Raw genomic sequence first — 53,708 nt, 5'->3', positions numbered from 1 at the left:
ACAGAGCCTGGAAAGGGATCTCCTGGGGGCTGTAAAAGCCGGCATGGAGCGTTTTGTCGCTGCTCTGGTTGTGCCAGTAGTCCCGATCGCTCCTGGTCCTTCAATATCACCATTCCGCTGGATGGTTCGCTTGCCAGCCGTTCAGTGAGCTACACCACCTCGTCGGATAATCGCGGCTATACCTCGCACCAGGTGTCGATGTATGGCTCGGTGCCGAAGAGCCCGAATCTTTACTACGCCGTGCAGCAGGGCTACGCCAGCCAGGGGCAGGGGAGTAACAGCGGCGCATCCCTCGACTACCACGGCGGCTATGGGCAGGCGCAGCTGGGTTACCGACACGATCGCGACAGCAGCCAGCTCACCTGGGGAGCGTCGGGCTCCATCGTTGCGCACCCGCATGGCATCACATTGGGGCAGAGTCTGGGGGACAGCTTTGCCATCGTGCGTGCGCCGGGGGCGGTCAACGTGGCTGTTCAGAACGGCAGCAACGTTCATACCGACTGGCGGGGCTACGCTGTGGTGCCTGCGCTGACGGCCTGGCACAAAAACGTCATTACCCTTGATACCGAATCGATGACCAGCGACACCGACGTCGAGCAGTTCGGCGCGACGGTGATCCCCGGCGGTGGGGCGGTGGTCGAGGCAAACTTCCGGACCCATATCGGCCATCGCGTGCTGTTTACCCTGCATGACCAGTCGGGGCCAGTGCCGTTTGGCGCCAGCGCCCAGCTGGCTGGCGATCGCAACGCCGCCACCGGCATGGTGGCCGACGGCGGAACGGTCTACCTGAGCGGTATTCCCGATACCGGCACCCTGGAGGTGAACTGGAATGACAAAGGGGAAGCCCACCGCTGCACGCTGCCTTTCCACATCGCCGCCGACCGGCCGGATGCGGTGAAGCGTATTGAGGCAGCCTGTTTATCACAATGAGGATATTAACCATGCGGTTAGTCTGTTTACTTTTGACGGTTGCCGGGCTGTTCAGCCCTGGCGTATGGGCGGCAGCCTGCAATGGCGATACCGGCCAGATGACCATCAACGTTCAGAACATCAAGTATCTCCCTTCGCTGCGTAACAACACCCAGATGACCAGCATTATGGCCGACAGCGGCAGCGGGTTTCGTTTTAGCTGCGATCAGGAGGCCCGGCAGGCCGGGGCAATAGCGGTGAAATATGAACAGGAGCGCACCGGGAATGAGACCTTTATCAATGGCCGAATGGTTTTTGAGTCGGCCATTCCGGGTATCGGCTATGCCCTGGGCTTCCAGTGTAGCGGCGGGCCGATCCACTACCTGGACGGCTCCGGTATGCATGAGACGCAGGTCTGTAACAGCAGCGAAAACCCCGCGCTGCTGCACCAGGAACATATCGTGGTGAAGGCGTTTATTACCTTCTTTAAAACCGGCGACGTCAGCCTCGTCAGCGGCAACCACACCAACGCTTCGCCGTTGGGGGCGGTCGGTAAACTCTATGTCGATATTCCCGGCTCAGGCACAACCGGCACGCCCATCAGCGCCGACCTGACGGCGATGAACGTGGATATCGGCGCGGTGGGCAGTTGTAATGTCACCACCCCGACTATTTTTGTCGATTTAGGCAAGGTTAACCGCGCCGATTTTAAAGGGGTGGGGCAGACGGCGGGGACGGCGAAGAGATTGACCATTCCGGTCTATTGTTCGCAGCCAGCGCAGATCAAAATTGGCTTTTTTGGCACGCCAGCCGCCACCGGCATCACCGATACGCTGGCCATTACCCCGTCGCCGTCGAGCGCCAGCGGCGTGGGGGTCAGGCTGAGCTACGGCAATAATGGCGCCAGTGCGCCGGTCGCGGGCACTGCCCTGCACATCAACGAGGCCGGAAACCTGCCGGGTCTGGGACAGGTGACCGCGACAAATGCCGCCAGCGCCCAGCCTTTCCACTTTGTTGCCCAGCTGGTACAGACTGACCCGACCGTGACGGCGGGGTGGGCAAACACCACTGCCACCTTTGCGCTGGAGTATAACTAGCCTTCTGCGAACGGGCATCGGTTAATGCGTGCCCGTTTTACATCTTCCCGTCAGGCCTGCAAAATAGCGCTCTCACTTTTCGCTAAAGATCATAACGATGAAAAAATCCCTGCTCTGTATGCTCCTCGTTTGCCTGTCTGGTTCCGCTCTCGCCGCCACCCCGGAGGAGGCGCAGGTCGCGGAGGCGGTGAACCCCACCATGACCGCGTTGATGCACGACCAGTCGATCCCAGGCATGGCCGTTGCGGTCATCTATAAGGGACAGACCTATTTCTTCACGCAAGGGCTGGCGGATGTCGCCGGGAAAAAGCCCGTCACCCGGCAAACCTTGTTTGAGCTGGGCTCGGTGAGCAAAACCTTTACCGGGGTGCTCGGCGGCGATGCGGTGGCGCGCGGGGAGATTGCCCTCAACGATCCGGCCAGCGAGTACTGGCCCGCGCTGTCAGGCAAGCAGTGGCAGGGCATCAGCCTCCTCCATCTGGCGACCTACACCGCAGGGGGACTCCCGCTCCAGGTGCCGGAGAACGTGACCGATGCCGCAGCGCTGCAAACGTACTATCAGACCTGGCAGCCAGCATGGACGCCGGGTTCTAAACGCCTCTACGCCAACGCCAGCATCGGCCTGTTCGGCGCCCTGGCGGTCAAGCCCTCAAAGATGAGTTTCGAGCAGGCGCTCACCCGCCGGGTGCTGGAACCGTTGAAGCTGAGCCACACCTGGGTAACCGTACCGGCAAGCGAACAAGCGAACTATGCCTGGGGCTACCGGGACGGTAAGGCCGTGCACGTCTCGCCTGGGATGCTTGATGCCGAAGCCTACGGGGTAAAAACCTCTATCGTGGATATGGCAGGCTGGCTACAGGCCAACCTGCAACCGGACAGCATTAAAGACGCCTCATTGAAGAAAGGGGTGGAGATTGCCCAGTCACGCTACTGGCAGGTAGGCGAGATGTATCAGGGGCTGGGCTGGGAGATGCTCAACTGGCCGGTCTCCTCCCGGACGCTGGAGCAGGGGGCGGATAATAAATATGCCCTGGCTGCCCACGATGCCACGGCTATCGCGCCTCCACAGCCGCCGGTGCAAGCCTCATGGGTACATAAAACCGGCTCGACCGGCGGATTTGGCAGCTACATCGCCTTTATCCCGGAGAAGAACCTCGGCATTGTGATGCTGGCAAATAAAAGTTACCCCAACAGCGAGCGGGTCAAGGCTGCGTACCGCATTCTTGCAGCATTGCAGTAAGGTTTATGCCCTGAAAGGCCCGGCAAGCGTAGCGCTGCCGGGCCTGTAAAGTGGCAGAAACAAACTTCAACAGGTAAACGCCATCTCCTTTGCCAGCAGGAACGGACGCAGATAACCCACGGTATTCGACAGCGGGATCACCTCATCCGCCAGATTGATGTTTAACACCTCGCGAATGTACGCCCGGCGGCTGGCAATCCGCGCCCACAGTTCCGGGTACGCCGCCTGAATCTTCTCCTGCAAGGCCTGGTCCGCCAGAGCGACGCTCTCCTCAGCGCTCACGCCGGTATAGCCGGAAACAGAGGGGATGATATCGAGTTGCAGGATCATGCCGCTTTTTAGCGTCTCGGCAGAGCCCGGGTAAATGGGGGAGGACATCCACTCCTCGTCGGCGCTAAGGTGCCCGGGATTAAGATGCCAGCCATACTGCGCTTTATTAAGCACCTGTTCGATATGGGCATACAGCCCGCCGCCCGGCATGCCGATTTTAATCTGCTCAAGCCAGCTGGCGATGGCGGCAAAATAGGGTTTCGCCACCCGATCCAGATAATCTTTCTGGCCGTCCGGCAGCTCGCTCTCGTCAGCAATCACAAACCCGGTCCGGCTGGACAGCCCACCCTTAAACCCGGTGGTCAGCGACAGCGGCTGCCCGCGCACCAGCTTTTTATAGGTGGGGTAGAAGTTTGCCTTCTCAAAGCGCTGCCCGGCGGCGGCAATGGTCACCACCGTCTGATACTGCCCCTCTGCCGCCAGCCGTGCCCCCAGCTCGGTTTCGCGGATCCCCGGCTCCACTGCGTCCATGGCGTTCAGGATGCAAGTCGAGGCCAGGTTCGCGCCATATTCATAATGCGCGATTTCATTCTCGTTGTTGGTGATGCGGGCGCCGTTTTCGCCGCCGATAAACAGGTGTGTGGCGTTCTCAAGCGACGCATCGGTGCTGTTTTTCAGCGCCTCGACGATAAAATAAGGGAGATCGAAAAGCTGCCTGTTATCCGCTCCGGCTGCGGTAAACATCTTCCAGCCCACCACCCCGATTCGGTCATGCGCATGCAGACCCGCTTCGCGAAACAGCGACTCCAGCGAGGTTTCATTATCCATCGGCTGATTGGGCAGCGAGAAAAACGGGCAGTGTCTGAGGGTAACCGGAATGCGAGAATGGCGGGCCATCTTGAGATTTTCATTGCCGAGGATCGCCGTCGCCGCGCCGCTCTTTTCCAGAATCAGCAGACCCTCCTCAAAGCGCGGCACAAACCCGGTCAGATACTCAAAGTTGCTGCCATGCTCTTTGTCGGCATAGATCACCAGGGCATCATAGCCCGCCTCGTTGATGCGGGCCAGCACCCTGTTTTTGCGCTCAAGCAGGGTGGCATCGGTAAGCAATACCGGAGCCACATCGGTGAAAGTACGCGGAGCAGGAATAGTCTGCAGCTGGATCATGATTTCTCTCGTCATCAGAAGGCGGGTCAGGCGCTTTTTTGCGCATGAACCCGCACGGTGGAGGCAGGCGCGTTCATCAGCTTATTTGCCGGACGCACCGGGCGGCGCACCAGCTCCCCCTGGCAGTTAGGGCAGCGATGATTAAGGTGGGTGTCGGCGCAGGTCGCGCAGAAGGTGCACTCAAAGGAGCAGATCCGCGCGTCCAGATCATCAGGAGGCAGGTCACGATCGCACCATTCGCAGTTCGGGCGGAGTTCAAGCATGGTTCTTATCCTGTTGGGTTAGTGGCCTTTTTTACTATGCCAGAGAGTAAAAAAAGCCGCGACAGCATAATAGTAACGTGACGCGGGGAGCGTTAACTCCCCTGTTGCACGCTTCTGAAATCGTCAGGGGTATCGATATCAACAATAATTTCCGGGCGATCGAGGGCCACGCACTGGTGTTTGCCCTCCATCAGGGCCTGGCGCATGCTGCGGATAGCCGGACGGGAGATCGCCTGTTGCAGGCTGGCGCGATCAATCAAAACAGGGTGGCCGGGCGTACCGTGATAGTGCGGCAGGATCGCCCCCCCGGTGCGTAATGCCCAAAGTTGGCGGTAAATCTCCCCGTCCAGGCAGGGCAGATCGCCGGGGGTAATAAAACAGTAATCCGTGCTCACCGCCCGGGCACCGGTTATCACCGAACTGACCAGTCCGTTTTCATAATCGGGATTATGAACCAGGGTGACATTTTCCCGGTGCTGATATCGCGCCTGTAGCTCCTGGGCGCGAAAACCGGTGACGAGAATAATGCGCGAGCAAAACTGCAGGGCGTTGTTGATACTGGCATCCAGAAGGGTTCCCTCGCGCCAGGGTAACATCATTTTCCACGTCCCCATGCGGGAGGAGAGTCCTGCGGCAGTAATAATACAGTCGACCGGCATTGTCTTATCCCTTTATCAACGTGAGAGAAGGTAAAGAGAAAATATACCGCAAATTTCGGGATTTAACGCGCTGACCGTCGCCTGCTAAAACGCCCCTCTGAGCCAGAGGGGCGATCCGCGCAACCCTCAGCGCGTCAGGTAGCGGGGGGCGGGTTCGCCGGTGCGGGCGCTGGCAAACAGCGCCAGGCGCGCCTCTTCGTAGCGCGTCCACAGGGCTTCATCGTGCATCGGCGGGATAGTGATCAGCTCACCCTGGTCGGGCCCCGCCAGCGCCGCATCCACCATATTGTCGGTGGTCATCACCGACCCGGCGGGCAGATCGTCGGCGCTGATGCCGGACAGCTCCCAAATCTCCGTGGCCGTGGCTGCGGGCAATACCGCCTGGATACGCACCTGGCTGTCGGCAAACTCCTCCTGTAATCCGCGCGTAAAATTCAGCACCCAGGCTTTGGTGGCGCTGTACAGCGCGCTGCCCGCCCGGGCATGGATCGACAGTACCGAGGCGATATTAATCAGGGTACCGCGGTTGTTTTGCGCCAGACGCGGCAGCAGGGCATAAGTGAGACGCATCAGCGCCGTGGTGTTGAGCATATTGATCGCCTGATGCTGCGCCACATCTCCCGCGAGGAACGGCGCCATCTGCGCAGTACCGGCATTGTTGATCAGGGTGTCGATAGCGGCGTTGTTGCGCAACATCTCTTCCACGGCGCGGATCCCGCTTTTATCGGTAAGATCCGCCGTCAGGGGGGGGACCTTTACGCCATAGCGCTGCCTGAGCTGTTCCGCCAGCGCCAGCAGACGCGCCTCCCGGCGGGCCACCAGCACCAGATCGTAACCGCGAGCGGCGAGACGGTCGGCGTAGACCGCGCCAATGCCGGAAGATGCGCCTGTAATTAAAGCTGTTGAACGTTGCGTAGTCATTGTCGTACCTCGTAATGGGAGATAGTGGTTTTAATATGAAACTAAATAAACTGTGCGCCATTTGGTTTTATTATGCAACCAAGTCAGCGAATTTTTTTGATCCCTGCGTTGGGCGGTGGAGATGCGCGTCCGCAAAAGTGCGGTTTTACAGTAAAGTAAATAGACAAACTCACGATCCCACCGTCGGTCCGGAACGGTCTCTCTCAGGAAGGGTATGAAAAAGCTGTTGCTGGTTCTCTTTGTATTAACTGCATTTGCAGCGAACTCCATTCTTTGCCGCGTTGCCCTGAAGAACGGCCATGCCGATCCTGAAATCTTCAGCATGCTGAGATTACTGGGGGGAGCGGCAGTGCTGTTTGTCTGGCATCTGGCGCGGGGAAGGCTGCAAGAGATACGCTGGAAAATTATCGACGCCCTGCTGTTGTGCGCCTATGTCCTGTTTTTCTCGCTGGCGTATGTTCAGCTCAATACGGCGACAGGCGCATTGCTGCTGTTTGGCGCAGTCCAGGTCTGTATGATCGGCTGGAGCGTGGTAAAAGGCGAGAGACTGAGCGGCTATAAGGCCTGCGGGATCCTCATTGCCGTAGGGGGCATTATTACATTGCTGCTTCCTGGGGCGACCGCACCTCCGCTTGCGGCGGCCATTACGATGGTAGCCTCTGGCTTCGCGTGGGGCGCCTATTCGCTGCGCGGCAAAAATATCCAGGCTGCGGCGGGAACAACGAGCGGTAATTTCATCCTCAGCCTGCCGGTTATTCTCCTCCTGAGCCTGGTACGACAGGCGCCAGTCCATATTGACGCCAGCGGCATTACCCTGGCCCTGCTTTCCGGCGGGCTGGCATCTGGCGTTGCCTACGTGCTCTGGTATGCCCTGGTCACCACGCTCTCTTCAGCAACCGCCAGCACCCTGCAGCTGAGCGTTCCGTGTATCGCGGCGGCAGGCGGCGTGTTATTTCTTGGTGAGGTACCGGATCTGCGGATGTTGCTTTGCACGCTGGCGGTGCTGGCCGGAATAGCACTGGTTATCGCCGCTGATAACAAGAAGCGGCAGCAGCCGGAAAAAAACGGTTTCTGAACGGGAAGGAGGTCATCATTCTCCCGCTGTCATCTCGCTTCTACTGAGCAGAGATAAAAAATAAAACCTTTATATTCTTGTGTGTTTAATTGCATTATATAAGTGGGTAGATTATTTTTTGTACAGATTCAATAAAATTTGCTCTAAATGAAATAAATGTACAGACTTTAGTTAATCATTTTTATAAGAAGGAAAATTTAACTTATTGATTTTAATGATTTATTGTATAAACGGTTTTGTTGCTGCAATAATAGGCAAGGAGCATATATTAATAGCACGTTAACTAAATTATAATTCTTTCATATCCGGCAGATAGGTGAGGTTAGTATGCGGTTTATTGTCATGTTCTTAAGCGTTGTGGTTGCCACCCATGCCTGGGCAGGTGAACTGCCCAAACCCGCCGGTAAAGCCCTTTTAACCCTGTCCGGTAATATACAAAATACAAACGAAGACGGGAAAGCCGTTTTCGATGTCGCCAGCCTTGAGAAACTTGGGATGGTCAGTTTCCAGACTACTTCACCCTGGTATAATGGGCGCACAACCTTTACGGGCGTGCCGCTGCAAAAGCTTATGGATTACGTTGGGGCAAAAGGCACCGTTGCTAAGGTCATTGCGCTCAATGACTACACCACCGTTATCCCGCTCAGTGATTTTAAAAAATACAACGTTATCCTTGCCTTGAAAGTCAACGGTGAATACATGCGTATCCGTGACAAAGGCCCGTTATTCATTGTGTATCCCTATGACAGTCTGCACGAACTGAATAATCAAATTTATTATTCACGATCGGCATGGCAGGTCAGCAAAATGAATATTGAGTAGGAGTTCAGAAGCGCAACATGAACAGGATACTGGCGGGCATCATTTTTTTCCTTTTTATCTCTACGGGATATATCTCTTTCCTTGTGCACGAGAGGCAACAAGAGTTACAAAAACTGACGCACTATACGGACTCATGGTCTGCAGCTCAGCTGGTATCAGAATTTTATCGATTCGAATCAACGCTCGGTATTTACGCCAACGGTATTGACGCTTTGACGATTGACGACGTGCGCCTGCGTCTTGACATTATGCTCAGCCAGAGCGGTTTAATGAAAGAGGGTGATTTGGGGCGCTATATTGCCAGCAATAAAGCGCACCATGAACTGGCGGTAAATATAGAAAATATTCTCAAAGATCTGGACGCTAACCTTGAGAAAATGGACCGTCCAGCGCTCCAGACCTACCTGATTAAAATGCACCTGCTTGATGCCCCCTTAAGCCGCCTGTCATCCAGTGCGTTAGACAATGATATTAACTCGATCAATAAAGCTAATCTCAAAATACAAACGTTATATTATATTTATTCAGCGGCTTCTCTACTGTTAATCATTTTGAGTGCCATTCTTGGCGTGCTGATATTCTTCCAGAACAGAAATATTCTGACGGCGCATCTTCAGGTCAAAAGCCTTGCTGAAGAGCTGCAAAAATCTAAGGAGAAACTGCAAATCCAGAATACACAGCTGGAATATGACGTTTACCATGACTCGTTGACAGGCATGAATAACCGCCAGTTTTTCTGGGAAAATATAAAGAAAATCATTCAGGTGGCGGAAAAAAATAATGAATCTGTGACCGTCATGCTGTTTGATCTGGACCGCTTCAGGGAGATCAATGATACCTACGGTCATGATGTTGGCGATATGCTGCTGCGCCAGATCTCCGAACGCCTGATTGCCATGAGCCTGACGACCGATACCCTTTATCGCTTAGGCGGGGATGAGTTTGCCTTTCTCTCGAGCGGTTTGACAGAGAGTAGCGCCGTTTCGCGCGCGCAAAAAATATGTGCTTCTATCAACCAGCCGTACACCATTTATAACACCATCATTAATATCGCCACCTGTGTCGGCATTGTTATCTCGGACACGGAGCGCCGCTCCGACTTTCTCTATAAATTTGCCGATCTGGCCCTGTATGAAGCCAAAAAAGAGGGCCCCGGACAGATAAAAGTCTTCCGGCCAATCATGTTACAAAAGCTGCAGGAGAGCAGAACCCTTGAGCACGATCTGGCGATGGCCTTAGCGAATAAAGAATTCGTGGTTTATTATCAGCCCATTGTCGATTCGTTCAGCCGGGAAATTTACAGCTATGAAGCCCTTGTTCGCTGGGTGCATCCATTAAAGGGGCTTCTGTCGCCGGACAGCTTTATTCCCGTTGCGGAAAAGACAGGCATGATTAATGAGCTGGGAAGGTCGGTGCTTGAACTCGCCTGCCGGGAAGCGGCGACCTGGGCGGTTCCGGCAAAAATCTCGGTGAATGTTTCGCCTATCCAGCTCAGCAGCAAAGCCTTTGCCGGCATCGTGCTCTCCTTTCTCGAAGAGACAGGGCTTGCGGCCGATCGTCTGGAGCTGGAGGTGACGGATTCCTCTCTCTTTACCGATAACGATACTCCGCTCAATACCCTCAACACGCTCAGAGCCCGTGGCGTGCAAATCTCCATTGATGATTTTGGTACGGGGTATTCTTCCCTTTCGCGGCTGAGCAAGCTCGCCTTCGATAAAATTAAAATCGATAAATCCTTTGTCCATTCGATCTCTGACCAGGACGATGCCCTGACCATCATCAAACTGATTACCGGGATGGCGAAGTCCCTTAATATGAAGGCGGTTGCCGAAGGGGTCGAAACGCAGGAACAGCTGGAAAGTCTCCAGGCGCTGGGTTGCGATCTTGCCCAGGGTTATCTGTTTGGTAAACCGCAGCCGGGAATCGATGGCAGGATCCGCAACGGATAAATCGCGTGGCCGGATGAAGGTGTGGTGAAAAAAGAAAAAAACATAAATGCCCGTCAGGGCATTTATGTGTTAAAAAGCGATTAATGGAAGAACAGTGCAATCAGGATAATGATTGGAATAGGTACGCCTAAAAAGAAGAGTAATAGTGAGCGCATTTTAAACCTCCTGCTTAATTAAGAATTATAAATCACGTTGACGACCACCGAAGGTCGCACACAGGCTGGCAACGAAAGCACCGGCCAGTAGCGCAATAAATGTCCAGAGCATCAGATAGCTTGTGGTTTTACGTGCGGCATCAGCAGCTTGCTGCGCTTTCTCCTTCGTTTCTTTCAATTTAGCCTGGGCTTTGTCATAGGTGGTTTGTACACGCTGTTCAGCTTCTTGCTGACTGATACCGGTCTTTTGTGCAATCAGCTGGGCGACATACTGACGATCTTCCGGCGGTAAGGTACCGGTGGTAATGCTGTTGGCAAAAATACCGGTCACTTCACTTACCTGCGCAGGCGTTAATGGCTCAGCAGGTGCGGCTGGCGTGGCGGGAGCAGGTGCAGCGGTTGGATCAGCAGGATCGGTAGCACCGTTTGCCGGTGTGGCAGGGTTACTGGCCCTGAACATCGAATTCACAAAATAGTCCATGGATGAACCCGGCGCCTCAGACGCACTGTTCGCCATACCCGCCGCGCCAGCTGCTGTGGCTGTCGCAGCCCCGCCGGCAACGGTACCCACGACTTTAGCGCCGCCACCAATAAGGGCGCCCACGGTGCTTGTAAACAGCGCCGCAGAAACCAGTGCAGCGACAGCCCAGGTTAAAAACCCGTGGGCAGTATCGCGGAAGTAGACTTCATCGGTACGGGTATCGACCCATTTGGTGCGCAGTCGCCCGGCTAAATAGCCGCCCATGCCAGACGCCACGATTTGCGTGAACGTCAGCCAGGCGATGGCAGCAATGCCCACCGTGCCGGCGTCGAGCCCGCGGTTTTCCCAGGGTGAAATCGTTGTCAGGCCCAGCCCGGTACCCAGCATCAGCAAAATTAACGACAGGGATGCCGCTGCCGCTGCGCCGGCAAAGATGGCGCCCCATGATACGGCACTGCTGTTCGTCGTGGGCAGGGGCAGCCGCGAATCGGGATAGGTTGTGTTAACCGTGGCGTGTTCATGAATGTGAGTCATAGCTGTTGTCCTTTAATTAATCTTTGCGTTCGGAACCAGGAACTGATTGAAAAACAGGAAACATTATCAACGTGAACGTTTAAGCCCTTCAGGGACCGGATGATGTCATTTATAACGAGGAAGGCTGTAAAACTGACCGAAATAAAAAACAAAAATCAACGATCTAAGAATAGTTGATAATTTTGCGCCGGACGGCTTTTCAGCTTTAAAAATCCGTTACCGCTTCGGATAACGGATTTTATAATAAGTCTTGTCGTCGTCAGGCGCGTCAAAATAAAGGCAACAGAATTAGGCTACGCCGGTACCGCCGTCAGAGCACCAGACCTGACCGGAAGCATAGGAACACTCTTCAGATGCCAGCAGAACATAGAGCGGCGCAATCTCCACGGGCTGACCCGGTCTGCCCAGCGGCGTATCTGCCCCGAACTGCTGCACCTTCTCCTGCGGCTGACCACCGCTTGACTGCAACGGCGTCCAGTAAGGGCCCGGCGCCACGGCATTCACGCGGATCCCTTTCGGCCCAAGCTGTTTTGCCAGTGATTTGGTAAACGCCACGTTACAGGCTTTAGTCTGGGCGTAATCGAGCAGGATTTCGCTGGGCTTAAAGGCCTGAACCGAAGAGGTATTGATAATCACCGCGCCTTCCGTCAGGTGACGCAGGGCGGCGCGGGTGATCCAGAAGGGGGCATAAACGTTGGTTTTGAAGGTCGCGTCGAAAGCGGCGGTGGTCAGATCTTCAATGGATTCGCAGAACTGCTGTCTACCCGCATTGTTGACAAGAATATCGAGCCCGCCGAGCTCCGTCACGGCGCGCTCAACCAGTGTCTCACAGAACGACTCCACCCGAATATCACCCGGGATCGCGACGGCTTTGCGTCCTTCCGCCTGAATCAGGGCAATAACGGCTGCCGCATCGGACTCCTCTTCCGGCAGATAGCCTATGGCCACGTCTGCCCCTTCACGGGCGTAGGCAATCGCCACCGCGCGACCAATCCCGGAATCGCCGCCGGTAATCAGCGCTTTTTTACCAGAAAGTCTGCCCGAGCCGGTATAACTCGTCTCGCCATGATCGGGGATTGGCTTCATCTCTGACGCCAGTCCGGGCATTTGCTGCGGCTGTTCCACAAACGGGGGTTGTGGGTAGTTTTTTGAAGTGGTGTTTCCTGATGTCATCCCGACCTCCTTTATCAATGAATTTAAAGCGTAGCCACTGTGACGGAACGCACCTTTCTGGAAGGGATAATTCAGATTATTCTTCTTCTGGATATATTTTTGATTTTATCTTCACTTTGTAAGGCTATTAAACACGCGCCCCCTTTTTTGGCTGCAAGCATGAGGGCGGATGAGATTATTTCTGCGGTTGTTTACGGGTAATACCGGAAATGAAGCGTCTGAGATGTTTTTTGGGTGAGCGCCTGCGTGTGGCGTTGGTTTTTGCCGGATCGACTACGACCTTATTCGCTTCCGGGAGGATCGGCTTTTGGCTGCCCGAGCGATATTGCCAGAGGGCGCCTGAATCGCCATGAATAAACAACGCGCATGACAGGAGGAGGGGAAATAAGATCTTCTTCATCGTCTTTAGCCTCTCTCCTGAACGAGCATGTAAGCAGGGCAGAGTTTCCGGCGATCCTCTGCCCGCTGTGCTACGTTATTTCTCTATCATCTGGATAATCTGATCCCGGTTGATCGCATGTTCATTTCCCGCGATATCTTCATAAGTAATGAGGCCATTATCATCATCAACTTCGGGTTTGCCGTGAGTAATAATCATCTCACCATTTTTCTTCTGTAAAACATAATCGCTTGAACATCCGGCGACGGTGAGGCTCAATAGCACCAGGCTAATGACAGCCACAACTTTCTTCATTACAACTCCTTATTTACTCAAGCCTGTCACAGGCACAATGATGCCGCACGCTAGTTAATTTGCGTCAGAAGCAGTGCAGCATAAATCACGAACATGAAAAAGAGCGTACCGATAACGACGCGGCGTTCGAAAACCAAACTATTTTTTTCAGAACTCTTCTCTGGTTTATTTAACATGATTACCTCTTTTCGTTAGCCCACCATTACCCTTGAAACCCTTACCGGTAGGTTATATTTGTGGGTATGTTGTAAGAAGTTTTCTACTTGTGCAGCAGAGTCGTTCCATTCGTAGGCCTTATTAAGTAAGGCATATTTCCCGGTGCCAAAACAATGGTAGGGAAGTAATTCGATAAATTTGAACGCAGGGCGGTGCCAGGTCAGGGAATGTATCAGCATGAACAATTTTTCAACCTGTTCGGGGCTATCGTTAAAGTCTGGAATAACGGGGATACGGATAACGATCTGTCGATCTCCCTGCAATAATCTTTCAAGGTTACGCAGGATGATCTTATTACTCACCCCGGTATAGCGTTTATGCTGCTCGTCATCGGCGCTTTTCAGGTCAAAGAGAATCAGATCGCAAACCGATGCGATCTGTTTAACGGCGCGCCACGGGGCGTACCCGGCGGTTTCAATTGCCGTGTGAATATCCTCTGCGCTAATTTTTTGCATGAGTTGTCTGGCAAACTCGGGCTGAGTGCACACTTCACCCCCGCTGAGGGTGATGCCGCCCCCAGATTGACGAAACCAGGTTTCATCCGCCATGACGCGGTTAAAAACGGCCTCTGAGGTCAGTTTTTCCCCTGTCACATTAAGTGCACCAGCCGGGCAGCACTCTTCGCATCGCCTGCAACCCTGACACTGACGCGAGCGATCAAGCGTGTGCACACCGTCCACCCAACGATGTACGCCGGCCGGGCAGTGCAGGGCACATTTTCCACAGTGAAGGCAGCGCTCAGCATGCCAGAAGATCTCGCAGCCAGGGTTGAGCCCTTCCGGGTTGGCGCACCAGCGGCAGCGCATCTGGCAGCCTTTCAGAAACACAACGCTGCGAATACCCGGTCCGTCATGCAGCGAAAACCGCTGAATATGTGTTATCCAGCCGGATGCCGGCTCAGAAGCGACGTTGAGTGGTTCGGCTGATGATCTCATCCTGCACCTCTTTACTTAATTCAACGAAAAAGGCGCTGTATCCTGCGACACGGATCATCAGGTTGCGGTACTCCGCCGGGTTTTGCTGCGCCTTCAGCAGCGTTTCATCATCCAGGTAGCTGAACTGCAACTGGGCATTTCCCAGGATACTGGCTGTCCGCAGCAGATGGATAAGGCTGTTTTGCCCTTCCGGCGTTTCCAGCATGCCGTACATAAGCTTGATGTTATGGACCATGCCGATATCCATCTCTTCAACATTGATTCGGCTGACCGAGTTGATGATCGCGGTGGGGCCCAGATAATCTGTCTGCTGGGCAGGGCTTATTCCATCCGCCAGCGGCTTGCCCGCAAGGCGACCGGATGGAAGGGCGCCGGTTATTAGCCCGAACGGCGTATTGTTCGAGATGGAGAGCGTGCCGAATGCAAAAGGTGCATACAGCATCCGATACTGACGATGCTCCTTTTCCAGAAAGTGCACGCTTTCACGGGCCATCTCATCCACGTCGGCAATGTCGTTACCGTATTTCGGCACCCGCAGGCATGCAGTAAGGAGCGCCTCATAACCGACAAAATTATGGTCGAGCGCGTCAACAAGCTCTTGCAGCGTGAAGCGGGAGGTTTCAAATACCAGCCTCCTGATGACCATCAGAGAGTTCACGAAGTCGGCAAGCCCCGTCCAGATAAGACCCGGCCCCGCATTCAGAAACGCGCCGCCCTGGGTGACATCCTTCGCGGTGGTCATACAGCCCTCGATGAGGCTCGACATCAGCGGTTTTCTGGCATGATCCGCATGCAGTTTTTGTACGATGAGCGTGACCTGCGCGGCCTTTCTGACCATAGCGGATAACTGGGCCATAACCGCACGTTTGACATCTTCATAGCAGTGGAACTGCGACACCTCGCCGGTGCGGGGGCCTGTCTGCTTCCCGGCGCGCGAGCGGCCGTTATGCAGCGCCATCTCGATCGCTGCGGTGAAGGTGGTATAACCCACCGAGGTCCACTGGTACATTTTCCCCGCTTTCTGTGGCTCGATGCAGCCCATCAGACAGTAGTCCCGGGCATCTTCATAGCTGAACCCTTTATGCAGCATCATGCGAATATGCGCATCGTCGAAATGGCACGCCGGAAACCCCATTCCGCCGCGCACCACATCCACCACCTTACGCATAAAGGACTGCGGCGACTGATTGTGAATTCGCACGGCCAGGCCCGGTTGATAAATTTTTAATCGCGCGGAGCAGTCCATAATGAGCAGCGTGAGCGGATTGGTGGCATCGCCGCCTTCACGCTTCTGCCCGCCGACCACGAGGTTGATAAAGGGCTGATACCCGGCGAAGTACATCGCCGTCGATTCGCTGCAAATCCACAGGGTTTCCGCCATCTTAATCAGCCAGCAGCAAAGCAGCTCTTCAGCCTGGGCATGCGTTAAGGTTCCGTCCCTGAGATCGCGCTCCAGCAACGGCCAGAGATATTGATCGACGCGGCCAAGGGAGATCCCGGTCTGATTCTCTTCCAGCATAAACAGCGAATGCACGAACCAGATAGCCTGCAGGGCATCGTAAAAATGCTGCGGAGGATGTTCAGGGACACGCTCGCAAATCGTGGCAATCTGTAGCAGTTCTTCCCGGCGAAGGGGGCGGGTCTCGGCCCCGGCCAGCTGGCGCAGATAACGCGCATAGCGCCGGGTGTAAGCCATCACGCCGTCACAGGCGTGCTGCACGGCGGTATAAAAATTAAACGCCTCGATGCCGTCGGAGGTGGCGGGATCGAGGGCGGCCAGGTGCGCGGCTGCCTCATCCCGTATTCCCTTTATCCCTTTGGTCAGCAGAATATTGTCGTAGCCCGGGCAAGCGTCACCGCCGCCGTTTTGGGTTTTAATCGTGACGTCGCATATCGCATCGTCATGACACCACTCCCACAGCCCGACGGTTTTTAGCTGCGTCTCCGCCATCTCATCCAGAGAGCGGCCTTGCCAGTAAGGAAATACCTCTTCCCGCAGGAGACGTTTCGTCTCGTCGTCAATCTGGTAGGGATCCTGGGCCCGGAAAGGGAGGTTATCCAGCTCGTCGGCCACCCAGCGCCAGCTTATTTCCGGCGAAACTTCACCCCCGCGCGCGCCGCCCGCAGGGTGGCTGACGATAAGCTCGTTTTCGGCGACATATAAAGGCGCGTTCTCGCAGGCATGACGAAACGCTAACGCCCTGAGCAGAATATTATCCATTCCCGGATTGGCCTGATAAACCCGGGTGACGCTAAGGGCACGATGGGCAGAAATAAAGGGCTTCGCCTGTAAAAAGGCGTCGCGCAGCCGTTCCACACGCGATGGAAGGGGTTTGCTATTCATACTGTCGATCCTTTAAAACGCAATCACGATGAGTCCGGCGACGATACAGCCGATCCCCACCTTTTCCAGGGCGCTGCTGCGCAGTTGATAAAAGATGCTGCTCAGGAGTGAAATCATCACAATGCCGGTTCCTGACCAGGCCGCATAGGCGACAACCGGTGAAATCCAGCCCATCAGCATCGACAGGGCAAAAAAGGCTGTCGCGTAACAGATCAGGCAGAGAACCGTTATCAGCGTATTTTTGAATGTATTGGTTTGCGGCAGCATTAAGGTGGCAATCACTTCCATTGAGACGGAAATAAAAAGCCAGAAAAAGCCAAATAAAATATTCACCATTTAAAACCACACTGTTATCTTTTTTGTTTGATAGCAAGGTTGAGAATTAATGTGCCAATAATAACCATGCACACACCTATCCACGAATCCTGTGTCAGGGTGAAATCAAAGTAACGGGTTTGTATAAAGGTAATACTAATGATCCCGACCGCAGACCAGATAGCATAGGCCACACCTATATGAATCCTCCTCAGGGCGAGAGATAAAAAATAGTAGCTAACGCCATAACAGATAATGGCCAGCACGCCAGCGGAGATAATTTTAAAACTGTCAGAAAGCGATAATAATGTTGTCGCGACGATTTCAATGGATACGGCAGCAATAAGCGCAGTAACGCATCTGGTTAAAGTCATTGGATTATCCTTGGTTATAAGTCACCAATAGTGTTTGTTTGGTTCAGGTAACAGGAAGCCGGGCAGAATTTAATCCGCTTATTCTATTCTCGGTGAATTAAATAAATACTTTTAAATAGCTCTGTTTAAATAATAAATATCCCCTCAATGACCAGACAGGCCTCGCCCGTAAGCGCCACGCGGCCCGTATCGTTAATATGGCAGATCAACTCTCCTTTACGGCTGCCGCCCTGTTGCGCATGGAGCGTTTTTTTCGCCAGCTTGTCGCTCCACAGCGGGGCCAGAAAGGTATGCGCCGAGCCGGTAACGGGATCTTCATTGACGCCCACCTGGGGCCCAAACCAGCGGGAGCGAAAATCAAACTGACAAGAAGGCGCCGTCACGACCACGCCGCGGGTGTTGAATTTCGCCAGGGCGGTGAAATCTGGCGTTAAGCCGTCGAGTTGCGCTTCGTCATCCATGACCACGATCAGATCGGAGGCCTGCCAGATTTCAGTCGCCCCGGCAACGATGCCAAGTGCTGACAAAAGCCCGTCCGGGGCCGCAATCCTGCGGGGGGTGACGAGGGGAAAATCCATCGTGAACTTTCCGTTATCAGAGGTAACGGTCAGCTCACCGCTGCGGGTGGAAAAACGAACCGTCTTGCCCGACTCTTCATGGCGCAGAAGCACGCTGGCTGCGGCAAGCGTCGCATGACCGCAAAGGTCGACTTCAACGGCAGGGGTAAACCAGCGAAGGGCGTAATCGTGACCCTGCTTAACAACAAACGCCGTTTCGGAGAGATTATTCTCGCTGGCTATACGCTGTAACAGCGCATCCTCCGGCCACGCTTCCAGCAGACAAACCGCTGCGGGATTACCCGTAAACGGCCCCTGAGAGAAAGCATCCACCTGGTAAAAAGGAATGCGTTGCGGATAACTATTTTTCATTCATCACCTCAAGATCGTTATAAACCGTATAACGTGTCACACCCAGCGCCTGGGCCGCATGTTGCACGCCCCCCCTCATTTTAAAAATGCCTTTATCGCGCATCTCCGCAACGATTTTAAGGCGTTGCGTTTTCTGAATTTTCTTTCCGGTAACGGTATGTTTTTCAATAATTTCCTGAATTGATTGCTCAACAAGGCCACCCAGGTTGAGATCGGCTCCATCCGTTTCGGCAGGCGCGGTGGCCATGATGATGTCGAGACTTTTGCGAATGTGTTCATACGGCGAGGTGTCGACATTAATGCAGAAAGCCATCAGCGGATGGCCGTCATCGCTGTAGTAGATGGTGGAGGCGCTGTTGAGGATCTTCTCCGAGGCGGTCACAGTTTTATAATCTTTAACCGTCAAGGACTTACGTCCCTCGTTTTTACCGAGCAACAGGGCAAATCCCTTATCTTTCTCGGGGCCAGATAACAGGTGGTCGCCTTTACGTCTGCCGCTGACATGCCCGTTAATGATTTTGACGATCGAGCATTCGGGCGTGGTGAGATTGTGTAAAACGGCTTCCTGATTGGCGGAGAGCGTACCCGCCAGCGCCTCCATGGCGGCTTCCAGTGGCCCGGAAATTAGCTCAATCTGTTCTGCATATTCTGACTTCATCATTTTTCCTTCGTCTGGGTCATTGTCAGGGCCACGAGTTTACCATTTGCCACCCGAACCTTCGCCTCTGTAGGGGAGAATGGGCTGGCAGTCTTAAATTATACTCATAATGTTTAATTATCAACAAAAAGTTGATTTGTGGTTTTTGCAGGGGTAAATTCACCGTCACTGATGGCGGGCTTCTTTACCGGGAGCCTCTGAAAAGTGGGAACTATTATGAAAATCATTGGACTGATAGCGTTAGCGGGTATCCTGACGGCGTGCAGTGTTATCCATCCCTTTGGTGATGCGACGGTGTATCAGGTCTATTCGGTCTCTTCTCACCCGGGGCTGGTGGGACGCTACCACTGTATGCGGGATGCCTTGTCGGCAGAGGGCTATGGCGTTGAGGTGATTTATCCTGAGGCGGATACCCCTAACTTTTTTGATATCAGCAAAGCGCAGCAGCGGATCGCTCAGGTAGATATGTATCATGTGCGCGGGTCAGAAGAGATCAGTATCACGCTCATTGCCGGGGCAAAAACAGATCTCCGTACCCTGGATGGCATCATGCAACCCTGTATAAGGCGGTAACAGGCTGAGGGGAAACGCTAATAATGATGGGGCAATATGTTAGGATAAATAATCAGGCGCTAATAAGAGAGAGGGAGAGGCATGATAAGAAAAAACAGGATCGTTGTGGAATATTCATTATCAGCCCTGGAGCGTACTAAAGCGGGCAAGCTCATCAACGATCATAAAAAAGAACACCTCAAACCTTACGGTTCTCTTTTTCTCATTCATAAGGCTGCGGTCTCTGTTTTAGCGGTGGCGGCCTTATTTAATTTTATCACCCTGTTGCAGTTAAGCCTGCAAACCGCCCCCGACGGTGATTTTCTCGCCAGAGCAAAAATGTTCAGTATCGCGCTGCTCGTGCTGTTTGGCGTCGCGTTGGCGCTGTTCAAACTCTATGATGTAGTTATGAATAAGGTCATGCAAAAGCAGCAGCAGGCTGAGCAGGAAGACGAGGATACTTTACAGAAAGTGAAGCTCAACCGCTTTTTTATTGAAAATATCACTAACACCGCCAGCGTTAAAATCTATTGGGAAAAAGTGAAGGAAAGCTACAGAAAAGGGGGTTTTATTTTTATCCATATGCGGAGTGATAATTGTGTGGTGATACCTGAGAGAGTATTTGCCTCAGCAAACGAAGCCGCGGATGTGTTTGACTTTATCAATGAGCAGATAGCGCAAAATAGATAATCGATGACAACCCAACAGCAGTTCAGCTTTGCCACCCGTCCACTGGTGCCTTTCGCCCATGATTACACCCATGGCGAAACGGAGCCCTGGCACAGCCATAGCTGCGCCCAGCTTCTGCATACCCTCAGCGGAGTGGTGCGGGTAGAGACCGGGCAGGGGATCTGGATTGTGCCGCCGGGGCGGGGCGTCTGGCTGCCTGCCGGGACGCAGCACCGGCTGCTGATCACCGGTGACGTAGCGGCCCGGACGCTCTTTATCGATCCCTTCGCCCGGGCGGATTTACCCTCAGTCTGCCAGGTTGTGCAAATCTCCACCCTGCTGCGCGAGCTGATCGTCGCCTCGCTGCAACTGCCGGAAAGCTACGCCGCGGGCAGCCGGGCGGAGCGCATTTACGAGCTGATCCTCGATGAAATCAGGGGGATCGGCGTGCTGCCGTTTAACCTGCCGGAACCCCAGGCCCCCGCGCTGCTGGCCCTGTGCCGCCAGATCCAGGCCGAGCCGGGAACAAAATGGACGACGGCGCTGGCAGCAAAAACGCTCAATATTAGTGAACGCACCCTGCTGCGGCACTTTCGCCAGCAGACCGGGCTGGCCTTCAGCGAATGGTTGCGCCGGGCGCGGCTGATGGAGGCGCTGAACCGCCTCGCGCAGGGGCAATCGGTGCTGCGGGTGGCGCTGGACCTCGGTTATGAGAGTCACAGCGCCTTTAGCGCCATGTTCCGCCGCACGCTCGGCGTGGCGCCGAGCGACTACTTCCCGCCCGAGGCGCCCTCCGGCAACGCATTCAGCAAAGCCTGAAGCGACGCCCGGGAAACATCGTTGTCGATGCCCGTTCCCCAGCGGCTGGCTCCCTGCTTAAAGCTGCAGCGGATATAGGCCGCCTAGCGGCTTTCGCTGCACCTGCCGAGGGTATGCTCGTGATAATCCTCAATGGCGAAGGCCAGATGAAAACTGGCTTTTATCGCGCTGGCGGCGGCAGAGAGCAGGCCGTTGCCGTTCCCCTCCAGGATCACAATCCCGTCGACGGTCTGGACGCGGGCCCACAGCAGCAGCCCGCCGTCGGCCTGGCTTTCGGTTCGGTAATCCAGCAGCTGCCGTGGGGCGTGCTGATGCGGCCCATACAGCTCGCGATAAAGCTGCCACAACGCACTTAGCGTCATCTCGGTACCTTCCCGATCGGTGTGCGCCTGAACGTGGCGGCTAAAGTCCTGTTGCAGGGCACGGGGCAGCACCAGGCCATGATTTTGCTCCAGCATCCACGCCGCACCGCTTTTGCCGGACTGGCTGTTAACGCGGATCACCGCCTCATAGCTACAGCCGATATCTTCCGGGTCCACCGGGAGATAGGGCATCTCCCAGCGCGGGGAGAGGGACTGTTCCCGGGCGTGAAACCCTTTTTTAATGGCATCCTGATGCGAGCCAGAGAAGGCGGTAAAGGCCAGCTTACCGGCGTAAGGATGGCGGGGATGCACCGGCAGCTGGTTGCACTGTTCCACAAGTTCCACCACCTGCTTCATATCGCTGAAATCGAGCTGCGGCGAAATCCCCTGGCTGTAGAGATTCATCGCCAGGGTCACCAGACAGACGTTCCCGGTGCGCTCCCCGTTACCGAACAGGCAACCTTCCACCCGGTCGGCACCCGCCAGCAGGGCGAGCTCGGCGCTGGCAACGCCGCTGCCGCGATCGTTATGGGGATGGACGCTGATGCAGACCTCGCTCCGACGGGAGAAGTGGCGGCAGAAATACTCGATCTGATCGGCATAGACGTTGGGGGTGTTGACCTCCACCGTGGCAGGCAGGTTGACGATCATGGGCCGTTCGGCAGAGGGTTCCCAGACATCCGCCACCGCCTCGCAGATGTGCAGGGCAAACTCCGGTTCGGTAAAGCAGAAGGTTTCCGGCGAATACTCATAGGTCCAGCGCGTCTGCGGGTTGGTCTCGCACAGCGCACGTATCTGCCGCGTGGCGCTGACCGCCAGCTGAACAATCTCCTCCTGGCTCTGGCGAAAGACCAGCTGGCGGAACAGCGGCGCAGTGGCGTTATAGAGATGCACCGTGGCGCGTTTTGCCCCGTCGAGGGAAGCGAAGGTGCGCTCAATCAGATCGCTGCGGGCCTGGGTAAGCACCTGAATGGTGACATCATCCGGGATGCGCTGTTCCTCAATCAGCTGGCGGACAAACTGGAAGTCCGTTTCGGAGGCGGAGGGGAACGCCACCTCAATCTCCTTGAAGCCGCATTTGATCAACTGCTCCCAGAAGCGCAGCTTGCGGGGGATATCCATCGGTTCGGCCAGCGCCTGGTTGCCGTCGCGCAGGTCGGTTGAGAGCCAGCGCGGGGCGTGGGTCAGCCTCTTATCAGGCCACTGACGGTCGGGTAACGAAATGGGGGCATAGGCCACGTACTTTTGCGAAGGGTTGCGCAACATAGGGGTTCTCCAGGTGATGTTCTGTTTTTATCCTGGCGAAGAACGGAGCAGGGTACTGGCGCAAAACTGACAACCTGTGGCGAGGATCCGCCATTTATTTCACTCCGAGCAGAGCCTGCTCCATCAGTTGCGCCAGCAGGGCCTGCGCCCGTTGTTCTGCCTCGCTGCCGTGCTGCTCGAGGGTGATCCCCAGCCTGCCCGGCGTGGGCAGCACGCTTCCCGCCGCCCGCAGGCTGGCAGGCATCCCGATCCGGGTCCGCAGCGTCACGCCGAGCCCGGCCTGCACCGCCGCCCAGATCCCGCTCAGGCTGTGGCTGACAAAGACCACCCGCCAGGGGATGCCCGCCCGGTTCAGGCAGTCGATGGCGTGGGCGCGCATCAGGCAGGGGGTGTCGAACATCACCAGCGGCAGGGGCTCGCCCCGGGCCAGCAGGGAACGGATCTCCATCTCCGGAGGCTGGATCCACACCATCTGGCTCTGGCCGATCGACCGTCCCTTGCGTGGCTCGCTCTCGTTCTGCCACAGCAGCACCATATCCAGGGCGTGATCGTCAAAGGCGTTGAGCAGCGCCCGGTTGCGATCCACTCTGGCAACGATCCGCACTCCCGGATGGTGGCGTCTGAATTCGCCCAGAATGCCCGGCATCAGCGACTCACCAAAATCCTCCTGCATGCCGATGCGGATCTCCGCCTGCAGCAGCTCGCCTTTCAGCGCAAACTGCACCTCGTCATTCAGCGCCAGCATGCGGCGGGCGTAGCTCATGACGATCTCTCCGTTGCGGGTCAGCGTCAGGCCACGGCCCTTTTTCATCACCAGCTCTGCACCGCACTGCTGTTCCAGCTTTTTGAGCTGGGCGCTCACCGCCGAGGTGGAGCGGCAGAGATGGGTGGCGGCCAGGGCAAAGCTGCCGCACTCAATGCCGGTGACAAAACTGCGCAGCGCATCGAGGTCGAGCGTCGGAGGGAGCTTGTTCATAAATGTCCTGAAATACGGGATGGTGGTGCAAATATAATTTGATTTTCAGGATGAAACTATGGGGCCAGAATCGCCTTACTGTCAATGCGGAGAGAACATCATGGCCACATCCCTTACTTCTGAAACCCTGAGCCGCGTCGCGCCGAAACTGGCCGAGCTGAGCAAGGAGGTGCTGTTCAATGACATCTGGAAACGCGACGCGCTCTCCCCGCGGGATCGCAGCCTCATCACCCTGGGCGCGCTGACGGCGCTGGGGCGGGTACAGCAACTGCCCTGGCATATCGACTTTGCCCAGCAAAACGGCCTGACCCGGGAGGAAATTACCGAAGTGTTCACCCACCTGGCGTTCTACGCCGGCTGGCCTGCGGCGGTCTCCGCCCTCGGCTGCCTGGAAGAGGAGTAACCCGATGCCCTTTACACGTGTCTCCCTGCGGCCGGGGTACAGCGACGCGCAGATAGCGCAGATCTCCGACCTCCTCCAGCAGAGCCTGGAGGCAGAATTCGCGGTTCCGCCGGGGGACCGCTTCCAGATTTTTGAGGAGATCCCGGCCACGCGGCACCTGTTCGATCGCCACTATAAAAGCGGCGGGCGCAGCGACAAATTTATTCAGTTTCATATTCTGGCGGGCAAGCCCCGCACCGCTGCGCAAAAGCAAAATCTCTGCCGCCGGCTGTGTGAAGAGCTGCACAGGACGCTGGCTATTCACCCGGATGACGTCATGGTGATGATCCAGTTCAATACCGCCGAAGAGTGGAGCTTTAGTCGGGGAAGGATGCTGTCTGAGGAGGGGTTATGATCGTTATGCAATATCGCTTCACGCTGCCAGCCGACTACGATATGACCATTATTGATCGGCGTATTGCGGAGCATGGCGCGAAGCTGAACGGCTTTCCCGGCCTGCTGTTTAAGGCATTCCTTGTTGCCAGACGCGATGCCGCTTTTAGCGTGGAAAACCGCTATGCGCCGCTCTACGTCTGGGAGAGTGCCGCCGGGATGACGCAGTTTTTACAGAGCCCCGGTTTTCGCAGGTTGACGGAGGATTTTGGCTGGCCGCAGATCGACACCTGGCTGGCGCTGCGCCTGCCGGCTGTGGCAGAGGTGAAAAGTGCCGCCTGGCTATCGATTGCCCGCGAGACGATCCCCGCGCACAGCGACCTGTCGGCACTGCAACTGCATGCCCCGCTTTGCGGGTGGGATGTCAGCCGCTGGCAACTGTTGCAGGTAAATTTTGGCGAGACGCCGCAGGAGGGGAAGGAGAATTATCGGGTTGCGTATGTGGCGAGTGAGGACATACGTTAAGCCCCCCACCGTTGATCAGGCTTAACTCTTGATACAAGGTGTCCGGCGAACCGGGCACCTGTTTTTTTCCTTTCAAGGCTCGCTATTTCGGATGGACATAAAAGAATAGATGCTAAGGCGCTGGACGCTGGAACGGCAAAATGCCGGTTACATATGGGATTTGCCCAGGATGGAGCGGCCTCAAAAGCATTCAAACAATGCCCATCTATCCAGGATAATAGAATTCGATTCTGATGCCGCTCGGTTCGTAACACATCATATGCATTGATGGCCCCTCCCGGATTAAAGTGGGTTCAAATTCGATTTCAATCTGATTCGCCTTTAACAGGTCAACAAGCCTGAACAGATCCACTTTATTTTCGACCCGTAAAGCTAAGTGATGAAGTCCGACATTGGTTTTACGATTAAATGTAATGGGCTCATCGGTTTGTGTTTTCCATAGCGTGATGGTCAGCGCATCATCTCTTACGAAGATAGCGGGATAATCTTCACGTCGTTTCACTTCCTCCCAGCCCAATATATTGGTAAAAAACGCAGCGCTTTCTTCAAGCTTAGATACGGCTAAGCCGATATGCTGCACACCAGCAGTAACAGCCATCGTTGTGTTCTCCAGAGAAAGTGTTTTAGCCAACGCTTACATCACCCATCGGTAAAGAGGTCTGGCGGATGTGGCGGTCAAGGAAGTCCCGAATATCAGACCCTATCTCTCTGGCGTGCGTTTCAAGGGCAAAGTGGCCCGTGTCGTAGAAGCGGATTTCCGCGTCTGGCAGATCGCGTTTCCAGGCTTCAGCGCCCGCCGCCATGAAAAAGGGATCGTGTTTACCCCACACGGCCAATAACGGGGGCTGATGCTGACGAAAATAGTGCTGAAACAGAGGATACATCTTCACGTTTGAGGCGTAATCCAGTAACAGGTCAAGCTGAATCTCGGCATTACCAGGCCGTAATACCTGCATTCCTTCAAGGGAATAGCCATCGGGTGAAACCAGGCTTTGATCGGCAACACCTTCCAGATATTGCCATTTGATTGAAGCCGGGGTCGGAAACTCACGCAGCGCATGCCGGTTTTCAGGCGTGGGCTCGCGCCAGTATCTCTGAATGGGTTCCCAGGCCTCGCCCAGGCCCTCTTCGTAGGCATTGCCATTCTGGGAAATAAGCGCTGTCACACGCTCCGGATGGGCTAATGCCAGCCGCCATCCGACAGGGGCACCGTAGTCATGAACCAACAGCGCATAGCGGTTGAGATTAAGTGCTTCGGTAAACCGGTCAATGGTTTCCGCGAGCTGGTCAAAGGTATAAGCGTATTCACCGCGCGCTGGCGCCTCGGTAAAACCGAAGGCCGGCAAATCTGGCGCGATTAAGTGATAACGATCCGCCAGCTGGGCAAAAAGATCCCGAAACATAAATGATGAACCCGCGAAGCCGTGAAGTAACAACAATACAGGCGATGCCGGATCGCCGGCCTCACGGTAGAAAACGTTAACATCACCTGCCTGTTTATAGCGGTAATACACCGGCGTAGCGGGAGCAGATAAATCCGTAGTGGAAGAGATCATGATAAGCCTCATGTAACCTTTAAAGTGGTTGTTTGAAGGTTACATGTAAATTTGGTAACCTGTCAAAATGATTTTATGAGTTACGGAGCGGTATGGAATTTAAACCACCTTCTTCTCAGCCCCTCTTCCTGGCTGACAACCTTGCGCTGGATTTTATTAACAGTGAATACGGGACAGGGGATGAACGGCACGACTGTTTTGAAGACGATACCCGCGTCATCGACTGGCTGGTGATAGCGGGGCTTGTGCCGAAAGGTACTAAGGCACCTGATGGGCTCTTGGCGGAAGCCCGGCAGCTGCGCGATGCCGCCAGGGCAGTCGTGCATGCCGCGATGAAGTCCGTTGTGGTTGACCTGACGGTGATTAACCACGTACTCCAGGCGGGGCGTCCTGAGACGACTCTACAGTGGGACGAAGAGACGCAGCGATACCGGATTACTGTTCGGCCGGAGGTGCTCAGTCCCGCAGGCCTGCTCTGGCCTGTTGCGGATGCGTTGGTGAAACTCATCGCTGACGATAAGTTTGAATACGTGCGGCAATGTGAAGCGCATAACTGTATTTTGCTGTTTCATGATTTGAGTAAATCCCATCGCCGCCGCTGGTGCAGTATGGCGACGTGCGGCAATCGCATGAAGGTAGCGGCATTCCGGAACAGGAAAAATTCGTAGCGATTCTGGACGAAAATAGAATTGACTGAGGAGAACGATCGTTCTACCATTACTCTATGAACAAAAATACGACTGACACACGAGAAAAAATCCTCGCGTCCGCTGAAGAACTCATTTACCAGAACGGCATCCATGCCACCGGTATGGACCTTCTGGTGAAGACCTCAGGTGTGGCCCGGAAAAGCATCTATCGCTATTTCGCGAACAAAGACGAAGTGGCGGCTGCCGCGCTGAACGCGCGGGATGTCCGCTGGATGGAATGGTTCAGAAGCGAGTGCGACAAAGGGGACACGCCGCAGGAACGTATCCTGAATATGTTCACCGTGCTTAAAGGCTGGTTTGAGTCGGAAGGATATCGCGGGTGTGCATTCATTAATACCGCCGGGGAAGTGGGGGACAGTGCCGATCCCATCCGCCAGATTGCCAGACTGCATAAACAGAAAATACTGGATTATGCCCTTGAGCTAACCGGGCAACTGAATATTGAGCACGCTTCAGCCCTGGCAAGGCAATTGCTGTTATTGATTGAAGGCGCTATAACCGTATCACGCGTCATGGGCGAATACAGCGCCGCCGATGATGCAAAAGATATTGCTCAATTGTTACTGAAACAGGTCTCGTAAAAGAGACCTGAACTCACAGGGAAACAGACACTGAAACAGAAATAATTCATCCTCATACCTTTCACACTTATATTCTGTTTTTATGAACAGGATATAAAATTTCATAAAATATCTCCTCCCTTGTCGGATATTAATTCCCGACGCTATTCCCTGCCGCCTTTTTTCTATTCTGACCGGGTGCGATTTTCGTACCGCAAAGGCCATAAAATTAAGGTGTTATAATAATATCCTATTGTATATAAAGGGTTTTTGTCGGCTTGCTTGTAAGGGGGCGGTAAAATAATAATATCGATAATGACATTTTTTATTTTTTTAATCATTTTACAGACTCGCGCTTGACGAGGTAGAACGATCGTTCTACCATGAATGCATGGACAACAAGAACCCTCTGGTAAATGGATATTGGCGCGACTGCATATTGCAAAACCGCTATGAATGAAAAGGACGTTAAATAACAGGGGAATTAGTCTGTATGCCTATATCGAAAAGGCGTTTTAACCCTCTCTGCCAATTTACAGGAGTCTTAACCATGTCTGATGCACAAATTCGCCCTCCACTGCCTCCGTTTACGCTTGAATCAGCCATTGAAAAAGTCAGGCTTGCTGAAGATGGCTGGAATAGCCGCGACGCTGAAAAAGTCGCGCTGGCCTATTCTCTGGATACCAAATGGCGTAATCGCGCAGAATTTGCGAATAATCGCGAAGAAGCCAAAGGCTTCCTTGAGCGCAAATGGAAAAAAGAACTTGAGTATCGCCTGATTAAAGAATTATGGGCATTTGGCGGCAACCGCATTGCCGTCCGTTACGCTTATGAATGGCGCGATGATTCCGGTAACTGGTTCCGCTCTTATGGAAATGAGAACTGGGAATTTGGCGAAGATGGCCTGATGCAGCGCCGTTTCGCCTGTATCAACGATATGCCTATCAAGGAAAGCGAACGTAAATTCCACTGGCCGCTGGGGCGTCGTCCTGACGATCATCCGGGGTTATCGGAACTGGGTCTTTAACGTCCCGATTGATTCCGCAATGCCCGACGACTCTCCTGTCGGGCATTTGTGTTGTTTCTCTCACGTTATTTCGTCTGCGGATACTTCGCCACCACCTCACCTGGCTCCAGCTCCCGCCCATCGCTCGCCACCATCGTGAGCTTGCGTAGCGGCTGGCGATCCCGCGCGTCCACCAGCACCGTACCGGTATCCCCCTCGGCAAACAGGTGTTCATTTCCCCACTGGGAGAGCGCCAGCAGCACGGTTTGCAGCTCGCGGCCTTTTGCGGTCAGCACATACTCCTGCCAGGCGCTGCCGTCGGAGGCGGGTTGCAGCGTCAGTATGCCTTCGTCCACCAGTAGCTTTAGCCGGGTCGCCAGCATGTTTTTGGCGATGCCGAGGCTTTTCTGAAACTCACCAAAACGCGTTATGCCGCTCAGGGCATCACGCACAATCAGCAGGGACCACCAGTCGCCGATAATATCCAGCGAGCGGGCGACAGGGCAGGGGCTCTCTTCGAGGCGGGTACGTTTCACGGTCTCTCCTTATCAGCGGTAAGTTTAATTATAAAACCAATTACCCCGGCGCACAAAGCAAGCTGTCACTTTGCGGGCAGGCTCCAGGTAATTCGTCACAGATCTGTCACACTGTTAACGACAATAAACAGGTGAGGAATTAGGGATGAGAAAAGCACTAATCGCTGTCGCCGTGGCGGGCAGCATCGGGCTCTCTGGCGGCGTTCAGGCGCAAACCGCGCCGGAAGGGTATCAGCTGGAACAGGTTCTGATCATGAGCCGTCATAACCTGCGTGCGCCGCTGGCCAATAACGGCAGCGTGCTGGAACAGTCGACCCCGGAAAAATGGCCAGAGTGGGATGTGCCCGGCGGGCAGCTCACCACCAAAGGTGGGGTGCTGGAAGTCTACATGGGGCACTACATACGTGAATGGCTGGCAGAGCAGGGGCTGGTGACCGCCGGGGAGTGTCCGGCAGCGAACAGCGTCTATGCCTATGCCAACAGTCTGCAACGCACGGTGGCGACCGCGCAGTTCTTCATTACCGGCGCGTTCCCGGGGTGCGATGTGCCGGTGCACCATCAGGAAAAGATGGGCACCATGGACCCGACCTTTAATCCGGTGATCACCGACAACTCCCCGGAATTCCGCGAAAAAGCGCTACAGGCGATGAACAAAGAACGTCAGGGGATGCAGCTTGACGAGAGCTACAAACTGCTGGAGCAGATGACCGACTACAAACAGTCTCCGTCCTGCAAAGAAAAACAGGTCTGCTCCCTGACGGACGCGAAAGACACCTACAGCGCCGAGTACCAGAAAGAGCCTGGGGTATCCGGTCCGCTCAAGGTGGGTAACTCGCTGGTTGACGCCTTCACGTTGCAGTATTACGAAGGCTTCCCGCTGGATCAGGTGGCGTGGGGCGAGATCAAAACCGACCAGCAGTGGCGGGTGCTCTCTCAGCTAAAAAATGGCTATCAGGATTCGCTTTTTACCTCGGCAGAGGTGGCGCGTAACGTGGCGAAACCGCTGGTGAAATACATCGATAACGCGCTGGTCACCGATCGGGCGAAAGCGCCGAAAATCACCGTGCTGGTGGGGCATGACTCTAACATTGCCTCCCTGCTGAAGGCGCTGGATTTTAAACCCTATCAGCTGCACGGCCAGTATGAGCGCACACCCATTGGGGGCAAGATCGTCTTCCAGCGCTGGCACGACAAAACCGGCAATCGCGATCTGATGAAAATTGAGTATGTCTATCAGAGTACCGAGCAGCTGCGTAATGCCCAGGTGCTGACGTTAGAAGCCCCAGCCCAGCGCGTTACCCTGGAGCTGAACGGCTGTCCGGTGGATGCGAATGGATTCTGCCCGGTGGAGAGCTTTAATAAGGTATTGAATACCGCGGCGCAGTAAGTTCAGCCCCTCTCCCTGAAGGGGAGAGGGGCTGAAATGTCGGGTGGCGCTTCGCTTACCCGACCTACAAAATCCAACTCTGGTTCCGAATCTTGTAGGCCTGATAAGCGTAGCGCCATCAGGCGTTTTTTGTCCGCACGATTATCAGACGTTTTTACGCTCAATGGTCTGCTCGCCCCAGAACAGCGAGTCTTTGTCGGTTTTTTGGAAGGCTAACATCAGAACTTCATCATTACCTTCTTCCCAGATTTTCTCTGCCAGTTTTTCGTCATATTTTGCGACTTCAAAAATCGCCTCAGCGATCTCCGGTGACGTATTACGTAAACGCGCAAATTCCCCGACGCGATGTGCTTTAGCTTCTTGAGTTGGCATAGTAATCCTCCTGTTGAGAGTTAACCTTTCAGTTTAGCAGCCAGGCCGGCGACATATTCACCCTGATAGCGGGCAATGTTCAGTTCTGCTTCCGAAGGCTGACGTGAACCGTCGCCCCCGGCAATTGTTGTTGCGCCATAGGGCGTACCGCCGCGGAGCTGGGAAAGATCAAACAGTTCCGGGGTGCCGTAGCCGATGGGCACAATCACCATCCCATGGTGCGCAAGGGTGGTCCAGGTTGAGGTGATGGTCTGCTCTTGTCCGCCACCGGTGCCGGTGGAGCTGAACACGCTGGCGACTTTGCCGAGTAACGCATTTTTGGCCCACAGTCCCCCGGTCTGGTCGAGGAAGGTACGCATCTGGCCAGCCATATTGCCGAAGCGCGTCGGGGTACCAAAGATGATTGCATCGTAATCGCCCAGCTCCTGCGGCGAAGCTACCGGCGCCTCCTGTGCTTTACCGCCCGCTTTGGCAAAAGCTTCTGCCTGCATGGTTTCCGGTACGCGTTTGATCACCACCTCAACCCCCTCGATTTTCCTGGCGCCTTCCGCAACTGCATGAGCCATGGTTTCGATGTGTCCGTACATGGAATAGTAGAGCACCAGAATTTTCGTCATTTCGCTTCACTCCTCGCATGATTTTTTCGGTCAGCGGCATGCTGCCGTTATTTAAAGATATGACGTGACAGCGAGACTGCAAATCTGGACACCATTTATTTGATTTTAAACAACAAAGGATGACGGGCTTTCTTCGTAGCAAAATGAAACATTTTCAGCAGAGCAAATTTTCGGAATGATAAGAAAGGCTTATGGTTTCGTTTCGGCAGGCTTCATACAAAAGGCTGATATCGTATTGCAGGATATTACGATTCGCTGGCTGAATGCGCCTGCTCCACTAAGCTTAAGTTCACGCGGCGCAGTTAAAGACTCTTTTTTAGCGTCGTCAGGTGGAAGAATTCGCTTTCACTGAATGCAGAATTAAATCTTATGTTTTTAACTCTGGAGGTCCGACATGGCAAACCATCGTGGTGGGTCAGGTAATTTTGCAGAAGACCGTGAAAGAGCATCAGAAGCAGGACGTAAAGGTGGCCAGCAGAGCGGGGGTAATTTCAAAAATGACCCTCAGCGCGCATCCGAAGCTGGCAAAAAAGGGGGCAAAAATAGCCATGCCGGCAACAAGAGCAGTTAAGTTGTAGCCGTCTGAAGTAGGGGTCTTTTGACCTCTGGCACCCCCGCCGCCGGGATCCCCGGCGGTTTTTTTATGCCTGTTATTGAAGTGTTATCAAATTCCTTTCACACTAGCGGATTCACTTTTTGTGCTGGTGCCCCATGTCTCTCTCCCGTTATGCCTTTTCGATCAAACCGCAGGAAGCGATCCTGATCCTTATCACCATGTTCTGGGGTGGGACCTTTCTTGCCGTACAGTACGCCGTCACGCAGAGCGGCCCTTTCTTCTTTGTCGGCCTGCGTTTTGCCACGGCTGCGTTGGCGGTGGCGCTCATTTCGCTCAAAACCCTGCGCGGCCTGACCCTGACCGAACTGAAAGCGGGGCTGGCGATCGGGGTGGCGATCGCGATGGGCTACAGCCTGCAAACCTGGGGATTACAGACTATTCCCAGCAGTAAATCGGCGTTTATTACCGCCATGTATGTCCCGCTGGTGCCGCTGTTGCAGTGGCTCTGCCTGCGCCGCATGCCGGGAATGATGTCCTGCATCGGCATTGTGCTGGCTTTTATCGGGCTGATCCTGCTGGCAGGGCCGGAAGATAACCTGCTGGCGCTCGGGCCTGGAGAGATGATCACCCTGGTGGGCGCGGTGGCGATTGCCGCCGAGATCATCCTCATCAGCGCCTGGGCCGGAAAGGTGGACGTCAAGCGCGTCACCGTCGTGCAGCTGGCGACCGCCTCGCTGGTGGCGTTTCTGACCATGATCCCGGCCGGGGAGTCGGCTCCGCCGATGTCGGCAGGGCTGTGGATGGTGGCCCTTGGGCTGGGGATTTTCAGCGCCATTATTCAGGTGACCATGAACTGGGCCCAGCGCAGCGTCTCGCCCACCCGGGCGACGGTAATTTATACCGGGGAGCCGGTGTGGGCGGGGATCTTTGGCCGTCTGGCCGGGGAGCGCCTGCCGCTGCTCGCCCTGCTGGGGGGCGCCTTTATCATCGCGGGCGTGCTGGTGAGTGAGCTGAAGCTGAAAAGAAAAAAGAAGGCGCTGCCGGACGACAGCGCCACGCTGGATCAATCCTGAGTCGCCACTGTGCCCTGCGTCACCCCCGCCATCCGGCGGCTGAGCAGGGCGTTAAGGGCAATCGCGCCAAAGGTGGCCGTGCCGATCCCGCCCAGGGTGAAGCCGCCGAGCGAAAGGGCAAAATCCCCTGCGCCCAGCACCAGCGTTACGGCGACCATAATCAGGTTGCCATTCTGGCTGAGATCAACATGGTTCTGCACCCAGATCCGCGCCCCGGCCACCGCAATCAGGCCAAACACCACAATCGACGCACCGCCAATCACCGGCCCCGGGATGGTGTGGATTAAGGCACCGAATTTAGGTGAAAAGCCGAGCAGCACGGCAATCACCGCTGCCGCCACGAACACCAGCGTTGAGTAGACCTTGGTGACCGCCATCACGCCGATGTTCTCGGCATAGGTGGTCACGCCGCTGCCGCCCACCGAACCTGACAGCATGGTCGCCAGCCCGTCTCCCACAAATGCCCTCCCCATATAGGGGTCCATATTGCGTCCGGTCATGCCGGCCACCGCTTTCAAATGGCCGAGGTTTTCCGCCACCAGGATCACCGCCACCGGGGCGATCAGCATTATCGCCTGGCCGTTAAAGGTGGGCGAGGTGAGCTGCGGAAGACCAAACCACGCCGCCTGGGCGACCTGGGTAAAATCCACCGGCTTGCCAAGCCCAAACACGCTGGTCAGCAGGGCGTAGAGCAGGCAGGCGAAGATCAGCCCCACCAGGATCAGCAGCCGCTGGATCATCCCCCGGGTAAATACCGCCACCAGGCCGATGCAGAGCACCGTCATTACCGCCATCCAGCTGTCAAAGGCGGAGCCGGAAACCCCTTTGACGGCGATAGGCGCCAGGTTGAGGCCAATCGCCATCACCACTGCTCCGGTGACCACCGGTGGCATCAGCCGTTCGATCCAGCGAGTGCCCAGCTTCATCACCACCAGACCCACCGCGGTGTAGAGTGCCCCGCAGGCGATGATCCCGCCCAGCGCCACGCTCAGTTGAGGGTTGACCCCCTGGCCGGAAAAGCCGGTGGCGGCAATCACCACCCCGACAAAGGCGGCGCTGGAGCCGAGATAGCTTGGCACCCGTCCGCCGGTGATGAAAAAGAAGAGCAGGGTGCCAATGCCCGACATCAGAATCGACAGGTTAGGATCCAGCCCCATCAGAATGGGCATCAGCACCGTGGCGCCAAACATCGCCACTGCATGCTGCACCCCCATCACCGCGGTTTGCGCCAGCGGGAGACGTTCATCCGGCGCGACCACGCCGCTATCAGAGGAGGTCGATTTCAACTGCCAGTGAGGAAAACCGAATAGTGCCATCAGCTGCTCCTTAAGGAGGATTAACAGGCGGGTCGCATCAGCGCGTGGTAGCCGCGGTCAAACCACACCAGGCCCTGGGGCACCGGGTGGCGGGTTATTGCAACGATCTCGCAAAACAGAATGTCGTGGGTGCCGACGCTCACCACCTGGCTAATGCGGCAGTCGAACGAGGCCAGCGCCTCGTCGAGACGTGGACAGCCGGTGGCACCCGTCTGCCAGCCTGCTGCGGCAAAGCGGTCGGCCATCGGGGTTTTGCCGCCAAACAGATTCGAGAGGGACTCCTGCCCGGCGCTCAGGGTGTTGACGCACAGGGTGCGGTTGTCGTTAAACACCGGCCACACCGAGGCGCTACGATTCAGGCACACCAGCAGCGTTGGCGGCGAGTCGGTCACGCTGCACACCGCGCTGGCGGTGAAGCCCGCCTGTCCGGCCGGGCCGTCGGTGGTGATGATATTGACCGCCGCGCCCAGACAGGCCATGGCATCACGAAACGTTTGTTTATCGATATTCATGGTGGCTCCTTATGCCAGCCCGCAGGCGTCTTCAAAACTCAGGCGGGGCAGTCGTCCGTAGAGTTTGCGGGTATCGCCGTAGCCGATGTTGATCAGCAGATTGCTTTTCAGATTGCTGCCGGTGAAGAAGGCCGCGTCCACCTTTTCGCGGTCAAAGCCGGACATCGGCCCGGTGTCCAGCCCCAGCGCCCGGCAGGCGACAATCAGATAGGCCGCCTGCATCGTGCTGTTGCGAAAGGCGGTCTCCTCGGCGAGCTGCGGGCTGGCGGTAAACCAGCTCCGGGCATCGCCGTGGGGGAACAGCTCCGGCAGTCGCTCGTAAAACTGGCTGTCCCAGGCAACGATAACCGTCACCGGGGCGGTGAGGGTCTTTTGCAGGTTGCCGCTGGAGAGGGCCGGGCGCAGCTTCTCTTTGCCTTCCGGGGTGCGGATAAAGACCATCCGCGCCGGAGAGCAGTTGGCGGAGGTGGGCCCCCATTTCATCAGGTCATAGATTTCGCGCAGCGTCTCGTCGCTGACCGGACGATCCAGCCAGCCGTTATGGGTCCGCGCCTCGGTAAACAGCGCATGCTGCGCCGTCGGGGTGATGGCTTCACTCATGGCAACTCCTTCAGTAAACGTTCGTGGCGGTGCAGCAGGCTGGCGAGCCCGTTTTGCAGCAGGGCGTTAAACGCCTCCGGCTCGGTCACGTTGCAGGCGTGCCCGCCCCGGGGCATCATGGTAAGCAGGCTGCCGGGCAGGGCGGCATGCAGCTCTGCCGAACAGACCGAGGGCACCAGCAGATCGTCGGCGGCGCAAAGTATCTGCACCGGGCAGTGAATGCGCGCCGTCTGGCGGCTGAAATCGGCCCGCTTCAGGACATTGAGCCTGCGCAGCAGGGTGCTTTTGCCCTGGAAGTGGGCCAGGGCCAGCGCCTCTTCGGCCTCCATACGCGGCTGGCGGGCCGCCATCCAGTCGGCGGGATAGAGAAAGAGCGGCTGGGCTTCCACCCACGCCTGCGCCCCTCCGGCATGCAGCAGCCGCTCGCGGATCTGGAAGCAGCGGCGGGTATGCGGATTCAGCGTCAGCCAGCCGTTAACGCATACCAGGGCACCGATCGCCTGCGGGTGATCCACTGCCAGCTGCAGGCCGATTAGCGCCCCCAGGGCATGGCCCACCACGCTGAACCGCGCGATCCCTGCGAGAGAGAGCGCCTGCCACAGCTCGTCGGCCATCGCTGCCAGGGTGTAATCTTCCGGCAGCTCGCCGGGGTTATTGCCGGTGCCGCGCTGGTCGTAGCAGACCACCTGATACCCTTGCTCAAGGTCGGCGAGCTGGGGCAGCCAGTAGCTGCCGCTGCCCCCCAGTCCGGCGATCAGCACCACAACCGGCGCGTCCGCAAAGGGCGGCGGTGAAATGGAAAGATTCATGGCAACCTCACCGGCCAATGTGGGCGATAGTGGCGATCTCCACCAGCGCCTCGGGTTTCACCAGCCCGCACTGAATGCAGAAGCGCGCCGGTTTATCGCCGGGGAAAAATTCAGCGTAGATCTCGTTAATCGCGGCGTAGTTTTTCCAGTCGGTAATAAAGATGCTGTTGAAGGTCACGTCCGCCATGGTCCCGCCCGCCGTTTCGATAACGCGTTGGATGGTCTGCAGCACGTGGCGGGTTTGCGCCTTTGGGTCATCGGGAAACACCACGTTGTTATCCGCGTCGAACGGCAGGGTGCCCGAGACGTAAACCACCCCGTCCGCCAGGGTGCCGGGGACGAAGGGGGCAATCGGCGTGCTGGTCCCCTGGGGGATAATCACAGATTTCGGCATAAGGTAGCTCCTCAGGGGATACGGGCATAAGCGGCAGGGGAAAGGGCGTCGCAGAAGGTGGCGACGTCAGTAACCCAGCCAAAAAAGGTTTCGATGTTGAACAGCGCAGCCTGCTGGGCAAATGCCGGCCCCGCCTGGTGGGTGGCGTCTTCCAGCACCACGCCGAAGTACTCCAGGAAGAAGCCGTCGCGCAGGGTGGACTCCACGCAGACGTTGGTGGCGATGCCGGTAAAGATCAGGTGGCGGATGCCGCGGCTGCGCAAAATGCTGTCCAGCGGGGTGTTGAAAAAGCCGCTGTAGCGCGGTTTCGGCAGCACGATGTCCCCCGGCTCCGGCACCAGGTCATTCACCAGCTCATAATCCCAGCCGCCTTTCGCCAGCAGCTTGCCGTGCAGCTCCGGGCGCTGGCGCATGGTTTTCAGCGCGTTCGATTTGTGGAAGTTGGGCGAGCCAGGGCCGCCCGCCTCCACGTACTCTTCATCCCAGCCGTTCTGGAACCAGATAATCAGCATCCCGGCCTTGCGGGCGGCGGCCACCGCGGTGCGGATATTCTCGATCACCGGCCGGGTGGCGGAGACGTCAAACCCGGCGAGGTCGAGATAGCCGCCAGGGCTGGCGTAGGCGTTCTGCATATCCACCACGATCAGCGCGCTCTGCTGGGCGTCAAAGGTGATGGCTTCCGGGCGTGCGGGCAGAGTGGTCATCACGCGACCTCCTTTGTCATAACCGGAATATGGGCGCGGCACTGCATCAGCGGCTGGATGCGCTCGCCAAACGTTTCAATCCCGGCAATAAAGTCATCAAAGGTCAGCAGCACCCCTTCGGCACCCGGCACGCTGGCTACCTCATCGAGCATGCGCGCCACGCTGGCATAAGAGCCGACCAGGGTGCCCATGTTGATATTCACCGCCGAGGTCGGGTCGGCCATTTGCCGCACGTTGGTGTCGGCCCCGGAGCGGGTGTCCTTCTGGCTCTGCTCGCTGAGCCAGCTCAGGGCCTCGTCGTCGGCCCCGGCTTTGTAGTGCTCCCACTTCGCCCGCGCCGCCTCGTCGGTCTCGTCGGCAATGACCATAAACAACACATAGGAGCCGACATCGCGCCCGGTTTTTTCAGCGGCCTGTTTCATGCGCGCAGCGGTAGGGGCAAAGGCCGTTGGGGTGTTAACCCCTTTGCCGAAGCAGAAGTTGAAGTCGGCGTATTTCGCCGAGAAGTCCATCCCGGCATCGCTCTGCCCGGCGCAGATCACCTTCATCGGCACCGACGGCTGGGGGCTGACGCGGCAGTCGTTCATGGTGAAGAACTCACCTTTGAAATCGCTCTTGCCGGTGCCCCACAGATCCCGCAGGACCTGCACATACTCGGTGAGGTAGTCATAGCGCTTCGAAAAATAGTCATCTCCTGGCCAGAGCCCCATCTGCTCATACTCCGGCTTCTGCCAGCCGGTGACGAGGTTAACGCCAAAGCGTCCGCCGGAGATGGTGTCGATGGTGGAGGCCATCCGCGCCACGATGGCCGGAGGCAGGGTCAGGGTGGCGGCGGTAGCGTAGATCTGGATGCGGGAGGTGACCGCCGCCAGCCCCGCCATCAGGGTGAAGGACTCCAGGTTGTGATCCCAGAATTCGGTTTTCCCGCCGAAGCCGCGGAGCTTAATCATCGACAGGGCAAAATCGAAGTGATAGTGCTCTGCCTTCTGCACGATGGCTTTGTTCAGCTCAAAAGTCGGCATGTACTGCGGCGCGTGGGTAGAGATCAACCAGCCGTTATTGCCAATGGGAACGAATACGCCAATTTTCATCACGAACCTCTCTTCATCTCAGCTTGGGGGTGAAAGTCAGACGTGGCGCTGCATCCTGCATCTCCTGTTCAGCCGCGTAGTCTCGGTTTTGCAAAGGGAGTGCCAGTTTTGAAATCTGTAATGTTATTAGTGTGTTAAGAAATGGTTGATGAATTGCTGGTGATAAAAGTGGACTGTCTGGTCAAAATAGTTGCACACAAAGCAGGCAGTCGTGCGCGGTGGCGGTGCAGATTGTCGTGGTAAGGCAGGGGTTTTGCTATGCTGGGAGCTGATCAACACGGAGTGAGCAAATGGCACAAGGCGCAGTGAAGACAGGCGGTAAACGTTCGCAGGCGGTGAGCGCGAAAAAACAGGCGATCCTCTCGGCGGCGCTGGAGACCTTCTCACAGTTTGGCATCCACGGCACCCGGCTGGAGCAGGTGGCGGAGCTGGCGGGGGTGTCAAAAACCAATCTGCTCTACTACTTCCCCTCGAAAGAGGCGCTGTACGTCTCCGTTCTGCAACAGATCCTCGATATCTGGTTGGCCCCGCTGAAGGCGTTTCGCGAGGAGCTCACCCCGCTGGTGGCGATCCAGCAGTATATTCGCCTCAAGCTGGAGGTCTCCCGGGACTATCCCCAGGCGTCGCGACTGTTCTGTCTGGAGATGCTGCAGGGGGCACCGCTGCTGAAAACGGTGCTGAGCGGGGATATGAAATCGCTGGTGGATGAGAAGTCGGCGATCATTGCCGGGTGGATCGCCACCGGCAGACTGGCCCCGGTCGATCCACACCATCTGATCTTTATGATCTGGGCCGCCACCCAGCACTACGCCGACTTTTCCGCCCAGGTGGAGGCGGTGACGGGCAAGACGCTCAAGGATGACGACTTTTTCCACAGCACGGTGGAGAACGTGGAGCGGATGATTATTGAAGGGATCCGGGTGCGTTAATTCCCCGGAGGTAGCGGGCAGCTTAAATCACCCTCTTCGCACTGCATCAGCGTGGCCAGATAGGCTTCCCGTTCGTTGGTTTTATCCGCCAGACACTGGTTCACAATCATCGGCTGAATGGAGCCGCCTTGAGTGCCGGAGCCGATAAAGGCGCAGTCAGCATCGCGCAGGGCGATCCACGCCTGTTGCGCCTTTTTCAGCAGCTCACGCTGGGGGGCGTCGGCGCGCTTGATGGCTGCCTGATACGTCTGGTTCAGGGTTTTATCCGCGGCCTGATACTGCTGCGCCGTGCAGCTGTTCATCTCCGCCTGGGTGCTGGCGTTGGCGCACTCATCCGCCAGCGCGCTGGTGCTCAGCAGTAACGCGGCACCGGCGATAAAAGCTCGTTTCATCTTTCCCTCCCTATAAAAAAGCCGGATGCGCTGCGCTTATCCGGCCTACAAAAACAGAATGTCACCTCTGTAGCCCCGGTAAGCGTAGCGCCACCGGGGAGAGATTGCACGCTTAACCGATGGTCATCAGGCTGGCGTTACCCCCTGCTGCGGCGGTGTTCACGCTGAGCGAACGCTCCACGTACAGACGCTCCAGCTGCAGGTTGGTTTCACCCCGGGCGAAGCCCTGCACGGAGACAATCGCCCCGCTGCGGGCCGCAACCTGCTCGCACAGCTCGCGCAGCTGGTCGGAATCACCGTGATAGATCACCGCGTCGAACGGCTGGCTGGTCAGCACATCAGCTTTGGCGAAACGAATCCGTTCCGTCACCGCCTTCGGCAGCTGCTTCGCCAGGTCACGGTGCAGGCTATCTTCCGGCCACAGCACTTCACACCCGGTCGCCAGCGCTGCCGCCAGTTGGATCAGCGCATCCTGCTCGTTATCCGCCACGCACAGCACACGCTCGCGCGGCATCAGCGTCCAGGTGTTGCGCTCGCCCGTTGGCCCTGGCAATACGCGCTGGGTACCGGCCTGAGCCAGCTCGCCATACTCCTGACACAGCTCGCGCAGTTCAGGACGTTTTTCCGCCCACGCTTTTAATGCTTCCAGCGGCTGGGTCAGCACCGTTTTCACCTGGGTGTCTACCGCGTACTGCGCATCCTGACGCGCCAGGGTGACGCCCAGCGCATTGGCCGGACGGTTAGCCAGCAGGCGATAGAGGTACATTGGACCACCGGCTTTCGGACCGGTGCCCGACAGCCCTTCGCCGCCGAACGGCTGCACGCCGACCACGGCGCCGACCATGTTGCGGTTCACGTAGAGGTTGCCGACGTTGGCGCTGCCGGTCACCTGGGCGATGGTTTCATCGATGCGGGTATGCACTCCCAGGGTCAGACCGTAGCCGGAGGCGTTGATCTGCGCGATCAGCTGGTCGAGGTTGTTACGGTTGTAACGCACCACGTGCAGCACCGGGCCAAACACCTCTTTCTTCAGTTCATCGAAGCTCGCCAGTTCAATCAGGGTTGGCGCCACAAAGGTGCCGCTGGTCCACTCGCGGGCATCTTCGCTGTTCTCACGCACCGCCTGGTAGACCGGACGGCCTTTCGCACGCATCGCCTGGATGTGGTTTTCGATGTTGGCTTTCGCTTCGGCGTCGATCACCGGGCCAATGTCGGTGGTCAGACGGCCCGGGTTGCCCATCCGGCACTCCGCCATCGCGCCACGCAGCATTTTCAGGGTGTGATCGGCCACTTCGTCCTGCACGCAGAGTACGCGCAGGGCAGAGCAGCGCTGTCCGGCACTGTCGAAGGCCGAAGCCACCACATCCACCACCACCTGCTCGGTGAGGGCGGAGGAGTCGACGATCATCGCGTTCATACCGCCAGTTTCCGCAATCAGCGGCGTTGGACGGCCCTGGGCATCCAGACGGGTGGCGATGTTGCGCTGCAACAGGGAGGCCACTTCGGTGGAGCCGGTGAACATTACGCCGCGCACGCGGTTGTCGGCGGTGAGTTTGGCACCCACGGTCTCGCCGCGGCCCGGCAGCAGCTGCACGACGCCTGCCGGAACACCCGCTTCCAGCAGGATATTGATCCCCTGTGCGGCAATCAGCGGGGTCTGTTCCGCCGGTTTGGCCAGCACGCTGTTACCGGCGGCAAGGGCGGCGGCAATCTGGCCGGTGAAGATCGCCAGCGGGAAGTTCCACGGGCTGATACAGACCACCGGGCCCAGCGGGCGGTGGGTTTCGTTGTCGAAATCGTCACGCACCTGACCGGCATAGTAGTGCAGGAAGTCAACGGCCTCGCGCACTTCGGCGATGGCGTTGCTGAAGGTTTTACCCGCCTCACGCACCAGAATGCCAATCAGCTGCTGCATCTGATCTTCCATCAGCACCGCAGCGCGCTCCAGAATGGCTGCACGCTCCTGCGGTGGGGTGGCGAACCAGATCGGCGCATTGTTCACCGCGCTGTCGAGAGCCAGATCCACTTCCTCTTCGGTCGCTTCGCGGACAAAGCCGACAATGTCTTTCGGTTCGGCCGGGTTGATCACCGGCTGCATTTCGCCATTGCTGACCGGCTGCTCCAGGATCGGTTTCGCCTGCCATTTTTGCAGGGCGCTGTTGAGCAGCGACGAGGAGAGCGATGCCAGACGGTGTTCGTTCGCCAGATCGAGGCCTGCGGAGTTGATGCGGCCATTGCCGTACAGCTCACGCGGCAGGGCAATCTTCGGATGGGGCAGACCAACCTGACCCTCCTGGGCGGCCAGCTTTTCCACCGCCTGTACCGGGTCGGCCACCAGCTCATCCAGCGGCAGGGTGGCATCGGCGATGCGGTTAACGAAGGAGGTGTTGGCCCCGTTCTCCAGCAGACGACGCACCAGGTACGCCAGCAGCGTTTCGTGAGTACCGACCGGGGCGTAGATACGGCACGGACGATTCAGTTTACCCTCGGACACTTTACCGGTGACCTGCTCGTACAGCGGCTCACCCATGCCGTGCAGGCACTGGAACTCGTACTGGCCCGGATAATAGTTCTGACCGGCCAGCTGGTAGATGGCCGCCAGGGTGTGGGCGTTGTGGGTGGCGAACTGCGGATAGATCAGGTTCGGCACGCCGAGCAGCTTTTTGGCGCAGGCGAGGTAGGAGACGTCGGTGTAGACCTTGCGGGTATAGACCGGATAACCCTCCAGACCCTCCATCTGCGCGCGTTTGATCTCGCTGTCCCAGTAGGCGCCCTTCACCAGACGGATCATCAGGCGGCGACGGCTGCGGGTGGCGAGATCAATCAGGTAATCAATGACGAACGGGCAGCGTTTCTGGTAGGCCTGAATGACAAAGCCAATCCCGTTCCAGCCCGCCAGCTCCGGCTCGAAGCAGAGTTTTTCCAGCAGATCGAGGGAGATCTCCAGGCGGTCGGCCTCTTCGGCGTCGATGTTGATCCCGATGTCATACTGGCGCGCCAGCAGGGTCAGGGATTTCAGGCGTGGATAGAGCTCTTCCATCACCCGGTCGTACTGGGCGCGGCTGTAGCGCGGGTGCAGGGCGGAGAGCTTGATGGAGATCCCCGGGCCTTCATAAATGCCGCGACCGTTGGAGGCTTTACCGATAGCGTGGATCGCCTGCTGGTAAGAGACCAGATAGGCCTGCGCGTCGGCAGCGGTCAGCGCCGCTTCGCCCAGCATGTCATAGGAGTAGCGGAAGCCCTTATCTTCCAGCTTGCGGGCGTTAGCCAGCGCTTCGGCGATGGTTTCGCCGGTGACGAACTGCTCGCCCATCAGGCGCATCGCCATGTCCACGCCTTTACGGATCAGCGGTTCACCGCTCTTGCCGATAATGCGGTTCAGAGAGCGGGAGAGGCTCGCTTCGTTGTGGGTGGAGACCAGACGGCCAGTAAACAGCAGGCCCCAGGTGGCGGCGTTAACGAACAGCGACGGGCTGCGGCCAATGTGCGAATGCCAGTTACCGTTGCTGATCTTGTCGCGGATCAGCGCGTCACGGGTCGCTTTGTCCGGGATACGCAGCAGCGCTTCCGCCAGACACATTAACGCTACGCCCTCCTGGGAGGAGAGGGAAAACTCCTGCAGCAGGCTCTGCACCATGCCGGCGCGGCCGGAGGCCGTTTTCTGGTTACGCAGTTTTTCGGCAAGCTGATACGCCAGGCTGTGGGCCTGGGAGGCGACTGGCTCCGGCAGACGCGCCTGTTCCAGCAGCATCGGCACGGCGTCGGTCTCGGCGCGACGGTAAGCGGCGGTAATGGCCGCGCGGCTCACCGACTGGGGCAGGATCTGCTCGGCAAATTCAAGGAACGGCTGGTGGACCTCTTCGATCGCCTCGGCGCTATCGTCGCTCTCGTTGGCGGCACCGGCCAGCAGGGCAGGCAGCTCTGGCAGGGCGTCGTCGCTCTCCAGTTTTTCCAGATAGTTAAAGATCGCCTGCTTGATTAACCAGTGTGGCGTGCGGTCAATTCGGGTCGCAGCCGATTTAATCCGTTCGCGGGTCGCATCATCCAGCTTAACCCCCATGGTGGTCATGCCCATGCCAAAAACTCCTGTGATTCAGTAGCGCTAGTGTAGTTAACGTGAAATATCCACTATGTTGCAACTTTGTGCAACCACGTTAAATGTGACCCGGTTTGCAAGCTGGAAAATGAATGGAATGTTACGTGATAGTTAACCGCAAAAAAGTTGTGGATTTTAGCGATCAACCCTGGTTTCATGGGGCGCTTAACACTTTTTGCAGGTGCAACCTCAAAAAACGTGAGCGAGTGCAACCTCCAGGAATCTGGTGTGAAACCGGGGATGAAATTCATGTAAATGCAGTGTTAAATCATTTGTGTCATGGAGGCGCATACGGCAGGATACGCGCGGCCAACAGAAACACACATCATCACCCTCTCGTTCCGGGGGTGTAATAAAGACGGTCAAAAAGGCTGTCGAACATCTTTGCGGAGTATTTAAATGGCAATTAGCACACCGATGCTGGTGACATTTCTTATCTATATTTTTGGCATGATCCTGATAGGGTTCCTTGCGTGGCGTTCTACCAAGAACTTTGACGACTACATCCTCGGCGGGCGAAGCCTTGGGCCGTTCGTGACGGCGCTCTCTGCAGGCGCGTCGGATATGAGCGGCTGGCTGCTGATGGGGCTGCCGGGCGCCATCTTTATCTCCGGTATTTCAGAAAGCTGGATCGCCATCGGTCTGACGCTGGGGGCATGGATTAACTGGAAGCTGGTGGCCGGGCGTCTGCGCGTGCACACCGAAGCTAACAACAACGCCCTGACCCTGCCGGACTACTTCACCGGCCGTTTCGAAGATAACAGCCGCATCCTGCGTATTATCTCCGCGTTAGTTATTCTGCTGTTCTTCACCATCTACTGTGCCTCCGGCATCGTGGCAGGCGCGCGCCTGTTCGAAAGCACCTTCGGCATGAGCTATGAAACCGCACTGTGGGCGGGCGCGGCGGCGACCATCCTCTACACCTTCGTAGGCGGGTTCCTGGCCGTCAGCTGGACCGATACCGTGCAGGCCAGCCTGATGATTTTTGCCCTGATCCTGACCCCGGTGATTGTGATCCTGTCGGTAGGCGGCCTGGGTGACTCCCTGGCGGTGATTCAGCAGAAGAGCATAGAAAACGTCGATATGCTGAAAGGGCTGAACTTTGTTGCCATCGTGTCGCTGATGGGCTGGGGGCTGGGTTACTTCGGTCAGCCGCACATCCTGGCGCGCTTTATGGCGGCGGATTCTCACCACACCATCGTCCATGCCCGTCGTATCAGTATGGCGTGGATGATCCTCTGCCTGGGCGGCGCCTGTGCGGTGGGCTTCTTCGGTATCGCCTACTTCAACAACAACCCGTCGCTGGCAGGTGCAGTAAACCAGAACGCCGAGCGTGTGTTTATCGAGCTGGCGCAGGTGCTGTTTAACCCGTGGATCGCCGGTATTCTGCTCTCCGCTATTCTGGCGGCGGTGATGTCCACCCTGAGCTGCCAGCTGCTGGTCTGCTCCAGTGCCATCACGGAAGATCTCTACAAAGCCTTCCTGCGTAAGGGCGCCAGCCAGAAAGAGCTGGTGTGGGTCGGTCGCTTTATGGTGCTGGTGGTGGCGCTGGTCGCCATCGCGCTGGCGTCAAACCCGGAAAACCGCGTGCTGGGTCTGGTGAGCTACGCCTGGGCCGGCTTTGGTGCCGCCTTTGGTCCGGTGGTGCTGTTCTCCGTGATGTGGTCCCGCATGACTCGCAATGGCGCCCTGGCGGGGATGATCATCGGTGCGGTTACCGTTATCGTCTGGAAGCAGTTCGCCTGGCTGGGCCTGTATGAAATCATTCCGGGCTTTATCTTCGGCAGCATCGGGATCGTGGTCTTCAGCCTGATGGGTAAAGCGCCCTCTACCTCAATGCAGAAACGCTTTGCGGAAGCCGACGCGCAGTACCACACCACCGCGCCGACGAAGTTGCAGGCGCAGTAAGTGACAGACACGCTATAAGCCGGGCTTGCCCGGCTTTTTTTATTGCTAATTTCCGTGATTTACGCTGATATCGCTGGACAAATTACAATGAGGATAGCGAAGAATGAGACTTAAAAACGGACTTATGGCGGGCGCGCTTTTACTGCTGGCAGGCTGTAATGCCCCCTCACACAGCATCGCGGACAACACCTGCAAAGCCGATAACCAGATGCAGCAAACCACCCTCTATTTCGGCCTGAACCGTCCGGCAGGGGAGGCGATCACCGGCCAGGAGTGGCAGCAGTTTGTGGATCAGGACGTGACGCCGCGTTTTCGTGATGGCTTAACGGTATTTGATGCCCGCGGGCAGTGGCTGGGTAACGACGGAAAAGTGGCGCGTGAGTCGAGCAAGGCGCTGATGCTGATCCACGGTAAAGATGCGCAAAGTGAGAGCAATATCGAGGCGCTGCGCGGGATCTATAAAACGCGCTTCGCCCAGGAGTCGGTGATGCGCGTTGACCAGCCGGTGTGCGTGCAGTTTTAAACCCGCCCGGCGGCGCTGCGCTTGCACGGGCCTACGGTTTTGTAGGCCGGGTAAGCGACAGCGCCACCCGGCATTTGCACAGTATTAAAGAACTAATCCCGCAAAGCTCGCCGACAACAGACTCACCAGCGTCGCGCCATACACCAGACGCAGACCGAAGCGTGACACCACATTGCCCTGCTTCTCATTCAGCCCCTTAATCGCCCCGGCGACAATGCCAATAGAGGCAAAGTTAGCGAAGGAGACCAGGAACACCGACAGAATGCCCAGCCCGCGCGGGGTCATCTCTGCGGCAATTTTTTGCAGCTCGATCATCGCCACGAACTCGTTCGCCACCAGTTTAGTCGCCATAATGCCGCCCGCGTGCAGGGCATCGCTCAGCGGAATACCCACCAGCCAGGCCAGGGGATAGAAGACATAGCCCAGAATCTGCTGGAAGCTCAAGCCAAACAGGCTGGAGAAGAGGGCGTTGACGGCGCTGATCAGGGCAATAAAGCCAATCAGCATCGCCAGAATTATCATCGCCACTTTGAAGCCAGCCAGAATATATTCCCCCAGCATCTCAAAGAAACTCTGGGACTCATGCATCTTCTCCAGCTTAATTTCCGGCTCCGCTTCCGGGCGGGTCGGGTTAATCACCGTGAGGATGATAAAGGTGCTGAACATATTCAGGATCAGCGCCGCGACCACATATTTTGCTTCCAGCATCGTCATATAGGCGCCGACGATGGAGAGCGACACGGTGGACATGGCGGTGGCCGCCATGGTGAACAGACGACGCGAGGAGAGATCGCCCAGCACCCCTTTGTAAGCAATAAAGTTTTCCGACTGGCCCAGCGTCAGGGAGCTGATGGCGTTAAACGACTCCAGCTTGCCCATGCCGTTCACTTTCGACAGCAGGGTGCCGACTACGCGAATTATCACCGGCAGAATACGCCAGTGTTGCAGAATGCCGATCAGTGCGGAAATAAAAATAATCGGACACAACACTCCTAGGAAAATAAATGCCAGCCCTTTTTCTCCCATCCCGCCAAAGACAAAGTTGGTCCCTTCGGCGGCATATTTCAGCAACGATTCAAAGAAGCCCGAGACATACTGAATAACAAACAGGCCGCTTTCGGCATGGAGGAAAAAGAACGCCAGCGCAATCTCAATGACAATGAGTTGAATGACGTAGCGAATACGGACGTTGCGGCGGTCGAAGCTCACCAGCCAGGCCAGCGCAAGGATAACCACCAGCGCCAGCAAGAAGTGCAGGAATTGATACATAGTTGATTTTCAGCAGATTAATGAGGCGCATATTTAGCCACAGCCTGCTGTGAGCGTAAATGGGCATTTACGTTATAACTTATTCACCTTTTAGTCACTTATGTGACTATTTTTCCGGTACGGGTTTACATCCTGTCATCAAAATGCAGCATATTTCGCTTGTATTTCTTATTGCCGTAATGATAATCACTATCACAAGAATTTACCTTTCTTTGCATCAGTTGACGGCGAAAAACATTTAAGGTGTCGCATGTTTGTTCCATTCCTCATTATGTTACGTGAAGGGCTCGAAGCAGCCTTAATTGTCAGTCTTATCGCCAGCTATCTGAAACGCACCCAGCGGGGCCGCTGGATCGGCGTGATGTGGATTGGCGTCTTCCTTGCTGCCGCCCTCTGCCTGGGCCTGGGCATTGCCATCAACGAAACCACCGGTGAATTCCCGCAAAAAGAGCAGGAGCTGTTTGAAGGGATCGTGGCCCTGATTGCGGTGGTGATCCTCACCTGGATGGTCTTCTGGATGCGTAAAGTGTCCCGTAACGTCAAAGTCCAGCTGGAGCAGGCGGTGGACAGCGCGCTGGCGAAGGGCAAGAGTCACGGCTGGGCACTGATCATGATGGTCTTTTTCGCCGTGGCGCGTGAAGGGCTGGAGTCGGTCTTCTTCCTGCTGGCCGCCTTCCAGCAGGATGTCGGGATATGGCCGCCACTGGGCGCGGTGCTGGGCCTGGCGACCGCGGTGGTACTCGGTTTCCTGCTCTACTGGGGCGGCATTCGTCTCAATCTGGGCGCCTTCTTCAAATGGACCAGCCTGTTTATTCTGCTGGTGGCCGCCGGACTGGCCGCGGGAGCGATCCGCGCCTTCCATGAGGCGGGCCTGTGGAACCACTTCCAGGAGGTGGCGTTCGATCTCAGTAACGTTCTCTCTACCCATTCGCTGACCGGCACCCTGCTGGAGGGGATCTTTGGCTATCAGGAGACGCCGAGCGTCAGCGAAGTGGCGGTGTACTTTATCTATCTTATTCCGGCGCTGGCGCTGTTCTTTATGCCATCGCGCCCCAGCGCTCAGCCGTCGCGTACTGCGCCCTGAAGTGCTCATTGTAGTTACAACATACCTTTAAAAGGGAAAAGTCATGGCAATCCACTTTCGTCGCAGTGCATTACAGGCTGGCGTGGCCGCGCTGATCGCTTCTGCATTCGCCGCACAGGCCGCGGATGTTCCACAGGTAAAAGTTACCGTCAATGATAAACAGTGTGAGCCGATGACCATCACGGTCAATAGCGGTAAAACGCAGTTCATCATCCAGAACCACAGCCAGAAAGCGCTGGAGTGGGAGATCCTGAAAGGGGTGATGGTGGTGGAAGAGCGGGAAAACATCGCGCCGGGCTTTAGCCAGAAGATGACCGCCAACCTTGAGCCGGGCGAATACGACATGACCTGCGGCCTGCTGACCAACCCGAAAGGCAAGCTGATCGTGAAAGGTGCCGCCACCGCCGATGCCGCCAAAGGCGACGCGCTGTTGAGCCTCGGCGATGCCATTACCGCCTATAAAGCGTACGTCACTCAAGAGACCGCGGATCTGGTCGCGGGTACCAAAGCCTTTACCGACGCGGTGAAAGCGGGCGATATGGAAAAAGCGAAATCCCTCTATGCGCCGACCCGTCAGCACTACGAGCGTATCGAGCCGATTGCCGAGCTCTTCTCGGATCTCGATGGCAGCATCGACGCCCGTGAAGACGATTACGAGCAGAAAGCCGCCGATCCGAAATTCACCGGTTTCCACCGCCTGGAGAAAGCGCTGTTTGGCGACAACTCCACCAAAGGGATGGAGCAGTACGCGGAGCAGCTGAACAGCGACGTGCTGGAGCTGCAAAAACGCATCAGTGAGCTGGCCTTCCCGCCCTCAAAAGTGGTGGGTGGCGCGGCAGGGCTGATTGAAGAAGTGGCCGCCAGCAAGATCAGCGGGGAAGAAGATCGCTACAGCCATACCGACCTGTGGGACTTCCAGGCCAACGTCGAAGGCGCGCAGAAGATCGTTGACCTGCTGCGTCCTCAACTGCAAAAAGATAACAGCGCCCTGCTGGAAAAAGTGGATGCCAACTTTAAGAAAGTGAATACCATTCTGGCGAAGTACCGCACCAAAGAGGGCTTTGAGACTTACGACAAGCTGACCGATGCCGACCGTAATGCCCTGAAAGGGCCGATTACGACCCTGGCGGAAGATCTGGCGCAGCTGCGTGGCGTACTGGGTCTGGACTAAGTTGATGAACAAGCATGACGAGTACGACGTGGCTGAACCTTCACGACGTCGGTTGTTAAAAGGGGTAGGGGCGCTTGGCGGCGCCCTTGCTCTGACGGGCGGCTGTCCGGTGGCGCATGCGGCAAAACCGCAGAGTGCGCCGGGCACGCTCTCCCCGGATGCGCGAATGGAGACGCAGCCGTTTCACGGCCTGCATCAGGCCGGGATCTTAACCCCGCAGCAGGCTTCGATGATGCTGGTGGCTTTTGACGTGCTCGCCAGCGATAAAAGCGAGCTGGAGCGCCTGTTCCGTCTGCTGACCCAGCGCATTACTTTTCTGACCACCGGCGGCCCGGCGCCTGAGACGCCGAACCCGCGTCTGCCGCCGATGGATTCCGGTATTCTGGGGAGCTATATCGCCCCGGATAACCTCACCATGACGGTGTCGCTGGGGGCGTCGCTGTTTGATGGCCGCTTTGGTCTGGCGGCGCAGAAACCGAAATCGTTGCAGAAGATGGTGCGCTTCCCGAATGACTCCCTGGATGCGGCGTTGTGCCATGGCGATCTGCTGATCCAGATCTGCGCCAATACCCAGGACACGGTGATCCACGCCCTGCGGGATCTCATCAAGCACACCCCGGATCTGTTAAGCGTGCGCTGGAAGCGGGAAGGGTTTATCTCTGACCACGCCGCGCGCAGCAAAGGCAAAGAGACCCCGGTGAACCTGCTCGGCTTTAAGGATGGCACCGCCAACCCCAACAGCCAGGATGGGCCATTAATGGATCGGGTGGTGTGGGTGACCGCCGATCAGGGCGAACCGGCCTGGGCGGTGGGCGGCAGCTATCAGGCTGTACGCATTATTCAGTTCCGCGTGGAGTTCTGGGACCGGACGCCGCTGAAAGAACAGCAGACCATTTTTGGCCGCGACAAGCAGAGCGGTGCGCCGCTGGGCATGAAGAACGAGCACGACGTGCCGGATTACGCCAGCGACCCGGAGGGCAATGTTATCGCCCTCGACAGTCATATCCGCCTCGCCAACCCGCGTACTCAGGAGACCGAACAAAACCTGATGATGCGCCGGGGCTACAGCTACTCGCTGGGGGTGACCAATTCCGGTCAGCTGGATATGGGGCTGCTGTTTGTCTGTTTCCAGCACGATCTGGAGAAGGGCTTTTTGACCGTGCAGAAACGCCTGAACGGCGAGGCGCTGGAAGAGTACGTCAAACCCATTGGCGGAGGCTACTTCTTTGCGCTGCCTGGCGTACAGGATAAAAACGGCTGGCTTGCTCAGGGGCTGCTTGAGGCCTGAATACCGTCCCGCTTACCCCTTAAGCGGGACAGTTTTTTTCTCGTCCCACTATCTCTTTGTTATAATTCTGTAATATCCCCATAGCAGACTAAGTATCGCTGTCAGGCGAATCTTAAAAGTTGCATTCAGGTAAAAATAATGTTGCATTCATGCTAAATCCTGATGTACTTAAATTAAGAAAGCGGTAAACCTTACAGTGAACATGAATCACTCTGGAGATCGCGAATGGTTGGGTCCTCAACTGGACATGGTAAACGCAACAACCGCAGCACACGGCGCGGAGGCCCACACTCCGGCAGCGATCTCTTCACCGAAAAATTCTCCCCCTCCACAGTAAATCCTGATTTTTCCGACCTGACGAATGGTGAGCATAGCGATTCGGCCGGGTCATTTAACCAAGCAAGCTATGGCTTAGAAGGAAGCCAACCCTCAGATGTTTGTTCGCCTAATCGCACCGACTCTGGTGCGAGTGATGAATACCAACAACTCAAGGTGCTATCCATGGGAAGACAAAAAGCAGTGATCAAAGCTCGTCGTGAAGCAAAACGTGTGCTGAGACGGGATTCACGTAGCCATAAACAGCGTGAAGAAGAGTCGGTCACCTCGCTTGTGCAGATGAGTGGTGTTGAAGCAATTGGCATGGCGCGGGACTGCCGTGATACGACCCCAATTGCGGCACGCAACGACGCTCAGGCGCAGTACCTGAATGCTATCGAGAGTAAGTCGCTTATTTTCGCCACCGGGGAAGCCGGGTGCGGGAAAACGTGGATAAGTGCAGCCAAAGCGGCGGAGGCGCTGATTCATAAGGACGTCGATAAAATCATTGTCACCCGTCCGGTATTGCAGGCTGATGAAGATCTCGGCTTCTTGCCAGGCGATATTTCGGAGAAATTTGCCCCTTACTTCCGGCCCGTTTATGACGTGCTGGTGAAGCGTCTGGGGGCCTCTTTTATGCAGTACTGCCTGCGTCCCGAAATCGGTAAGGTTGAAATTGCGCCGTTCGCCTATATGCGCGGACGTACATTTGAAAATGCAGTTGTGATTCTCGACGAGGCTCAGAACGTAACTGCTGCGCAAATGAAGATGTTCTTAACGCGCCTCGGGGAGAACGTGACGGTTATCGTCAATGGCGATATCACCCAGTGCGACCTGCCGGCAGGGGTTCCGTCCGGGCTGAGCGACGCGCTGGCACGTTTTGAGGAAGATGAGATGGTGGGCATTGTGCGTTTCAATAAAGACGACTGTGTACGCTCGGCGCTGTGCAAGCGGACGCTGCAGGTCTATTCCCGGTAATGGTATAACCTTCTCGTTTTACTTTCTTCTGCAATCCCTTCCCGGCGCAATGCCGGGAAGCTGCGTCTGTCGAAACACTTCTGTTGGGTTGTCTATTTAAAGATCACATTATGATGATGTCATACTTATTTCGTATAGAAAATGCCGGGTATTACGCAACGTTTTGCTGTATCTATAAGTCTTAACGTTAATTCAAATGGGCTTTTTAATAAAAAATGCAGAAGTGTGATATTAAATCATAATACCCACAAAATATGTATGAAAATCATGAGCAGGCTAATTATAAATAATCAATTAAACGTGAATGTTGTCACAATTCATTACTGCCATGCGAATATTAAGTTGGTCTCTTTCGGGCTATTATCTATGTTTCGTAGTAATCCAAACACAATTCTATAAAGAAACTTCCAGGGAATCCGTTTTCTCTGGACCATCACGCTGAGGGCCATACATGAACGAACTGGTTGGTGCAATTAATGGTGTTATCTGGAGCCCGGCGTTAATATTTTTATGCCTGGGTGTCGGCCTCTATTTCTCACTGCGTAGTCGCTTTCTGCAATTACGCCATGTTAAACATATGGTCGCGCTGATGTTTCAGGGGCGCGCCACCGATGCAGGGGTGTCGTCGTTTCAGGCACTGACGATGACGCTGGCAGGACGTGTGGGGACCGGGAATATTGCCGGCGTAGCGACCGCCATTACCTTTGGTGGTCCTGGCGCGCTGTTCTGGATGTGGATGGTAGCCTTTTTGGGTGCCAGCTCTGCTTTTGTTGAATCCACGCTGGGTCAGGTTTATAAAGAGAAAATTAACGGTGAATATCGTGGCGGTCCT

General features: G+C 56.4%; 55 protein-coding genes and 2 pseudogenes. 26 read left to right on the top strand and 31 right to left on the bottom strand.

From position 1 onward, the window contains the following. The 3 genes and pseudogenes from WFM46_RS07545 to ampC form a co-directional block, all read left to right on the top strand. Positions 1 to 930: pseudogene (locus tag WFM46_RS07545) on the top strand (fimbria/pilus outer membrane usher protein); the annotation flags it as partial. An 11-nt stretch (positions 931 to 941) separates the two neighbouring features. Next, complete coding sequence (locus tag WFM46_RS07540; RefSeq protein ID WP_159339184.1) at positions 942 to 2,006, top strand: fimbrial protein; 1,065 nt, start codon at positions 942 to 944, stop codon at positions 2,004 to 2,006. A gap of 97 nt (positions 2,007 to 2,103) precedes the next feature. Beyond that, positions 2,104 to 3,246 (top strand): CMY2/MIR/ACT/EC family class C beta-lactamase, encoded by a 1,143-nt coding sequence (gene ampC, locus WFM46_RS07535; protein WP_336997361.1) that lies wholly within the window; start codon positions 2,104 to 2,106, stop codon positions 3,244 to 3,246. Between the two features lie 66 nt (positions 3,247 to 3,312). On the opposite strand, the gene WFM46_RS07530 is transcribed toward ampC, so the two are convergent. The 4 genes from WFM46_RS07530 to WFM46_RS07515 form a co-directional block, all read right to left on the bottom strand. Next, entirely contained in the window at positions 3,313 to 4,683 is a 1,371-nt protein-coding gene (locus WFM46_RS07530; RefSeq protein ID WP_336997360.1) for a M24 family metallopeptidase, read from the bottom strand. Positions 4,684 to 4,709: 26 nt separating this feature from the next. Continuing rightward, on the bottom strand, positions 4,710 to 4,946 hold the full coding sequence (locus tag WFM46_RS07525; RefSeq protein ID WP_103178985.1) for a DUF1272 domain-containing protein: 237 nt from the start codon (positions 4,944 to 4,946) through the stop codon (positions 4,710 to 4,712). A 92-nt stretch (positions 4,947 to 5,038) separates the two neighbouring features. After that, complete coding sequence (locus tag WFM46_RS07520; protein WP_156654239.1) at positions 5,039 to 5,605, bottom strand: NTP transferase domain-containing protein; 567 nt, start codon at positions 5,603 to 5,605, stop codon at positions 5,039 to 5,041. A 126-nt stretch (positions 5,606 to 5,731) separates the two neighbouring features. Further along, complete coding sequence (locus tag WFM46_RS07515) at positions 5,732 to 6,526, bottom strand: SDR family NAD(P)-dependent oxidoreductase (protein WP_336997359.1); 795 nt, start codon at positions 6,524 to 6,526, stop codon at positions 5,732 to 5,734. Positions 6,527 to 6,740: 214 nt separating this feature from the next. Here WFM46_RS07515 and WFM46_RS07510 point away from each other — a divergent pair, with 214 nt between their 5' ends. From WFM46_RS07510 to WFM46_RS07500, 3 genes are all read left to right on the top strand, one after another. Then, entirely contained in the window at positions 6,741 to 7,601 is an 861-nt protein-coding gene (locus WFM46_RS07510) for a DMT family transporter (protein WP_336997358.1), read from the top strand. A gap of 327 nt (positions 7,602 to 7,928) precedes the next feature. Beyond that, complete coding sequence (locus tag WFM46_RS07505) at positions 7,929 to 8,423, top strand: molybdopterin-dependent oxidoreductase (RefSeq protein WP_103178989.1); 495 nt, start codon at positions 7,929 to 7,931, stop codon at positions 8,421 to 8,423. A gap of 17 nt (positions 8,424 to 8,440) precedes the next feature. Further along, positions 8,441 to 10,372: a putative bifunctional diguanylate cyclase/phosphodiesterase gene (locus WFM46_RS07500; protein WP_336997357.1), complete on the top strand. Its 1,932-nt coding sequence runs from the start codon at positions 8,441 to 8,443 to the stop codon at positions 10,370 to 10,372. Positions 10,373 to 10,552: 180 nt separating this feature from the next. Here WFM46_RS07500 and WFM46_RS07495 read toward each other — a convergent pair whose 3' ends face one another. The 10 genes from WFM46_RS07495 to WFM46_RS07450 form a co-directional block, all read right to left on the bottom strand. Next, the gene (locus tag WFM46_RS07495; RefSeq protein WP_336997356.1) at positions 10,553 to 11,542 is read right to left on the bottom strand and encodes a hypothetical protein; all 990 of its coding nucleotides are present in this window, start codon (positions 11,540 to 11,542) and stop codon (positions 10,553 to 10,555) included. A 288-nt stretch (positions 11,543 to 11,830) separates the two neighbouring features. Then, entirely contained in the window at positions 11,831 to 12,715 is an 885-nt protein-coding gene (locus tag WFM46_RS07490) for an SDR family oxidoreductase (protein WP_103178992.1), read from the bottom strand. Between the two features lie 175 nt (positions 12,716 to 12,890). Then, the gene (locus tag WFM46_RS07485) at positions 12,891 to 13,115 is read right to left on the bottom strand and encodes a hypothetical protein (protein ID WP_336997355.1); all 225 of its coding nucleotides are present in this window, start codon (positions 13,113 to 13,115) and stop codon (positions 12,891 to 12,893) included. 75 nt (positions 13,116 to 13,190) lie between these two features. Next, positions 13,191 to 13,409, bottom strand: a complete 219-nt coding sequence (locus WFM46_RS07480; RefSeq protein WP_103178994.1) for a YgdI/YgdR family lipoprotein — start codon at positions 13,407 to 13,409, stop codon at positions 13,191 to 13,193. 191 nt (positions 13,410 to 13,600) lie between these two features. Continuing rightward, entirely contained in the window at positions 13,601 to 14,560 is a 960-nt protein-coding gene (locus WFM46_RS07475) for a glycyl-radical enzyme activating protein (RefSeq protein ID WP_336997354.1), read from the bottom strand. Then, on the bottom strand, positions 14,523 to 16,904 hold the full coding sequence (cutC, locus tag WFM46_RS07470; protein ID WP_336997353.1) for a choline trimethylamine-lyase: 2,382 nt from the start codon (positions 16,902 to 16,904) through the stop codon (positions 14,523 to 14,525). Before cutC ends, WFM46_RS07475 begins: the two co-directional genes overlap by 38 nt. Before the next feature lie 12 nt (positions 16,905 to 16,916). Then, positions 16,917 to 17,240, bottom strand: a complete 324-nt coding sequence (locus WFM46_RS07465) for a DMT family transporter (RefSeq protein WP_336997352.1) — start codon at positions 17,238 to 17,240, stop codon at positions 16,917 to 16,919. Between the two features lie 14 nt (positions 17,241 to 17,254). After that, positions 17,255 to 17,593, bottom strand: coding sequence for a DMT family transporter (locus tag WFM46_RS07460; protein WP_103178998.1), 339 nt, complete (start codon positions 17,591 to 17,593; stop codon positions 17,255 to 17,257). Between the two features lie 125 nt (positions 17,594 to 17,718). Beyond that, positions 17,719 to 18,522 (bottom strand): PhzF family phenazine biosynthesis protein, encoded by an 804-nt coding sequence (locus WFM46_RS07455; protein ID WP_336997351.1) that lies wholly within the window; start codon positions 18,520 to 18,522, stop codon positions 17,719 to 17,721. Continuing rightward, complete coding sequence (locus tag WFM46_RS07450; RefSeq protein WP_336997350.1) at positions 18,512 to 19,183, bottom strand: helix-turn-helix transcriptional regulator; 672 nt, start codon at positions 19,181 to 19,183, stop codon at positions 18,512 to 18,514. The genes WFM46_RS07455 and WFM46_RS07450 overlap by 11 nt, the downstream gene beginning before the upstream one ends. Before the next feature lie 213 nt (positions 19,184 to 19,396). Here WFM46_RS07450 and WFM46_RS07445 point away from each other — a divergent pair, with 213 nt between their 5' ends. From WFM46_RS07445 to WFM46_RS07435, 3 genes are all read left to right on the top strand, one after another. After that, positions 19,397 to 19,753, top strand: coding sequence for a hypothetical protein (locus WFM46_RS07445; RefSeq protein WP_336997349.1), 357 nt, complete (start codon positions 19,397 to 19,399; stop codon positions 19,751 to 19,753). Between the two features lie 105 nt (positions 19,754 to 19,858). Continuing rightward, positions 19,859 to 20,422, top strand: a complete 564-nt coding sequence (locus WFM46_RS07440; RefSeq protein WP_336997348.1) for a YcxB family protein — start codon at positions 19,859 to 19,861, stop codon at positions 20,420 to 20,422. 3 nt (positions 20,423 to 20,425) lie between these two features. After that, complete coding sequence (locus WFM46_RS07435; protein WP_336997347.1) at positions 20,426 to 21,220, top strand: AraC family transcriptional regulator; 795 nt, start codon at positions 20,426 to 20,428, stop codon at positions 21,218 to 21,220. On the opposite strand, the pseudogene leuA reads toward WFM46_RS07435, so the two are convergent. Both leuA and WFM46_RS07425 read right to left on the bottom strand, forming a co-directional pair. Beyond that, positions 21,172 to 22,848: pseudogene (leuA, locus tag WFM46_RS07430) on the bottom strand (2-isopropylmalate synthase). The gene WFM46_RS07435 and the pseudogene leuA overlap by 49 nt on opposite strands. Before the next feature lie 94 nt (positions 22,849 to 22,942). After that, positions 22,943 to 23,824 carry a LysR substrate-binding domain-containing protein gene (locus WFM46_RS07425; protein WP_336997346.1) on the bottom strand — a complete coding sequence of 294 codons (882 nt, stop codon included), beginning with the start codon at positions 23,822 to 23,824 and terminating at the stop codon, positions 22,943 to 22,945. Positions 23,825 to 23,924: 100 nt separating this feature from the next. Here WFM46_RS07425 and WFM46_RS07420 point away from each other — a divergent pair, with 100 nt between their 5' ends. The 3 genes from WFM46_RS07420 to WFM46_RS07410 are packed head-to-tail and all read left to right on the top strand — an operon-like array spanning position 23,925 to position 25,124. Then, the gene (locus tag WFM46_RS07420) at positions 23,925 to 24,227 is read left to right on the top strand and encodes a carboxymuconolactone decarboxylase family protein (RefSeq protein WP_103179005.1); all 303 of its coding nucleotides are present in this window, start codon (positions 23,925 to 23,927) and stop codon (positions 24,225 to 24,227) included. 4 nt (positions 24,228 to 24,231) lie between these two features. Beyond that, a complete protein-coding gene (locus tag WFM46_RS07415; RefSeq protein ID WP_156654250.1) occupies positions 24,232 to 24,621 on the top strand; it encodes a tautomerase family protein in 390 nt (129 codons plus the stop codon). Beyond that, positions 24,618 to 25,124, top strand: coding sequence for a DUF4865 family protein (locus WFM46_RS07410; RefSeq protein WP_336997345.1), 507 nt, complete (start codon positions 24,618 to 24,620; stop codon positions 25,122 to 25,124). The genes WFM46_RS07415 and WFM46_RS07410 overlap by 4 nt, the downstream gene beginning before the upstream one ends. Before the next feature lie 205 nt (positions 25,125 to 25,329). Here WFM46_RS07410 and WFM46_RS07405 read toward each other — a convergent pair whose 3' ends face one another. Further along, positions 25,330 to 25,722, bottom strand: coding sequence for a VOC family protein (locus WFM46_RS07405; protein ID WP_103179008.1), 393 nt, complete (start codon positions 25,720 to 25,722; stop codon positions 25,330 to 25,332). Between the two features lie 25 nt (positions 25,723 to 25,747). Next, entirely contained in the window at positions 25,748 to 26,680 is a 933-nt protein-coding gene (locus WFM46_RS07400) for an alpha/beta fold hydrolase (protein ID WP_336997344.1), read from the bottom strand. A gap of 92 nt (positions 26,681 to 26,772) precedes the next feature. On the opposite strand from WFM46_RS07400, the gene WFM46_RS07395 reads away from it, so the two are divergent. From WFM46_RS07395 to WFM46_RS07385, 3 genes are all read left to right on the top strand, one after another. Continuing rightward, positions 26,773 to 27,348 carry a CGNR zinc finger domain-containing protein gene (locus tag WFM46_RS07395; protein ID WP_336997343.1) on the top strand — a complete coding sequence of 192 codons (576 nt, stop codon included), beginning with the start codon at positions 26,773 to 26,775 and terminating at the stop codon, positions 27,346 to 27,348. Positions 27,349 to 27,404: 56 nt separating this feature from the next. Next, complete coding sequence (locus WFM46_RS07390) at positions 27,405 to 27,971, top strand: TetR/AcrR family transcriptional regulator (protein ID WP_103179011.1); 567 nt, start codon at positions 27,405 to 27,407, stop codon at positions 27,969 to 27,971. A gap of 529 nt (positions 27,972 to 28,500) precedes the next feature. Next, positions 28,501 to 28,977, top strand: coding sequence for a nuclear transport factor 2 family protein (locus WFM46_RS07385; protein ID WP_103179012.1), 477 nt, complete (start codon positions 28,501 to 28,503; stop codon positions 28,975 to 28,977). A gap of 65 nt (positions 28,978 to 29,042) precedes the next feature. On the opposite strand, the gene WFM46_RS07380 is transcribed toward WFM46_RS07385, so the two are convergent. Next, positions 29,043 to 29,492, bottom strand: coding sequence for a winged helix-turn-helix transcriptional regulator (locus WFM46_RS07380; RefSeq protein WP_103179013.1), 450 nt, complete (start codon positions 29,490 to 29,492; stop codon positions 29,043 to 29,045). A gap of 145 nt (positions 29,493 to 29,637) precedes the next feature. Between WFM46_RS07380 and agp the strand changes: the two genes are divergently transcribed. Then, positions 29,638 to 30,879, top strand: coding sequence for a bifunctional glucose-1-phosphatase/inositol phosphatase (gene agp / locus WFM46_RS07375; protein ID WP_336997342.1), 1,242 nt, complete (start codon positions 29,638 to 29,640; stop codon positions 30,877 to 30,879). A 144-nt stretch (positions 30,880 to 31,023) separates the two neighbouring features. Here the strand turns inward: agp and WFM46_RS07370 are convergent, their stop codons facing one another. Further along, the gene (locus WFM46_RS07370; RefSeq protein WP_103179015.1) at positions 31,024 to 31,251 is read right to left on the bottom strand and encodes a YccJ family protein; all 228 of its coding nucleotides are present in this window, start codon (positions 31,249 to 31,251) and stop codon (positions 31,024 to 31,026) included. 20 nt (positions 31,252 to 31,271) lie between these two features. Then, positions 31,272 to 31,868: an NAD(P)H:quinone oxidoreductase gene (gene wrbA / locus WFM46_RS07365; RefSeq protein ID WP_103179016.1), complete on the bottom strand. Its 597-nt coding sequence runs from the start codon at positions 31,866 to 31,868 to the stop codon at positions 31,272 to 31,274. 394 nt (positions 31,869 to 32,262) lie between these two features. On the opposite strand from wrbA, the gene WFM46_RS07360 reads away from it, so the two are divergent. Together WFM46_RS07360 and WFM46_RS07355 are read left to right on the top strand one after the other, a co-directional pair. Next, on the top strand, positions 32,263 to 32,439 hold the full coding sequence (locus WFM46_RS07360; protein ID WP_336997341.1) for a general stress protein: 177 nt from the start codon (positions 32,263 to 32,265) through the stop codon (positions 32,437 to 32,439). 140 nt (positions 32,440 to 32,579) lie between these two features. Then, complete coding sequence (locus WFM46_RS07355; protein ID WP_336997340.1) at positions 32,580 to 33,497, top strand: DMT family transporter; 918 nt, start codon at positions 32,580 to 32,582, stop codon at positions 33,495 to 33,497. Here WFM46_RS07355 and rutG read toward each other — a convergent pair. Genes rutG through rutA form a run of 7 tightly spaced genes read right to left on the bottom strand, consistent with a single transcriptional unit; the run spans position 33,488 to position 38,923 of the window. Beyond that, positions 33,488 to 34,813: a pyrimidine utilization transport protein G gene (rutG, locus tag WFM46_RS07350; protein ID WP_156654255.1), complete on the bottom strand. Its 1,326-nt coding sequence runs from the start codon at positions 34,811 to 34,813 to the stop codon at positions 33,488 to 33,490. The genes WFM46_RS07355 and rutG overlap by 10 nt on opposite strands. A gap of 20 nt (positions 34,814 to 34,833) precedes the next feature. Then, entirely contained in the window at positions 34,834 to 35,325 is a 492-nt protein-coding gene (rutF, locus tag WFM46_RS07345; RefSeq protein ID WP_103823656.1) for an NADH-dependent FMN reductase RutF, read from the bottom strand. Between the two features lie 9 nt (positions 35,326 to 35,334). Beyond that, complete coding sequence (locus tag WFM46_RS07340) at positions 35,335 to 35,925, bottom strand: malonic semialdehyde reductase (RefSeq protein WP_103179020.1); 591 nt, start codon at positions 35,923 to 35,925, stop codon at positions 35,335 to 35,337. Further along, on the bottom strand, positions 35,922 to 36,734 hold the full coding sequence (gene rutD / locus WFM46_RS07335) for a pyrimidine utilization protein D (RefSeq protein WP_336997339.1): 813 nt from the start codon (positions 36,732 to 36,734) through the stop codon (positions 35,922 to 35,924). The genes WFM46_RS07340 and rutD overlap by 4 nt, the downstream gene beginning before the upstream one ends. Before the next feature lie 7 nt (positions 36,735 to 36,741). After that, entirely contained in the window at positions 36,742 to 37,128 is a 387-nt protein-coding gene (rutC, locus tag WFM46_RS07330) for a pyrimidine utilization protein C (protein WP_103823659.1), read from the bottom strand. A gap of 11 nt (positions 37,129 to 37,139) precedes the next feature. Beyond that, positions 37,140 to 37,832, bottom strand: coding sequence for a pyrimidine utilization protein B (rutB, locus tag WFM46_RS07325; RefSeq protein ID WP_336997363.1), 693 nt, complete (start codon positions 37,830 to 37,832; stop codon positions 37,140 to 37,142). After that, entirely contained in the window at positions 37,832 to 38,923 is a 1,092-nt protein-coding gene (gene rutA, locus WFM46_RS07320; protein ID WP_103179024.1) for a pyrimidine utilization protein A, read from the bottom strand. Before rutA ends, rutB begins: the two co-directional genes overlap by 1 nt. A gap of 290 nt (positions 38,924 to 39,213) precedes the next feature. Here rutA and rutR point away from each other — a divergent pair, with 290 nt between their 5' ends. Next, a complete protein-coding gene (gene rutR, locus WFM46_RS07315; RefSeq protein ID WP_336997338.1) occupies positions 39,214 to 39,852 on the top strand; it encodes an HTH-type transcriptional regulator RutR in 639 nt (212 codons plus the stop codon). Here the strand turns inward: rutR and WFM46_RS07310 are convergent. Both WFM46_RS07310 and putA read right to left on the bottom strand, forming a co-directional pair. Further along, positions 39,849 to 40,244 carry a lysozyme inhibitor LprI family protein gene (locus tag WFM46_RS07310; RefSeq protein WP_103179026.1) on the bottom strand — a complete coding sequence of 132 codons (396 nt, stop codon included), beginning with the start codon at positions 40,242 to 40,244 and terminating at the stop codon, positions 39,849 to 39,851. The genes rutR and WFM46_RS07310 overlap by 4 nt on opposite strands. A 112-nt stretch (positions 40,245 to 40,356) precedes the next feature. Then, positions 40,357 to 44,319 carry a trifunctional transcriptional regulator/proline dehydrogenase/L-glutamate gamma-semialdehyde dehydrogenase gene (putA, locus tag WFM46_RS07305; RefSeq protein WP_336997337.1) on the bottom strand — a complete coding sequence of 1,321 codons (3,963 nt, stop codon included), beginning with the start codon at positions 44,317 to 44,319 and terminating at the stop codon, positions 40,357 to 40,359. 420 nt (positions 44,320 to 44,739) lie between these two features. On the opposite strand from putA, the gene putP reads away from it, so the two are divergent. Continuing rightward, complete coding sequence (gene putP / locus WFM46_RS07300; protein WP_103179028.1) at positions 44,740 to 46,248, top strand: sodium/proline symporter PutP; 1,509 nt, start codon at positions 44,740 to 44,742, stop codon at positions 46,246 to 46,248. 103 nt (positions 46,249 to 46,351) lie between these two features. Then, positions 46,352 to 46,771: a DUF3574 domain-containing protein gene (locus tag WFM46_RS07295; RefSeq protein ID WP_336997336.1), complete on the top strand. Its 420-nt coding sequence runs from the start codon at positions 46,352 to 46,354 to the stop codon at positions 46,769 to 46,771. Positions 46,772 to 46,855: 84 nt separating this feature from the next. On the opposite strand, the gene WFM46_RS07290 is transcribed toward WFM46_RS07295, so the two are convergent. Then, positions 46,856 to 48,040 carry a NupC/NupG family nucleoside CNT transporter gene (locus WFM46_RS07290; RefSeq protein WP_103179030.1) on the bottom strand — a complete coding sequence of 395 codons (1,185 nt, stop codon included), beginning with the start codon at positions 48,038 to 48,040 and terminating at the stop codon, positions 46,856 to 46,858. Between the two features lie 250 nt (positions 48,041 to 48,290). On the opposite strand from WFM46_RS07290, the gene efeU reads away from it, so the two are divergent. From efeU to WFM46_RS07265, 5 genes are all read left to right on the top strand, one after another. After that, positions 48,291 to 49,124: an iron uptake transporter permease EfeU gene (gene efeU / locus WFM46_RS07285; RefSeq protein WP_103179032.1), complete on the top strand. Its 834-nt coding sequence runs from the start codon at positions 48,291 to 48,293 to the stop codon at positions 49,122 to 49,124. A 43-nt stretch (positions 49,125 to 49,167) separates the two neighbouring features. Continuing rightward, on the top strand, positions 49,168 to 50,295 hold the full coding sequence (gene efeO, locus WFM46_RS07280; RefSeq protein ID WP_103179033.1) for an iron uptake system protein EfeO: 1,128 nt from the start codon (positions 49,168 to 49,170) through the stop codon (positions 50,293 to 50,295). Between the two features lie 4 nt (positions 50,296 to 50,299). Next, positions 50,300 to 51,583 carry an iron uptake transporter deferrochelatase/peroxidase subunit gene (efeB, locus tag WFM46_RS07275; RefSeq protein ID WP_336997335.1) on the top strand — a complete coding sequence of 428 codons (1,284 nt, stop codon included), beginning with the start codon at positions 50,300 to 50,302 and terminating at the stop codon, positions 51,581 to 51,583. 501 nt (positions 51,584 to 52,084) lie between these two features. Then, entirely contained in the window at positions 52,085 to 52,876 is a 792-nt protein-coding gene (gene phoH / locus WFM46_RS07270) for a phosphate starvation-inducible protein PhoH (RefSeq protein ID WP_336997334.1), read from the top strand. A 451-nt stretch (positions 52,877 to 53,327) separates the two neighbouring features. Further along, on the top strand, positions 53,328 to 53,708 hold a 381-nt coding region (locus WFM46_RS07265; RefSeq protein WP_336997333.1), incomplete at its 3' end, for an alanine:cation symporter family protein.

The sequence above is a fragment of the Leclercia sp. M50 genome, from assembly GCF_037150775.1.
Taxonomy (GTDB): domain Bacteria; phylum Pseudomonadota; class Gammaproteobacteria; order Enterobacterales; family Enterobacteriaceae; genus Enterobacter.
This window is presented reverse-complemented; position numbering and strand designations above follow the sequence as displayed.

Bases quoted from the DNA above. Each gene is read 5' to 3' on its own strand.
- rutF (WP_103823656.1), bottom strand. From the start codon at position 35,325: ATGAATATCGATAAACAAACGTTTCGTGATGCCATGGCCTGTCTGGGC.
- WFM46_RS07530 (WP_336997360.1), bottom strand. From the start codon at position 4,683: ATGATCCAGCTGCAGACTATTCCTGCTCCGCGTACTTTCACCGATGTG.
- rutR (WP_336997338.1), top strand. From the start codon at position 39,214: ATGGCACAAGGCGCAGTGAAGACAGGCGGTAAACGTTCGCAGGCGGTG.
- ampC (WP_336997361.1), top strand. From the start codon at position 2,104: ATGAAAAAATCCCTGCTCTGTATGCTCCTCGTTTGCCTGTCTGGTTCC.
- WFM46_RS07500 (WP_336997357.1), top strand. From the start codon at position 8,441: ATGAACAGGATACTGGCGGGCATCATTTTTTTCCTTTTTATCTCTACG.
- WFM46_RS07340 (WP_103179020.1), bottom strand. From the start codon at position 35,925: ATGAGTGAAGCCATCACCCCGACGGCGCAGCATGCGCTGTTTACCGAG.
- WFM46_RS07490 (WP_103178992.1), bottom strand. From the start codon at position 12,715: ATGACATCAGGAAACACCACTTCAAAAAACTACCCACAACCCCCGTTT.
- WFM46_RS07410 (WP_336997345.1), top strand. From the start codon at position 24,618: ATGATCGTTATGCAATATCGCTTCACGCTGCCAGCCGACTACGATATG.
- WFM46_RS07290 (WP_103179030.1), bottom strand. From the start codon at position 48,040: ATGTATCAATTCCTGCACTTCTTGCTGGCGCTGGTGGTTATCCTTGCG.
- WFM46_RS07310 (WP_103179026.1), bottom strand. From the start codon at position 40,244: ATGAAACGAGCTTTTATCGCCGGTGCCGCGTTACTGCTGAGCACCAGC.
- WFM46_RS07435 (WP_336997347.1), top strand. From the start codon at position 20,426: ATGACAACCCAACAGCAGTTCAGCTTTGCCACCCGTCCACTGGTGCCT.
- WFM46_RS07370 (WP_103179015.1), bottom strand. From the start codon at position 31,251: ATGCCAACTCAAGAAGCTAAAGCACATCGCGTCGGGGAATTTGCGCGT.
- efeU (WP_103179032.1), top strand. From the start codon at position 48,291: ATGTTTGTTCCATTCCTCATTATGTTACGTGAAGGGCTCGAAGCAGCC.
- WFM46_RS07415 (WP_156654250.1), top strand. From the start codon at position 24,232: ATGCCCTTTACACGTGTCTCCCTGCGGCCGGGGTACAGCGACGCGCAG.
- WFM46_RS07465 (WP_336997352.1), bottom strand. From the start codon at position 17,240: ATGGTGAATATTTTATTTGGCTTTTTCTGGCTTTTTATTTCCGTCTCA.
- putP (WP_103179028.1), top strand. From the start codon at position 44,740: ATGGCAATTAGCACACCGATGCTGGTGACATTTCTTATCTATATTTTT.
- WFM46_RS07425 (WP_336997346.1), bottom strand. From the start codon at position 23,824: ATGAACAAGCTCCCTCCGACGCTCGACCTCGATGCGCTGCGCAGTTTT.
- WFM46_RS07390 (WP_103179011.1), top strand. From the start codon at position 27,405: ATGAACAAAAATACGACTGACACACGAGAAAAAATCCTCGCGTCCGCT.
- rutA (WP_103179024.1), bottom strand. From the start codon at position 38,923: ATGAAAATTGGCGTATTCGTTCCCATTGGCAATAACGGCTGGTTGATC.
- WFM46_RS07495 (WP_336997356.1), bottom strand. From the start codon at position 11,542: ATGACTCACATTCATGAACACGCCACGGTTAACACAACCTATCCCGAT.
- rutG (WP_156654255.1), bottom strand. From the start codon at position 34,813: ATGGCACTATTCGGTTTTCCTCACTGGCAGTTGAAATCGACCTCCTCT.
- WFM46_RS07385 (WP_103179012.1), top strand. From the start codon at position 28,501: ATGTCTGATGCACAAATTCGCCCTCCACTGCCTCCGTTTACGCTTGAA.
- efeB (WP_336997335.1), top strand. From the start codon at position 50,300: ATGAACAAGCATGACGAGTACGACGTGGCTGAACCTTCACGACGTCGG.
- WFM46_RS07355 (WP_336997340.1), top strand. From the start codon at position 32,580: ATGTCTCTCTCCCGTTATGCCTTTTCGATCAAACCGCAGGAAGCGATC.
- cutC (WP_336997353.1), bottom strand. From the start codon at position 16,904: ATGAATAGCAAACCCCTTCCATCGCGTGTGGAACGGCTGCGCGACGCC.
- WFM46_RS07450 (WP_336997350.1), bottom strand. From the start codon at position 19,183: ATGATGAAGTCAGAATATGCAGAACAGATTGAGCTAATTTCCGGGCCA.
- phoH (WP_336997334.1), top strand. From the start codon at position 52,085: ATGGGAAGACAAAAAGCAGTGATCAAAGCTCGTCGTGAAGCAAAACGT.
- WFM46_RS07445 (WP_336997349.1), top strand. From the start codon at position 19,397: ATGAAAATCATTGGACTGATAGCGTTAGCGGGTATCCTGACGGCGTGC.
- WFM46_RS07480 (WP_103178994.1), bottom strand. From the start codon at position 13,409: ATGAAGAAAGTTGTGGCTGTCATTAGCCTGGTGCTATTGAGCCTCACC.
- WFM46_RS07360 (WP_336997341.1), top strand. From the start codon at position 32,263: ATGGCAAACCATCGTGGTGGGTCAGGTAATTTTGCAGAAGACCGTGAA.
- rutD (WP_336997339.1), bottom strand. From the start codon at position 36,734: ATGAATCTTTCCATTTCACCGCCGCCCTTTGCGGACGCGCCGGTTGTG.
- rutB (WP_336997363.1), bottom strand. From the start codon at position 37,832: ATGACCACTCTGCCCGCACGCCCGGAAGCCATCACCTTTGACGCCCAG.
- WFM46_RS07475 (WP_336997354.1), bottom strand. From the start codon at position 14,560: ATGAGATCATCAGCCGAACCACTCAACGTCGCTTCTGAGCCGGCATCC.
- WFM46_RS07395 (WP_336997343.1), top strand. From the start codon at position 26,773: ATGGAATTTAAACCACCTTCTTCTCAGCCCCTCTTCCTGGCTGACAAC.
- wrbA (WP_103179016.1), bottom strand. From the start codon at position 31,868: ATGACGAAAATTCTGGTGCTCTACTATTCCATGTACGGACACATCGAA.
- agp (WP_336997342.1), top strand. From the start codon at position 29,638: ATGAGAAAAGCACTAATCGCTGTCGCCGTGGCGGGCAGCATCGGGCTC.
- WFM46_RS07540 (WP_159339184.1), top strand. From the start codon at position 942: ATGCGGTTAGTCTGTTTACTTTTGACGGTTGCCGGGCTGTTCAGCCCT.
- WFM46_RS07520 (WP_156654239.1), bottom strand. From the start codon at position 5,605: ATGCCGGTCGACTGTATTATTACTGCCGCAGGACTCTCCTCCCGCATG.
- WFM46_RS07515 (WP_336997359.1), bottom strand. From the start codon at position 6,526: ATGACTACGCAACGTTCAACAGCTTTAATTACAGGCGCATCTTCCGGC.
- WFM46_RS07505 (WP_103178989.1), top strand. From the start codon at position 7,929: ATGCGGTTTATTGTCATGTTCTTAAGCGTTGTGGTTGCCACCCATGCC.
- WFM46_RS07405 (WP_103179008.1), bottom strand. From the start codon at position 25,722: ATGGCTGTTACTGCTGGTGTGCAGCATATCGGCTTAGCCGTATCTAAG.
- efeO (WP_103179033.1), top strand. From the start codon at position 49,168: ATGGCAATCCACTTTCGTCGCAGTGCATTACAGGCTGGCGTGGCCGCG.
- WFM46_RS07485 (WP_336997355.1), bottom strand. From the start codon at position 13,115: ATGAAGAAGATCTTATTTCCCCTCCTCCTGTCATGCGCGTTGTTTATT.
- WFM46_RS07525 (WP_103178985.1), bottom strand. From the start codon at position 4,946: ATGCTTGAACTCCGCCCGAACTGCGAATGGTGCGATCGTGACCTGCCT.
- WFM46_RS07460 (WP_103178998.1), bottom strand. From the start codon at position 17,593: ATGACTTTAACCAGATGCGTTACTGCGCTTATTGCTGCCGTATCCATT.
- WFM46_RS07510 (WP_336997358.1), top strand. From the start codon at position 6,741: ATGAAAAAGCTGTTGCTGGTTCTCTTTGTATTAACTGCATTTGCAGCG.
- WFM46_RS07420 (WP_103179005.1), top strand. From the start codon at position 23,925: ATGGCCACATCCCTTACTTCTGAAACCCTGAGCCGCGTCGCGCCGAAA.
- WFM46_RS07295 (WP_336997336.1), top strand. From the start codon at position 46,352: ATGAGACTTAAAAACGGACTTATGGCGGGCGCGCTTTTACTGCTGGCA.
- WFM46_RS07400 (WP_336997344.1), bottom strand. From the start codon at position 26,680: ATGATCTCTTCCACTACGGATTTATCTGCTCCCGCTACGCCGGTGTAT.
- putA (WP_336997337.1), bottom strand. From the start codon at position 44,319: ATGGGCATGACCACCATGGGGGTTAAGCTGGATGATGCGACCCGCGAA.
- rutC (WP_103823659.1), bottom strand. From the start codon at position 37,128: ATGCCGAAATCTGTGATTATCCCCCAGGGGACCAGCACGCCGATTGCC.
- WFM46_RS07455 (WP_336997351.1), bottom strand. From the start codon at position 18,522: ATGAAAAATAGTTATCCGCAACGCATTCCTTTTTACCAGGTGGATGCT.